Origin of the sequence: Lutispora thermophila DSM 19022 (assembly GCF_900142105.1) — a bacterium.
Taxonomy (GTDB): Bacteria; Bacillota; Clostridia; order Lutisporales; family Lutisporaceae; genus Lutispora; species Lutispora thermophila.
Genome location: NZ_FQZS01000015.1, coordinates 1 through 57,671, shown reverse-complemented (window position 1 = coordinate 57,671; position 57,671 = coordinate 1). Strand labels below are relative to the sequence as shown.

The window sequence follows — 57,671 nt, the reverse complement described above, 5'->3', positions numbered from 1 at the left end:
TGATGATGGCCCCCTTTATGTTTTTTGGGGTTCATATACATTGGACCTCCCATATAATTCATCATGGGGCACTGCATCATGGGACATTGCATAATAGGACACTGCATCATTGGCATATCCATTCTGCCCATATCCTCTAAATCCATATCTTGCATGTAATCATCCAGATTGAGGTTGTCTTTATCTGTCATCATACTACCTCCCAATATTTAATACCAATAATATATATATTCAACGGAGGTTGAATATGATACCAGAATGATTTTTTGCATGCAAAAAGTCCCTCCCACATAAATGGAATGGACTTAATGGCAAGCACCGACTAATTATTCTGCATCTTTAACTTTTTCATATTCCTCAAGTATTGCAGATTGTATCTTTTCTCTTGTTGCAGAATTTATAGGATGGGCTATATCTTTAAATTCTCCGTCCGGTGTCTTCCTGCTTGGCATGGCAATAAACAAACCTTCCTGCCCTTCGATAACCTTGATGTCATGAACTACAAATTCATTATCAAAAGTAACAGATACAACGGCTTTCATCTTGCCTTCAACGTTTACCTTCCTAATTCTTACATCGGTTATATTCATACTGCTCACCACCTTCCCGTCCAAATGCTTGTCAATCAATAGATAAAATATTCGCCATATTTTCAATTTTTCCTTCTTTTTGCTTGGAATTTTCTGAAAATATGTGTATTTGTTAGCTAAAAAGCATATCTTTATATATATTTATCAATCCTTTCTGCTCATCTACCTCGCCTACTTCCAAAAGTGAAATATAGTCATTGATGAGCTTTTGCTCGGGCTCTGCTGTTTTCATAAGAAAACCTATGCCTACGACATCTACTTTTATCTCTTTCATCAACCCAATGATACCTTTGGCTGTACCTCCTGCCTTCAAAAAGTCATCTATTATGAGCACTTTTTTTCCTTCTGGTATTGCTCTTTTAGATATGAACATGGTTTGTATTCTCTTGCTGGAGCCAGATACATAATTTATGCTCACTGTAGAACCTTCCGTAACTCTGTTCTCCCTTCTTATTATAACCAAAGGTATGTTTAAAGCCCTCGCTGTCATGTGTGCCAATGTTATACCTTTTGTTTCAATTGTTACCACATACTCGGCACCAGTATTCATAAAATATGTGCCAAAAATTTGTCCCACCATATAGGATATATTGGGATCATAAATTATATCAGAAGCATAAATATAATTGCCTGGTATTATTCTTTTCGGTTCCCTTAGCTTTTCACATAAATCATCAAGAAATCTTACAATATGAGCTTTATCAATATAGGTCTTATACTTGACCCCTCCTGAAGCGCCGGATATGGTTTCAATCTGTCCCAATGACATTTGCTCAACTATTTTTTTTGCAAATGTTATATCCTCACTAATGGTGGATTTTGCTGCACTGAACAATTCGCTGAAATAGTTAAGGCTAAATAACTGGTTAGGATTATCACTTAATATCTTAATAAGGCTTGCAACCCTTTCATTCCTCTTGTATTTTTCCATGTGCTTCCTCCTCTAAAATACGAATATTATTCCACATATTCTGCTTTTTATTCATTTCTATCTTTTTTCCAGAAATCCTTCTAAGATAATATAATTAATTGTATGATAATTTTTTAAATTGCTGCCAAACGTTATATTTATGATACAATTTTAATTGCTTTATTTTATACGTATGAATTGCTTAAATTTATATTTTCCTATAAACCGATTAATCAATTTTTAATGAAGAGAAGCGAAAAAGGTCTCTTTGAATTTATGAAATTGCTAATCAGATTTCTACTGAATCTTGATTCCTTTGAAGTTTGCATTCAGTAGAATTAGAATGAAAGTCTTCCTTTATTGTTTAAATACTTCCAAAGAAAGCATTTTTTATATACAAGCAAATTATTAAGGCTATAATAGTATTATAGTTAATATATTGTTAGTAAAAATCAAATTAAGAAGTTCATCAATGTAAAGCTAACACCGATAGGGCTAATAAAATAATAAATATATTACTTTTAGGGAGTGTAAATATGTTTCTACCGAATAATATTAAAACAATACATTTTATAGGAATCGGCGGCATCAGCATGAGCGGCCTTGCTGAGATTATGCTGAACAGAGGCTTTAGTGTTCAAGGATCTGATATCCAAGAAAGCTCTATAATCAGAAAATTGAAATCCCATGGAATTAAAGTTAACATACCTCAAAAAGCCGAAAATGTACATGGAGCTGATTTAATTGTCTATACATCAGCAGTAAAGGATGATAACCCGGAAATAATGGAGGCAAAAAAACTTGGAATTCCTTTGATGGGTAGAGCAACTTTTCTAGGCAAAATAATGAAAGAATACTCCTATGGAATTGCCATCGCAGGCTGCCATGGCAAAACCACAAGCACCTCCATGGTATCCATCATCTTTAAGAACTCCAATTTAGACCCTACTATCCTGCTTGGCGGTGAACTGGATGCTATAGGAGGAAATGTGAAAATAGGAAAAAGTCCGTATTTCATAACGGAAGCCTGTGAGTACATGGGAAACTTTCTAGAATTTCATCCTTTCTACGGAATAATACTTAATATTGACGAAGACCATCTGGATTACTTTAAGAACATACAACATATTAAGGATACATTTATTAAGTTTGTTCAGTTAATCCCTAAGGAAGGTTGTCTGGCAGTCTGTGCCGATAACAAAAATGCGATGGAGACACTACCCTATGCAAAGTGCAGTGTTGTAACTTTCGGCATTGATAATGAAGCAGACTATATGGCGAAGGATATAGAATTTGATAATTTCGGCCGCCCATCTTTCAGAATCGTTAAAAATGGCCATGACATGGGCATCTACAGCTTAAGAATACCAGGACTTCATAATGTGCTGAATGCCCTATCTGCTTTTGCTGTATCGGATTTCTTCGGAATATCCAAAGATGTGATTCGAGAAAGCCTCATGGAATTCAAAGGTACCCATAGACGATTTGATATATTGGGAACAGTAAATGGCATAACAGTAATAGACGACTATGCCCATCACCCCACAGAAATAGAAGTAACCCTCAGTGCTGCCAAGAAATTCCCCCATAACAAGCTTTGGTGCATATTCCAGCCACATACTTACACAAGAACCAAATCCCTCTTTAAGGAGTTCACATGTTGTTTTAAAGAAGCTGATCATGTAATAATAACAGACATATATGCAGCCAGAGAAAAAGATAAGGGTGAAATTCATTCAAGAGACTTGGTTGAAGCAGCCAATAAGGTAAGCGGCAATGTTATGTATATGAAGAATTTTGATGATATCGCCAATTATGTGGCTGCTAACGCAAAACCAGGAGACATGGTAATGACTGTGGGAGCAGGAAATATAACAGAATTGGGACCTATTATTTTGGAGAGATTAAGGGGCTAGATCATTCCCATTTGGCCTTGTTTCATACTACGAACTACAGACTCCGTTCAGTTAGGATATTTCTATTGAGTCTTATTTTTTAAAATACTGAAGGACTCTAAATTCCATACATTGACAAATTCAAATATGTGCTTTATAATTAACTAAACATTTAGTTATATTTGGAGGGCATTATGAGAGATGCAATTGAAACAAAAGCCAGAATTTTATCCGTTGCGGAAGACATCTTTTCAAGAGACGGATTTGACGGTGCCAGAGTAGATGATATCGCAAAAGAAGCAGGTGTAAACAAGGCTCTGATATATTATTATTTCAAAAGCAAAAATGAAATATTGGATACTCTGTTTTCAAAGCTTATTGAAGATGCAAAGACAATGCTTGTGAAATCAATGGAAAGCACTCCAGATATATATGAAAATGATGTGTATAGAAAGCTATTTGATATGTATATCCGATTTGTATCCGAAAAAAGAAAAATTATCATAGTCGCTATTGCAGAGTCTGCTAAAACCGATATACCAAGTCCGATCATAATGGAACTTGGCAGCTTGATCATAAACGCAGAAATTGAAACTCTTCGAAAAGAATATGAAAAGAAAGGTTTACATTTTCCTGAAGACAAGCATGAACTTCTGGTCATGGAATTCTTTACAGGTTTGACCCCCTTCTTATGCTATGCTTTATATAAAGAACAATGGGAGAAACAATACGGCGTCAGTGAAAAAGCATTACAGGATTATTTTTATCAGGCTTTCAAAAAAACACATTTAATGGCTCATTTGCCTGAGTAAAATTTTTGTGCAATACTAACTAAGTAGTTAGTATAAATATAAATAAGGAGGTTCTGAAAATGATACCAAATGAGACAATTGACAAGCTTATAGAAGATACTACGAAAGTCATCGATCCTCACCGCCAATTCTACAAGGTCAGATTTGATGACAACAGCATGGATTTTGCATTTCAATGGGCCTTGGGATGTATTAGAAACGGAGGTGGAGAAATCGGCGAAATGTTTTATACGGCTTCCCGAATAGAAGATTATAATCCAGACAGTTGGGCTGAAGAGTGGCCTAAGATGGCTCATCGTGTAGAGATTAAAGCTGAGACCTCTGAAGAAAAAGGTCATAAAATAAGCGCCAGAGAATTTTATATGCGGGCATCTTGTTATTACAGAGCTGCACTGACATCACTATTGCCTCAAAATGAAAAATATATGAAATGGTACCAAAAATCCATTGAATGTATTTCAAAAGCCGCTGCTTTATCTGAACCAGAGATTGAATTAATAAACATTCCTTTTGAAAACACATATCTTCCCGGTTGTTTCGTAAAAGCTGCAAATGACCGCCGGAAATCAAAAACAATATTAGCCATAGGTGGTGCAGAGACCTTTTTTATAGACTTATATTTCCAAATCGGCCCATCAGCACTAAAGCACGGCTACAACTTCATCACTGTAGACATACCGGGCCAAGGTATTCTTCCCACAGAAGCACAATTCTTTAGACCGGATACAGAAAAACCAATAGGAGCAATATTGGACTATCTCCATAACAGACCAGAAGTGGACATAGATCACATCGCTGCATATGGAATAAGCGGCGGTGGATACTATGTGCCCCGCGCATCAGCTTATGACAAAAGAATTAAAGCATGCATAGCAAATTGTGCGGTTACGAATATTGGAAAAATAATGGAAGAGATGGCCATAAAAAATCAGGATTCAGCAAAAAGCGGTATTGAAATGTCTCCATTTAACATAAGGATGTTTCAAATAATGGCGTGGAGGCATGGCATAACAACCGGAAACATCTCGGATCTTCTAACCAAAACCCGGGATTTTACCTTCGACCCTTCTTTTATTACATGCCCTGTGCTAAACATATGCAGCAATGGGGAATATCTAAATCCAGTAGTCAAAGCTATGGAAGACGATTTTATGCAATCTGTTCCTAATTCAAACAAAAAGATGGTGGTGGCTTTGTTTGAAGATGGAGGTGGCGCTCATTGCATCGGTGAAAATACAGGGCTTTTAAGTTCATTGGTATTCGACTGGCTTGATGAAATTTTTAAAATAAAAGATGAGGTAAATACCCATGGAAAAGTTACAATTTAAAATGCCTGTTGGATACTACCATTTCCATGATGACGTGGGATTGAATTTTCAATTTAACAGAGCGCTGATTAACCAATGCCCTATGGAAGAAATGATGAAAGCTGCTCAAAATATTCACAAATATGAGGATGTCAAGGACATAATGACAGCATTGGCAGAAAAAGCCCTCAAGGAAGGACGAATATTGAATTCCGCCTTTTATTATAGATTTGCCGAATTCTTTTGCTTTGATAACCTGGAAGAAAAAAAACGGCTATTTGATAAGTTTATAAAACTTTTTTATCAGGCATTGGAAAAGGATAGAATTCATCGCCATGAAATAAAATATGAGGGCGGTTATTTAAAAGCTATACAGATTAAAAGTAATGACTTATATAAAGGATCAATTGTTGTTCATGGCGGCGGTGATTCATATGTTGAAGAGTTTTACCTTTCAGTACGGCTTTTTTTAGATAAAGGCTATGATGTAATCATGTTTGAAGGCCCTGGACAAGGAGAATCCTTGCATAAATACAACCTAAAAATGACCCATGAATGGGAAAAGCCTACAAAAGCCATTATTGATTATTTCAACTTAAATGATGTGACTCTAATAGGCATATCATTGGGTGGCTATTTTGCCCTCCGTGCTGCTGCATACGAAAAAAGGGTCAAACGTGTCATAGCCTGGGACGTGGTATATGATTTTTATGAATGTGTTATGGGAAGAGACGGAATGCTTAAGTATCACATCATGAATGGACTTGTATCAATGAATGCAAAAGCACTGATAAACTATGCAGCTAAAAAACTTATGCAAAAAAATGAAATGGAGAGATGGATCTATAATCAGATGATGTACGTATATGGAGTCGAAACTCCTTTTGAATATCTAAAAACGCTGAAAAATTATAAATGTACGAAACAGGTTTCTCAAAATGTTACACAAGATGTGTTGATTTTAGCCGGTGCTGAGGATCATATCATACCTTTGAGAATGTATGGACGACAGATTAGAGCCCTTACCAATGCACGCAGCATTACCGGGCGAATCTTTACGAGAGAAGAACATGCATCGAATCACTGCCAAGTTGGAAATATAGAGCTGGTATTGGATTTTATTGTTGATTGGCTTAAGCAATATTACAACAGTAATTATTGATACATTAACTGAAAAAATGAAAAGAGACATGAATAGAGTATCCTTGATGGAAATCTATGCATTGATTAAGTCTTCCTAAAAGAGACTTAATCGATGCATAAGCAATTGCAAACAGCATATCAATGGGACAAGAAGCATCATATTCACACTGCTTAAATATGAAATTGTGTTTCCTCATTTCCCATAAGAAAATCTATGCATGATTGTTTTATAAGCTAAGCTGAATGATTAAAAAAAGCTTCAGCAGCTTCAAACATAGTTTCAACGGGTGCTTTAACTCCTGTCCAAATCTCAAAGGCTTCTTCACCTTGATAAATCAGCATGCCAAGGCCTGACATGGTTTTGCAGCCTAGTTTCTCAGCCTCCTGCAGCAGCTTTGTCTTCCTAGGATTATATACCACATCGCATACGGCAAGCTTGCTATGCAACAGTGCTTTATTTATCGGTATATCATCAACATCAGGATATGTTCCTACACTGGTGGTATTTATAAGAATCTCTGCATCTTTTATGGCTTCTTCCATTTTCTCTTCTACCAATGGAATAGCAACAGCCACATTTCCGTATTTGCTGTTTATATCCTTCACTAAGCTCTCCGCCTTTTCATAGGTCCTGTTACAGATATATAACCTATTTGCCATATTCATGGCCAATGTCATGGAAATTGCTCTGGCTGCACCACCACTTCCAAGGATGAATATATTCTTGCCATCAACACTTAGTTTTAACTCATACCCTAAAGAGCGAAGGAATCCTATTCCATCAGTATTATATCCTTTTAATCTTCCATCCTTAATCAAAACTGTGTTGACAGCACCTATGGATTTTGCCAGATCATCTATCTCATCCAGATAACTCATCACTTCTATCTTATGAGGTATGGTCACATTAAATCCTCTAAAGTTCATCTTGGGCATTGCTCTGACTACTTGCCCTAAATCCTCTTTCCTCACTTCAATGGGTATGTACAAGTTGTTCATGTTCTTATTCTCAAAGGCTGCATTCTGCATAATTGGTGAAATGCTATGCCCCAATGGATAACCCAGTAACCCTATGTACTTTGTTTTTGAATCCACTCTCCTCATTATATAGTTCCCCCTCTACTTTAAATCTAATCCCAAACCTACCACAATATCTGCCATTTTCTTTCTTGTAACTATTTTTGATATTATAGTTGCCAATACCTTTGCCGTCTCGACAATATCATTTGTCAGTATGTCTTCGGGTATTTTTAGATGTAGCTGCTTTCAAATTTTTCATTGTTTTTTACCTGTATAAGCTCTCCTGCAATGCATACTGCTATCTTTTCATGTATTTCAGCTCCAGTCTTCAAGCCTATATGAGCATATATTTTTTCAATAATTATCTTCATCTATGCCTTTTTCCTTCAAAGTTTCCTTTATGGTTCCTACCCGAAGCTTGCTGCTCATACCTATATAAAAATTTTCTTTTTGTATAATTTTCTCCAGGCCTACTTCCTCTTTCTTTTCAATAAGGCTTCAGTATTCAATGTACCAGTTGAAGCTTTCTTTTTATCCTTTGATTGCTTTTCTTTTTTCCCTTCCACAGAATGTTTCTTTTCTTCAATATTTTTTTCTGGCTTTTGCTGCATAGCCTCATCACTTTTGGGATGCTCTGATTTATTAACATTACCCGTCTTCATTTTCCCTACCCTGGAACAAATACCATTAAATAATTCAACTATCTTATCCATTGGCAGCTTAAGCCGTCTCACAGCTATGTCCAGAAGGAATGCCAACAATGCCAATAATAACAGTGGTGAAGTCAAATCCACTCTTCCTTTTACCGGCGCTAGGGTACCTTCAAATACTTCTTTTGCATCTTTAATATATTTGCCTCCTGACTCAATTACAAGTCTCTCAAGCTTATGGCTGTTGGCATCCATTGAATACTCGGGAGAATATTGAACAGATATTCCGGTGTTGACAGCTCTTTGAACCTCTCCATATTTGCTCTGGGTCACCTTTATTATATAAGCTCCAGTATCATCTATCCTGAAGCTACCTTTATATCTTCCCGGCGCTTCTGGATTCAAATCCACTTCTATTTTCCCCAGTGATGGGGTGGTAATAACTGCCCTTGTATCTATGGTTTCATTGCTGTTTTTCTGTACAGCGCTTATCTCTCCATAGCCACCCTGAATCCTTGCACTTATCTCCAAATCTTCCGTAGAGTAGTTTTCTATGGTCCAATTGATTAGGTTGTTCCATAATACAGAATTTTTATCCCAGTTTACATAATTTTTACTCCAAGTACCCTTCATATCTGAATTCCAGGCCACAGTCTTTCCCAATCCATACTGCCATATGGTCAATATTGGATCTCCCTCGTCACTTTCCAATATGACCCTGGCTGAATCCTTAGGGCTTGAAGCTATATAGCCCATCAAGTTAGGCATGCCACCCTCTGCAACACCCTCTAGCACAGAATGCATGCTTACCAGCCTGGGAGCAAACTCTCTGTTATTCAAATAGGCTCTGGCAACCATAAAGGTTTCCTTAGCAAAAATTGTAGGTATATTGGTATACTGATCCGTTACATAGAATCTTCCTCCGGCTTCCTGAGCTATATATTCCAAAAGCTGTATATCCGCATCATAGCCTGCTGCCACTGTTGAAATGGTTATGCCTACATTTTTAGCCTCCTCCAGCAGCTTATCATAGCCCGTATTTTCTGCCTGACCGTCTGTCAGAAGTATTATGTGCTTTATCTTGCTGGTTTGGTTCTTCATCTTGTCTACGGCTTCCTCCAAAGCAGGCAATATGCTGGTCCCCCCACCTTGGGTTATGGTTCCAATATCACTTCTCAAGGCTTCCCTGTCTCCAGGTTTTTGAGGCTGTACCACCCAATATTGGGCATTATCAAAGGCCAGAACGCCTATATCATCATTATCTCTAAGAGAGTCAAGAACCCTGGCGGCAGCTTCCTTTGCCAAATCCAATTTAGTTATCCCACCACTTACACTTGCCATACTACCGGATTTATCTATCACAACAAAAATAGACATATCTGGGATGGCCTTTTTGCCTTTAAGTTCCATGTTTACAGGCAGGACCTTTTCCAAAGAGGTTTTGAAATATCCTCCCAGTGCGAAAGAATCATCGCCTCCCGTTGCAACTAGTCCTCCGCCCAAATCTCTCACATATGGCTCTAAAGCTTTAAGAAATCCATCGCTAAGATTCTCCGCAGATACATTGGCCAATATAATAGTCTTGTATTGGGCCAGTGATTGCAAATCCGACGGAGCGGATTTGGCACTAAGCCTCTTATAATCTGTTTTGGCACCATCAAGAATTTTAGCTATCTCATTCCCTTCTCCCTCTTTGTCTTCCAGGAGCAGTATCATAGGTTTATCCAAAACATTTATAAAGGCTGAAGCTTCATTGTTCCTCATCTCTGTGTCCAAATCAGCCTCCACCACTGCCCTGTAAGTTTTAAAGCCTCTTGTATCAGCAATATCTTTGAAAACAAATCTGTTTTCTCCCTTTGTCAGTTCTATATTTTCCTCCGCTGCCTTCTGACTGCCGTCAAACAATGTCAATTTGGCTAAAGTATTAACATTGCTCTTTATATTAACTGATATATTAAACTCTTCTCCCAAATTCAGGGTTTGGGGCGCTGTAAGGCTTATTGCAGCCACTTCATTGCCTTTTTCCCTTTGAATCTTCATAACCTTCAGGTCCACTGCTTTATCTTTGAGAACTCCTGCTATATTGCTGCTGTTCCCTTCGTTTTCTTCCCCGTCGGTTATGATGACTATTCTTTTTCTGCTGCTTTCAGGAAGCACTGATACTGCGGCATTCAAGGCTTTCTCAATATTGGTGTACTTACTGCCGTCTATCTTGCCTATCTGTTCAAAAACAGGCTGTTGAGCAAGAAAACTTTCCATTACAGGCTCTTCACCAAAGGAAATTACTGCTGCCTTATCTTTATCCTTCATGAGATCCAAAGCTTCCTTCATGAAGCTCTCTACATCTTTTCTATATGCTGCCATGCTGTCGGAAGCATCCAGCAAAAATATGGTGGAGGTCTCCTCCACGGTCCAGACTATTCCAAGTTCTGATAACGCAAGTATGAGAAAGAAACATGTAAAAAATCTGGCAGCAAGAATAACTGCCTTCTTACCTCCAGCCCTGGCTCTCAAGTTCTTTGTAGTCAGAAAAAGCATGACATCCACAGCCAATATGAGCAGCAAATATACAGGCTTTCCAATATCAAATCCCACGAATATACACCATCCATTCTGCTGCAAGTAAAAGAAGCACAAATATTATTATTGGAATTTGAAGATTCATTCCCATCAGTGTATAACCTCTCCCATTTCCTGTTTCCTTTTCACCTTCCCATTGGCCTTGAAATGCCTTATTCCCTTCTTCCGGCGGAAAGTTCACTGCAAATATTTTTTCCCCTGCATTATCATCCTTTTTGTATGAAAGCTTATAAATTCCTATTGAATTGGTGTCACTGTACCCATAATCCAAAAGATCTTCACTGATACTTGTCTTCTTGCCATCAGGATGCTCCATCTCTGTTCCTTGGATACTGCTGATAAAATTCAAAGGAATTGTCTCTCCGCTGAAATAAAAATTCTTTCCCTGCTCCTCCATATCAGTGAGATATGTAGCCATATTATACATGAAGATGGGAAAAGAAGCATCCAATGGAAAATCGCTGTCATGTATATCAAAAGCCATATAGGCTATTTTCTTTCCTCCATAAATACCAGCTCCTGCAACTGTATTATTTCCTACCTGTATGAGGGCATCGGCCCAATAAGGTCTTTCCATATTTTTTATTTTGCTTATATAGAAGCTAAATCCATCAATATTCCTGTTTAAATCATGGTTTAACATGTCTGCTCTGCCGCCTTCTATGGTTTTTCCAGATTTAAAATAGGGATTACTTTCATCTGGATTTATAAAAAACAGAGAACCATCATTGGGAAAGCTTGTAGGTGTAATTCCATCGAATATATATAGATCATAACCCTCAGGCCTTATACTTACATCATCAGTCTTGTACACTTCCAGACCCTCGATGGAACTCAATGCCTTCTCAACAAAAACATTCTTTTTCGAAAAAAGCAACACTGATTTTTTTTCTGTGCTATTCAATACCAGGTAAGCTCTATTATCCTCCTGCAAAGCATCCTCTTCTGTAAGCTCAGCCCAGATATATCTATATCCTCTACGGATACCGTCAAATAAAAGGCTTGAAGATTCCCCTGGAGCCAATTTCACATCCTTAAGAGCCAAAAGCTTATCATCCCCATAAAGAGCCAATTCCCTATTCTCAGGTTCCTGACTGGTGCTTTTCACTCTAACCAAAACTGTATATGCATCTCCATCCTCACTGTAAGATATATGGCCTATACCCACATTGGAACCATAGCCACCAAGGGCTATGACTTCTCCTTTCATATCATCCAATTCCATTTCCTCATCTGTATATATAAGCACATTTGCTGATTCAAACTGCCTATATACAGCCTTAATAAGAGAAAGATTTTCTTTTACGCTCCCGGACATGTTAGTCTTTTCTATGGCTTCTACAGCTTTTATAGCTTCATTTTTATCTGTTACGCCGCTAAATTCCACTTTGGCAGTTTTATCTACAGAAATCAGGGTAAAAACGGATGATTTGCCTGATTCATTTATAGCCTTCTGGGCCATGGCCTTAGCTATGTCCAGCCTTGTTCTGCCTTCATGGTAAGCATTCATGCTGCCGCTTCTGTCAATAACAATTATTACATTGCCACCTAAAGTCTTTCCCTTTGTAATAAATGGATTTGCCAAGGCCATGATTATAAGAAAGGCAGCCATAAGCTGCATGAGCATCAATATATTGTTTTTAAGCTTTTGCCAGGGTTTTTTTACCTCTGATTGGGATAATACCTTATTCCAAAGATAAAGACTTGATATTTCCATCTCTTCATGCTGTTGCTTCAACATATACATGAGGATTATCAGACCCAAAAGAGGCAGTAACCCCAAGGCGTAAGGGTTGTTAAATCCCATAGGAAACACTCCTACTTTATAATCTGGGTTGCAATCATATCTTCAAACAATATCTTCTCCAAGCTATCAGCGGAACTTATGGTTACATAGGTTCCTCCGTATTTTTTAGTCAATTCTTTAAGACTGGCTTTGAAGTCCTTTAATGTTTTCTGGTATTTATCATTAATGGAAGGAGTAATATCCACATCCACCATTTCTCCTGTCTCGCTGTCCTTAAGCCTCACTTGCCCATGAAGCTCCGGATTCATCTCTTGAGGGGAGAGAATATGCAAAAATACAATATCTTGCTTATAAAACATGAGATATTTCATTAAATCTTCCAAAGATCCCTGGATGAAGAAATCGGAAATCACCAGGGATAAACCTCTGCCACCGAATTTTTTCAACTTGATGGCCTTATCCATGTTCGTTGTTCCTTCAAATCCAACATTATCTAAAAAAGAAGCACATATATCAAACTGGCCCTTCCCTCCCAATACATTTGAACTGACCATAGCATCTTTTTTAAGCAAGTTTATGCATAGCCTGTCCATATTGTTCAATGCCAAAAATGCTACGGCTGCTGCCAGTTGAATACCCATCACCGACTTTTTTGGAGTTCCAAAATCCATGGATCTGCTGCAATCCACGAATATATTCACCATGGCTTCCCTTTCCTCCATAAAAAGCTTCACAAAAAGCTTTTCAAATCTGCCATAGGCATTCCAGTCCACTCGCCTTAAATCATCACCATAGCTATATTCTCTGAAATCAGAAAATTCCACAGAACTGCCTTTGGCTTTGGATTTTCGCAATCCACCGCTTCCGGCACCTGTAAGCTTCTCCATGTTAAGAGACAATCTCTCAAGCCTTTTTAGAAATTCGGGCTCAAATATGCCATTTCCCATATCTATATTTGCTCCTCTGCCATATGGAGAATTTCCTTTATCAGAACATCCACATCCATGCCCTCGGCTATGCCTTCGTAATTCATGAATATCCTGTGCCTAAGCGCTGGATAGGCCACATACTGTATATCATCAAAGGATACATTATATCTTCCTTCCAGCAATGCCCTCACCCTTGCAGAATTCACAATGGACTGGGCAGCTCTTGGACTTGCACCGAATCTTATATATTTCTTTGCAATATCAGGAGAATCAACATTTTCCGGATGGGTATACATTACCGCCTTCAAGGCATATGTCAGCACAGGCTGGGCTATGGGAATAGCTTTTGCTATTTCCCTTATGGCCAGTATCTTTTCTCCATCAGCAGCCTTCTTGACATCAGCTTCTACGCTGGAGGTGGTGAGAGTTACAATATCCTTTAGCTCTGACAGGTTTGGGAATTTCACATCAATTTTGAATAAAAACCTGTCCAACTGGGCTTCCGGTAAAGGATACGTGCCTTCCATCTCTATAGGGTTTTGCGTAGCCATTACCATAAATGGACTAGGAAGTTTGTAACTGGTTTTGAAGGCTGTTACCGTAGCTTCCTGCATGGCTTCCAAAAGAGCTGACTGAGTCTTTGGTGTTGCCCTGTTTATTTCATCTGCCAATACCAGATGAGAAAAAACAGGACCATTGTGGAACTCAAATTTATTGTGACCTTCCTCATCTTTCACCATAATATTGGTACCTATGACATCAGCAGGCATTAGATCCGGAGTGAATTGTATCCTTGAAAAGCTTAGATCCAACACTTTGGATAATGTTTTTACCAATTGGGTCTTGCCAAGACCAGGAGCTCCTTCCAAAAGGATATGCCCTCCCGATAGAAGTCCCATTATAACTTGCCTTATCACTTCTTTCTGGCCTATTATGGCTTTGCCTACCTCTCCTTCTATATTCTTTACCGTTTCCCAAGCCTCTCTTATATCCTTTTCCTCAATGCTCATATAAACTCTCCTCTATACATTGTTTTCAGTTTTTAGACAAAGGCAAGTCTTGCCCTGTAACTATAAATCTAATCTTCCAATGAGGTGAAATAATTCTTCACCATATCCTCCAAATTCTGTGGAACTTGCCTTCCTTCAATGTTTTGAAAGGCCTTCTCCCTATATTCTCCTATCACTCGATTATAGGGCTTCATCTCACCCTTAATGCCTATTCCCTTATCTACAATATATTCCTTGGTGTCACCTTCATCATTCTTATGTCCATGAAGCTGAGACTTCTCTCCGGTTCCTCCCGGTAAGCTGGGTGTGAAAACCTTTTCATATTCTCTTACATTCTTCCCTGAAGACTTTTTATTTCCTATACCAGCAACTCCTTGAGAGCTTTGTGTTTCATTATTCTGTCCTGTACCCTCTCCTGCACCCGCTCCGGATTTACCACCGTCATTTCCTCGGTCTTGATTTTGGCCTTGTCCAACCGTCTCGCTCTGGCTTCGTCCTTGGCCTTTGCCTTGTCCTTGCTGTTTCTGCCCTTGCTGGCTTTGATTCTGTGCTGCATCCCTCAGTGACTCCATCACATCCTCAATAGCCCTGCTGAATTCTTGGTTATCCATCAGTTTGTTTATCTGCTCATTCAATGAACTTATCTCATTTTGCAGATCTCCCAGTTCCCCTGATGATATCTTCTGAGCCAATTCATAAAAAGCTTCCGCCAACTCTGGATTCCGCTCCAGATTTTCAGCAAGCTGAGATAAATTTTGAGACAGTTCCTTTATTTCATCCTGTTTCATATTTTTCAAATCCTCAGCAGCTTTTTGCAATTCAGATCTCAGCCGTTTGGTATCTCCCTTTTTCAATGTTTCCGCCAAATCCCTGGTAATTTCATTCTTAGAGAATTCCTCAATAATCTTGTCCAGCTCCTTGTATCCATACTTCTCCTTAAGCATTTCTATCCTATTTTCCGTTCTCTCAAGAGCTTTTAATCCTTCCTTAACGTCTTGAACTTTGCTAAGCTCCTTTTTCATTTCCTCCAGAACAGTCTTTACCTCTTCCTTTTGCTCAGGAGTCAGCTTATTATTGATTTCAATTCTTTTTATAACCTCTTCTATTTCCTTCTGCTGCCTTAATATCTTCTTTTTCGCGTTGAATATTTCAATTGACTTTTCTTCCATCGGATTGGGAATAAAACCTGATATAATTATTGACATAGCCAAAATCACTGAAATCATTACATATTTCATAGGAAACTTTATCTTAATGACCTTTTTAATATCCAAGGTTTTGAGATGCTCCAGCGCATCATGTTTCTGAATAATGGCTATAGCGCTGTCCTCATCCAAAAGCTCAAGAGCGGTCAGTGTCCTCTCTCTTAATCCCTTAGAATCCAAAAGCTTTGCTGCAGTTTGGTTCTTGGGGGTTTTAAACAAAGATATTAAAAATGCTGCCATTATGATTCCGCATGCAATCAAAGCCCCTTTGCCATAGGCATTATATATGGGGATAAAGCGGGATAAAATAACCAATGCCATATAAATCCCCATGGCCCCAATAGATGCTTTTGCAGTATACTCCAGGATCAAAGCTATATGGATCCTGTCTCTTGCTTTTCTAACATATCTCAATATTTCTTTATTAGTCTCTTTCATAGAGCAGCACATCCTAATTTATTTTTCTCAATTAATGAGACAGAGAGAACCGTCCCCCATGTCTCATTTTTTACCTTTGCGGGACAAGTAGAACCGTCCCCGGTGTCTCTCCTTGAGAGGATTGATTTTTTTGGCGGATAGTATCAATAAAACTATGGATAAAATTATATTAAAAAGCAAATTGATGATCCATGTGCTTATATGGCTTGCCGCTGCTGTATTTCCAAATATTAGCCCGGGAAAGATATTCACATTGCCTCCTCCCACCTGATCCCATAGAATGGATGTAAAACCGATAATGGGGTTTGCGTACAAAAATGGAAAAAACCCCTTATAACCATAATTTCTCGTTATGCCAAGATACAATATGGTGAGGAATATGGTTCCAAAGCATAGAAAGGCTATGGTGCCATAAGCCATCACATTGGCAGCCGTAGTCTTTTTAAAATAGGAAGAATAAAATATGCCTATACTTCCAAAGGTTATGGCTATTATTATGAAAAAGCCAAACAATTGCAAAAGTTCTATTACTGATATGCCTCCAAAGAGGAAAACAATGGAGAATATGGGAAGTGAGGCGATTATCAGCAATATGACCTGGCTGATGGAGGCAAAAAGCTTCCCTGTGATTACGGATAAAGGTGTCATGGGAGTGGATAGCAGCAAGTCCAGTGTCTGCTTCTCTCTTTCTCCAGATATGGCTCCTGTAGTAAGAGCAGGAGAAATGAAAGAAATCAATACCAATTGCATAACAGCCAATCCTATATAGCTTCCTAAGGCCACTTCCGGATCTATGGTTGATCTATAATAATCATCCATAGACATTATCAAAGCAAAGGAAGCAGTAAGAGTCATAAAAATCAGATAGACTCCTATCATTCCTGCAGCACGCCAGCCTCTCATTCTTATCTTAAGTTCTTTTTGCAATACAGGATTTATCCTCATCATGCCTCATCTCCCTTCGTCACCTTCATGAATACGTCTTCAAGATTTCCCTCCATCTGCCCAAAGCTTATCACAGGAATATCCCTCATTACCAGTTCTTTAAGAAGCATGGCCATTTCTTCCTCACTGCCTTCAAATCCTGCTTCAATTGAATTTTCTCCTTTGATTATATTCGTGATCAAAGGATGTTCCTGCATAACCTTTGCACATTCCTCTGTTTTATCTTTTATTTTTACCTTAATGAATCTCTTTCTGTAGACCTGCTGCATAATCTCATCAACAGTTCCGCTAATGACTATTTTGCCTCTTTCTATTATGCCAATGGATGTACAAAGCTCTGACAACTCAGGTAGTATATGAGAACTTATTATTATGGTTTTTCCCAAATCCTTCAGTACCCTGAGAATTTCTTTCATTTCAACCCTCGCCCTTGGATCCATGCCTGACGCGGGCTCATCCAGCACCAGAAGTTCCGGGTTGTGAACCAGACTTCTCGCCAGGCATAGCCTTTGCTTCATACCTCTTGATAAACTGTCTACATAGGCATCTTTCTTATCCTGAAGATCAACCAGTTCCAAGAGGTCATCGCATATCTTTTTTCTTTCCTTGGCATTTATTTTGTATATGGAAGCGTAATAATCCAGATATTCCGTAACCTTCAGATCATCATATACACCAAAAAAGTCAGGCATATATCCTATAACTTCTTTGGCTTTTCTTTGGTTCTTTAGTACATCAATATCATTTACATATACTTCTCCTCTATCCGCCTCCATAAGACCGCTGATGATCTTCATAGTTGTTGTCTTCCCGGCTCCATTGGGACCTACGAAGCCATATATCTCACCTTTAGGGACATGCAAATCCAGATAGTCTACAGCTGTAAACTTACCATACTTTTTAACTAGTCCTTTTATCTTTAGCATTACTTCACCCTTCCTTTCACTTTTATCTGGGGAAGTTTAAGATCATTGTCGCTCAATTCATATTTCAAAAGCAAACTGTTATTATTATCCAAATATTTTCCCAAATCATCACCTTCTATAACATATCCGGAAAAATCACCGCTATCCCACTGATTCTTCTCCACATTCCAGATATACTGTTTAATATTAGCCTCTATTCCATCATTGTTTAATGATATCCTTTCTGGAATCACATCTTCAATAATGTTAAAGGCAACTTCTACAGTCCCTGTGGCATTATGAATAATATCATCATAAGACTCATAGCCACCTTTTACCAAACTCCTTTTAACAACAGGGTTAACATAGCCCCAAGGTAGCTCTATTTCTTCCCCCGATTGAGCCATGAGTTTAATATCAGTTATCAATAAAGATTTCTCATAAGTTTTTACTTCTTTGCCGTTTATTTTAACATTTCCTCCTATGGATTTGGAGCTCCACCCTAAGAACTTGACGCCTTCTACCGATGGTGAGGCATAATTATCCAAGTAATAATTTAAAGCAAATCTCTTTTGATATATCTCTCTTATTTTAAAGAGCTCTTCCTCAGACAGATTGAATCCCTCATATTTGGGATTGCTTATATCATATAAGCTATCCAACAAATCACGTCTGTCTCCATAGTATCTATTTGTCTTACCTGTAATCTCTTTTCTTTCACCACTTTTTATATCACCTATAGGCAAACACTCACTAGATGTTATTATATAGCAATCCTCTAAATCCAAATCCGTATTGTTTTCAATAAAGCCTCTGAAACCAGAATCAACATAGCTTATTTCACTATGTATTTCACCCTTTATCTCCTTATCATTATCAAGAGAAAAAGTTTTCATAGTCCATGCTCCTACATCATGAACCTCTATACTTGATTTTGGCGAAAGCATAATCTTGGTATCAATCTTTCTATTTTCATTCCAGGTTGGATAGGAATTGTAATAGTCACTTTGAGTTAAAAAAGGCTTTACATCCGTTTCATCCAAACCTTCTATAAAAAGATTTGTATTTTTGGGGCTAAGTACTCCGCCAAAGGATCTTGATGTAAGACTTCCGTCTTCCCCTCCATATATGATTGATATTTTATTGAACACAGGCCCACTCAACCTGGTTCCAAAACCCATAAAGTATATAACAATCATAAAAGCAACGGATAACATGGGCACCACTGCCCACATAAGCTCTCTTCTGTCCCTTTTTTTCAATATGATATAGCTTACAGGAGCCGCCAGAATAATATATAAAACGAGCAACGCTATAATTATTTTATGGTTAGGCAATGAAATTTCAGGTATTATCTTCAATGCCCTAGTCATTAGGTAATTATTATGTTCGTTTACAGCCATGTACTTTTCAAAAAATTGTCCTGTATATATGGAAGGAGCAGCCCTCTGAACCAATACTTCCATAAAAGTTCTGTTCATATTCCATGAAGATAACGGTTCAAGGCCCATATCAAAGGACAGCACCAATATCCTTCCTCTGTTCTTATCTATATACTGGGCCAGAGCTATTCCATCCTGTTCCAGGATTTTCGCCCCTTTGGCCAGCTTGATATCCATTACCTCCATAGGCTCATTGAAATCCCTGCTAATCATTTCGCCCAGTTTCTTTCCCGAAACACTGACCAATCCGCCTCTTTCTCCGGTTATAAAATCATCCCTAAAAGCAGATAGGGTCTTTGAACCATTAGGCCCTGTACCTATTACAAGGAAACCTCCCTGTTCCACCCATCTTTTCAATGTATTATACTGATCATCACTCAATTTTGAGGAATCATAGTCATTCATGAAAATCACATTAAAAGCCCTCATAACATCCATATCTTCTGAAAAATTTTCTTCATTGAGATTGACGTTTCTCACACTAACATTTCCCTGAAGGCTTTGAAATGTGAATCCATTGAGATAATTTAAATTTGTGCTGTTATCGCTCATAATACCTGCCAGCATTACATTATTCGCTATGCCCAAATCAGTTCTAATATTTTGTTCAATAAGGGTCTTCTTCCCTTCCACAATCCTCAGTTTAGTGCTTAGCAAGGAAGAAGGTATTGGTATGTTCATTGTATATTTCTTTGTGGTATTCTTGGGATGGTTTATGGCTATTGCATAGACATTCACCCTGTCAACTCCTGCAGATCCAAAACTGCTTGGAATCTCTATTTGTATTTCTCCATCTATATCCTTCATGTTATTTTCTACAGTAATGGTTATGGGCGTTAAAAAATTGGCTCTATAAACTTTATCAAAACCTATTTCGGTGCTTATATTTATATCCTCTCCATCACCAAAAACGGGCAGCATGCCGCATATAAGCAAAAGGCTTGTAAACAGCGCAATAATCCACTTTTTCATCATCATACCTCCAAATACAGGTTCATTACATCCTTATTTTAGACGAAACATCCTTTAAAAAGTTACATGCTGGATATATTAATACTATTGTATAATACTTTTATATAATAAAATATACTCTAAAACTAGGAGGATTAACATGACTAAGGTACAGCTTCAAAAAGGTAAAGATAAGAGAATATTGGAAGGCCACCCATGGGTATATGACAATGAAATAGAAAAGCTTGATGGATCATATGAAAACGGAGATATAGTTGATGTATATAACTGGAAGAACAATTTCATAGGCAGAGGATACATAAACGACAACTCAAAAATAAGAATAAGAATATTGACCAGAAAGCAAGAAGATGTAAACAGAGACTTCTTTAAAAGAAAAATTCAGGATGCTTGGGAATATAGAAAAAGATTTGTGGATACATCAAGCTGCAGAGTGGTGTTTGGAGAAGCTGATTTCATACCTGGCCTTATCGTGGACAAATTTGAAGATTATCTGAGCATCCAGACCTTATCTCTAGGAATAGACAAATATAAAGACTTGATTGTAGATATATTGGATGAAATTCTTTCACCAAAGGGCATATATGAAAGAAACGATGTACAGATAAGAGAATTAGAAGGTCTGGATCAGAGAAAAGGATTTTTGAAAGGGCCTTTCGACACAAGGGTTCAGATAATGGAAAACGAAATAAAGATGATGGTGGATATAGAAAATGGGCAAAAAACAGGCTACTTCCTGGATCAAAGGGAAAATAGAGCTGCTCTAAAACCCTTGGTAAAAGGAGCTAAAGTCTTGGATACATTTACCCACACAGGAGGCTTTGCACTCCATGCAGCCTACTATGGAGCCAGTGAAGTCACTGCTGTAGATATATCAGAACATGCAGTGGAATATGTAGCCACCAATGCAGCATTAAACAATATGGAAGGAAAAATAAAGGTTATTCAGGCCAATGTATTCGATATATTGAAAGAGTATCAGCAAAAAGGTGAAAGATTTGATGTAATAATATTGGACCCTCCTGCCTTTTGCAAATCAAAATCCGCCCTTGAGGGGGCATACAGAGGCTACAAAGAAATAAACCTTAGAGCCATGAAAATAATAAATTCCGGAGGATTTCTAGTGAGCTGCTCATGTTCTCACTATATGTATCCGGAAATATTTCAAAAGATGCTGCTGGAAGCAGCAAAGGATGCCAAGAGAACTTTGAGAATAATCGAATCAAGGGTTCAGGCAAAGGATCATCCCATAGTATCCGGATATTATGAATCTCTTTACCTGAAATGCGTTATAATGCAGGTTTTGTAGGATTGTAATCGTTCTCCAGCATATATAGCTTCCACTGCCCATTTTCTTTTTTATAATACAAATACCATATTACAGGTACATCTTGGCCTTTAAGGGTTATCTCAACACCTGCCAAGGCTTTATCGCCTTCTATATAGCACCATCTTTGCCTGTAGTCTGCCAGGTTTTTATCCGTATCCATATACCCTTCTACCAAAAGGCCGTCACCTGTATATCTTATGAAGGATGAACCATCAGGGGATCTAATATAATCTGTTTCCTTTGCCAACAAAGAGACTACATTGCTTTCGTTTCTGGCAAAGCAACTGTTGATGAATTTTTTTGATATGTTTTCTATAGTTTCCTTGATAGGTTCATCCGATGATTTTTCAGCTACATTCCCTTCTTCATGCTTTTTCTCCATATCTTTATTGTCCATAATTTTCATATATAGTGAAGATTTTTTAATGATAGTTAATAGTTGTTCAAAATGCTCCCTATCTACCTTAAAACTCTTTCCAAAAAATACCAAGCAAATTGTTGCCATAAAGGCAATGTATATTATGATTATTTTCTTATTGAGTTTCATTTAATCACTCCTATGACTTTTTAAATATTATCCCCAATTCTCTATTGTTTTTTATTATCAAATATCTCCATTTTTCCATTCTTTTCAAAATCTACTACGAAGTAAGAAGATAAAATCCTAACATATTAGCTATCCCTAAAGAATAATATTAAAAGGAAAAGCACAGGGAAAAGAGGGGACTATTATGCAAATCTTAAACACAAACACTGGAAAAGGCATCTTGACCAGAGGACTTACAGAAAAAGAAGCCATGGAAAAGCTAAAAAAACACGGATTCAACGAACTTAAAAAGAAAAACAAAAAAAGCCCTACAGCCATTTTTATTGAGCAGTTTAAAAACCTTATGACCCTTGTACTTATAGGTGCTTGTCTCATATCCTGGTTTTTTGGCGAGAAAGCTGACTCCATAACCATATTGGCAATAATAGTTCTGAATTCCATACTTGGATTTATACAAGAATATAAGGCTGAAAGATCCATTGAAGCTTTGATGGAGCTTTCTGCTCCGGGAGCCAAAGTAGTCAGAGAAGGCAAAGTATCCTACATAAATGCTAAATATGTGGTTCCTGGAGATTTGGTAATAATTGAAGCCGGTGATAGAATTCCTTCTGATGGAATAGTTCTTGAAAGCACAGGTCTTATGGTGGATGAATCCATCCTTACAGGCGAATCAATGCCTGTTGAAAAATCATCCAGAAACTCGGATTGGGTCTATATGGGAACCATGGCTACATCAGGAAAGGCCAAAATAGTTACATATTCCACCGGTATGAATACTGAGATGGGCAAGATAGCAAGCATGCTTCAGGATATACCTGATGAATTTACACCTCTTCAAAGGAGATTGGAGCAGCTGGGCAAATATATTGTTGCTGTATGCCTTATCATATGCGCAGTGGTTTCGATAACAGGAATATTAAGGGGGGAAGACCCATATAACATGCTCCTGACAGGCATAAGCCTTGCAGTGGCAGCCATACCCGAAGGACTGCCTGCAATTGTGACCGTGGCCTTAGCCATAGGGGTCCAGAGAATGTATAGAAGAAATGCTCTTGTTAGAAAGCTGCCGGCAGTAGAAACCCTTGGAAGCACCACTGTAATTTGCTCCGACAAAACCGGGACTCTGACTCAAAACAAAATGACTGTAAAGAAAATTTATGTAGATGATAAAATCATAGAACCTCAAGGAAATCGTTTCTCTTCCACAGAATCATTAAAATTCCTATTCACTGCTTCTTCGGTGTGCAGCGATGCATTTTATGAGGAAAGGATGATGTCTGAACCAGAAGCCACAGGAGATCCTACTGAGCTTGCCATACTTAAAGCTGCATGGAGCTCTGGCATTAAAAAATCCAACCTCAATAAGGAATATAAGAGAATCCATGAAATACCTTTTGATTCCAATAGGAAGAGAATGACGGTGGTAGTCAGAAGAAAAAACGGCGAGTCCTTCGTATTTGTCAAAGGCGCTGTAGATGTGATTTTGGATTTATGTACAAAGTATTATAGCGCCAGAGGGGAAAGAATCATGACCTCTATGGATAGGAAAGCCATCCTGACAGCAAACGAAAAAATGGCTTCCTCTGCTCTAAGAGTTCTGGGCACAGCCTATAAAAAGTTTGACGGAATCCTTGACAATAATTCCATTGAAAAAAACCTAACATTTATCGGCATGATGGGAATGATTGACCCACCAAGGCCTGAAGTGGCTAAAGCCGTTGAAACCTGCATAATGGCCGGTATAAGACCCGTAATGATAACAGGAGATCACAAATTGACTGCAGCGGCTATAGGTAAGGAATTAGGCATATTGACTTCAGAGAATCAGATACTTACAGGCAATGACTTGGATAAACTCAACGATAACCAGTTGAAAAAGGCTTCTGCCAACACCGCAGTATATGCAAGAGTATCTCCCAAGCACAAGTTGAGAATAGTAAAAGCTTTAAAATCCTTGGGACATACAGTAGCCATGACAGGAGATGGGGTAAACGATGCGCCTGCCATTAAAGAAGCAGACATAGGCATAGCCATGGGCATAACAGGTACGGATGTAACTAAAGAAGCTTCCTCCATGATATTGCTGGATGATAATTTCTCCACCATTGTGGCTGCAGTGGAAGAAGGAAGAATCATATATGACAATATAAGAAAATTTATTCGTTATCTGTTATCCTGCAATATTGGAGAAGTGCTCACCATGTTTCTGGCTTCCCTTTTGTATTTGCCCACACCCCTTATTCCCATTCAAATATTATGGGTTAATCTGGTGACCGATGGGCTTCCAGCTATGGCTCTAGGGGTAGACCCTCCCGACAGAGATATAATGTTTAGAAAGCCAAGAGGGAAAAAAGAGAGCATATTTTCCCATGGTTTAGGTTTTAAGATAATTATGAGGGGAATAGCCATTGGATTTGGTACATTATCAGTTTTCGCTCTCATGCTTTATTTGACCTACAACGATATAATAAGGGCAAGAACCTGTGCCTTTGCATCGTTGGTATTGTCTCAGCTTTTCTTCGTATTTGAATGTCGCTCAGAACACAGATCCATACTGAGAATAAATCCCTTAACCAATATGTGGCTTGCTCTCGCTGTTTTATGTTCCTTAGGGCTTCTGCTAATGGTTATATATGTTCCCTTCTTCCAGCCCATCTTCAGTACGGTGCCTTTGGGATGGATAGAATGGGTAATTGTAGTTACTATGTCTTTTTTGTGGACTTTGCTATCTATATTTACAACAAGGAAAAAGAAATAAAATGTTTGTATGTCCATCGAGATTCCTCTGGTTCCTTATTTGAATCATTTAAAGACACTAAAAATAGCGCCTAGATACCATCGCTAATTGGACTAAGCATATGTTCAGTTCATAAAGGCTATTGATTTTAGTATCTCTAAAGCTCATATCCCAAGAAATTTCCAACGCCTCCATGCCCTGAAAGGCTTGATCAGCATGGAGGCTGCGCTAGGACAAATTGCGAATCGAAGGACAGGAGGTCCTTTCTTCGCCGTTAGAATTCTCTTTTAGATAAGTATTAGAGTTGCAATATCATATATCCCATAGATTGACATATGCCACTATAGTATATGTTGCGATTGCAAATAAAAAGCCCCAGAGACATACCCTAGTTGTCAGCACGCGCCACAAAGCCCGTAACAAGGCGGAATAGGAATCCCCTAAGCTACACCACAAATCTATCTTCGAAGTTGATAATATATCTTCCCCAGATTCATCATAAATCCCAGCAAAGCCTCATTGCGATGCACCCTGGGGCAGGGTTCCGGTTTATGGGGTTTTGCTCTTTTCATTCTTATTAAATAATCTTCCAATCTGGATCTGTCGTTCATTATGCCATCCAGACTGAATAACGAAAAATCCTCTACACCGCATTTCTTTAAAATACCTATATCCTTTTCAAACTCATCCAAGGACTCATAGTAAGGCTCATTTCCCAACTTTCCTATGTTTGTAAGGCCAACGGATACCGCAAGCTTATCCTTTAGTATCTCTTTAAGATAGGAAACCTGATGATATATGAGGTAATCCACATTTACCTTTTTATATTTTCCCAACTCATTTCTCATCATGGTGGCATAATACATCAGATTGTACTTATCCCAAGGCACTTGAAAGACAGGTATTTCTAACGCATTCTGCATAATCTCGCTTCCGAATCTCAGGTCATAGTAGCTGTGGCGGATACATGTGGCATATCCTTCCAATCCCTTTTCCTTGATATATGCAGCAGCCTCCTTTAAAACATTCAATGAGTTTCTAAACCTCTTTTTATTCAAATTTGATGTCAACATTTTGCCGTATGCAATCAAGGGCTCCAATTTGTGCCTTGGTGAAGCAATACGCCGTACATCCTCAATAGGAGACTCCATATCTATACAAAATCCTTTAATGCTCAGACCTCTCTTGTCGATCTCACCCAGAAGCTTCTTTATATAATCATAAAAATTCATCGCATTTCGTTCATTTATCCAATATCCCATATCATCTGAAAGGGTAGCCCAAATAGAAACTGGAACATGATTTCTATTATAGATTTCCAGCATCTTATAAAAATCCGGACTATCCTCACCATATCCCAATCTATAATTCAAAGATACATCATGATCTTTAAAAACCTCAAGTATATGACTGCTGCATACATCTAAAGGTTTTGCAAATTCGCACCAAATTCTAGTATTCATGCAATCCTCCATTTTAGCTAGTATAAAGTTATTATTATCATTATGAAAGTTTATAAACCCCAATATGCTATGTAATATTTTGAAGCTGGCTAAATAACCGTCCGTATTATATAATAATCTTGAAAAAAACTAGAAAAGGGTGCAGTATGGAAAAGTCATATAAAATGATAAAACAATATGCTGAAGCTTCTTTCGTGGAGCGAAAATCTCGCTTCATATCTTATGCCATGCCTATTACAACAGAGGAAGAAGCGATCCAAATTCTCAATACCATAAGAAAAAAGCATTATGATGCCACTCATAATTGCTATGCTTACATATTAGGCGAAAATGCTGAAGTGCAAAGGTCTAGCGATGACGGAGAACCTTCCGGTACAGCAGGAGTACCCATATTGGAAATTTTGCGAAAGGAAAGCCTCACTAATACAATAGTTATTGTAACTCGATATTTTGGTGGGATACTTTTGGGTGCAGGAGGCCTTATAAGAGCTTATGCCGAAGGAGCAAAAATGGCTGTTTCGGCAGCAGGAATCATTGAGGTCAAGAAATTCTCATTCTTTTCGGTACACATTGATTATAGCTATCTAGGTAAAATTCAACACGAAGCCATGAAAAGGGAATATATAATCCTTGATACCAATTACACTGATATGGTGCAAATCACCTTCCTCATACCTCCTGATTTAAAAGATGCTCTAACGGAAGATATAAACAACTGGACCAATGGTAATGTACTTATCGAACACTTGAAGGATGATATGGTAAAGGTTGACCTTGATACAGGCAAACCTGTTCAGTTAGGCTAAGTCCGCCATGGACTAGCCTTATTATTATTTGATATAATCTTCTGCTGAAAAAAATTGCATCAATAATTATACCAATAGTTGTTATAATAATCGTAATTTCTTCTCCTTCTTCTTCGCCTTCTTCTCGCCAAATTTGTCAGGAGCAATACTCCTACCAGGTCCCTCAGTAGACTCCTACTGCCATATTGTCTTCCTTCCCAATGTTCTTTCATATCCGGCATGTCAGCAATAACTCTATCATATATTCTGTCTCCCAATCGATCCATCATTTCTTTCTCAGGATGGCCATCGTACAAAGGGCTTTCCTCAGTCTCCATCTTATCCAGTTCTCTATCGATATATGGCATAATCTTTTTGCAGCTGTCAGGATATAAGGAATCAAAATATTCGTCATCTCTGTCGTCTTCAGCAAAAATATCCTCCATGTTTCCTGCCATATCATAATCCATATACATATTTGAATATGCTTGAGGGTACATGGTTGGATTCATCGCCCAATTCATATTGTTCATCAAAGGACACATCATCATTTTATTCACAAACCCACCTCCAATACATTACTTATATCAATATATGTTGGTAATGTTTTCCTGTGCATGTTCATATTTATTTCTGACAAGCCTAAAAATAATACATGATTTTATTTCCGCTAATATTTTTTGTTGAAACATACAGAATAATTAATAGTCATGTCACAAAAGAATGGAGGAAATCATATGAACAACAATCCTCAAATAGAGGCAAAGAACCTATCAATCCTTGAAGATCAGCTTAATTATGAAGCATTAGCCGTTAAGAAATATAGACAGGCTGCTCAACAGTGCACCAACCAGGAGCTTACTACAATCTGCAATGATGCAGCCGCCAAACACAAAGCTCATTTTGACCAGCTATTGGGCTATCTAAATTCTCATAAATAGGAGGAAAGATTTATGAACAACAATCCACAACTTACGGACCAGGATATAATGAATGACCTTCTTGCCATGGAAAAGCAGATTGCATCAGCTTACAATACTGGAATAACCGAGGCCTCATGCCAGAATCTTAGAAAAACCCTTACAGATAATCTGCTTGACACTCAGCAGCTGCAATATACCATATTTGATACCATGAAAAGAAAGGGCTGGTATCAGACTAAAGACGCCCAAGATCAAGATGTGAATAATGCAAAAAGCAAATATACCAACATAAAAAATGAATTATAATATTTATGCAAAGCCATGGATGATTCAGTCATCATCTATGGTCTTTTCTTTTCATAAATTTTAGATTAGAATTATTACAATGACTATATAACTATCTTATGAGGAGATGGACATGTATAAAGATAATAAGAATGAACCTAAAAATAGCAGCCTAGATAAAGCTCTATATCTTCTGAGCTTTTATAGTCATCAAAAAGATACTTTGGGATTAAGCGAGCTATCAAGATTGTCAGGCATACCAAAAGCCACCGTATATAGGATATTGTCCACCATGGTTGATAGAGGCTATTTGCTAAAGGTTGATGTGATGGGGAAGGAAAGCCAGTATAAATTAGGCTATAAATTCTTAGAGCTTGGAAATATAGTCAGCAGCAACTTGGAGCTTAAGGCTGTTGCAAAGCCTTATATGGAGAAAATAAAAAAATCTATAAACGAAAGTTCTCAAATCGTAGTTAAAAGCGGCAATGAAGCAATATATATAGAAAAACTGGAATGTGACAGACCTGTAAAAGCCTATACAGCAGTGGGAAAGAGAGCACCTCTCTATGCAGGAGCCTGTCCAAGAGCCATTCTTTCCTTTCTGCCCGATGAAGAAATCTACAATATTCTAAATAGCGTGGAACTGGTAAAGTACGCTAAAAACACAGTTACAGATATAGATGAAATATGGAAATTAATAAAAGAAGCAAGAAAATTGGGATATACAATAAGCTACAGCGAATTGGCTGATGAGACCTTTGCCATAGGTGCTCCCATAAGGGATCATAAAGGTGATGTAATTGGATCCTTAAGCATTGTAGGACCTGAAAGCCGCTTGAATGAAAAGACCAGAGATCTTTACATATCAGAAGTATTAAAAGCAGCAGAAGAAATATCGGCATCCTTAGGATACCATAAATAAAAAAGACATGCAGAATTGTATGTCTTTTTTTGATATATCATCCATATTCCATGTATATAATATAACGAATAGTCTTAACATTGATAATTTTTTAACATTGAAGGTTTTTTTAACTGATTATAGAATCTTTAACTCAAAATATAAAACTATGGTTCGCATAATGAACCGTAGAAAAGGAGGAGTATTATGCCAAAATATGTTGACCTAAACAGCGATGTTGGAGAAAGCTTTGGAACCTACAAGCTTGGTCTTGACGAAGAAGTGCTGAAACATGTCACATCAGTGAACATTGCCTGTGGCTGGCATGCAGGAGACCCCTTGATCATGGAGAAGACAGTGAAGATGGCTCTTGGCAATAAACTAGGAATAGGTGCCCACCCAGGCTATCCAGACCTCATGGGCTTCGGAAGGAGAAATATGGACATAACACCAAAGGAAGCAAGAGTATATATGCTCTATCAATTGGGAGCCTTGCATGCCTTTGCTCAAGCAGCAGGTACAAAACTCCAGCATGTTAAACTCCACGGTGCCTTCTATAATACAACATCTGTAAAACCAGAACTTGCGGAAGAAATAATAAACGGAATATTAGATTTTGATAAAAATATAATTTTGATAAAAATATAATATTGTTGGCATTATCCGGAAGCTATATTGCAAAAAGAGCCATGGAAAAAGGCCTGAAAGTAGCTCAGGAAGTATTCGCAGACAGAGCATACAATCCAGACGGCACATTGGTATCCCGCAAACTTCCCGGCTCAGTAATTCATGATAAAAATGAAGCAATCGAAAGAGTCAAAAAAATGGTCTTGACAGGGAAAGTTACTGCCATTGACGGAACAGAGATTACGATAGTCGCAGACTCCATATGCGTACATGGAGATAACCCTGAGGCTGTAAACTTTGTAGAAACAATAAGAAATAACCTCCATGAAGAAGGAATTCAACTTAAACCCCTCAGTGAATTCATAAAGTAATGTCAATTTCATACTGGAAAATATAACAATGAAATTGGAGAGGAGTCGGAATTATGAAGAATAAAAACTTATCGGTTTTGTTCGGTGCTGCATTCTTAATGGCTACATCTGCCATAGGCCCTGGTTTCCTGACCCAAACAGCAGTTTTTACAGAACAATTAAAAGCTGATTTTGGTTTTGTTATCTTAACATCTGTCATATTGTCACTTATCGCCCAGCTAAATGTTTGGAGAGTAATAGGCGTATCCGGCATGAAAGGCCAGGAAATTGCAAATACTATACTCCCTGGTCTAGGTTATTTCATAGCATTCCTCGTGGCCTTGGGCGGCCTTGCATTTAACATCGGAAATGTAGGTGGCGCCGCTATGGGTTTAGAAGTATTATTGGGATTAGATTTAAAAATTGGAGCAATTATATCTGCTGTATTGGCAATATGCATATTCCTGTACAAGGAAGCAGGAAAAGCTATGGATAAACTTACACAGATGCTCGGTGGAATAATGATATTGCTGGTGGCGTATGTTGCCATAACAACTAAACCTCCGGTAGGAGAAGCGATAGCAAGAACCTTCGTTCCTACACAAATCCCTATGCTTGCCATCATAACTCTTGTAGGTGGAACTGTTGGCGGTTACATAACATTCTCAGGAGGGCACAGACTTTTGGACGCCGGTATAAAGGGAAAGGATAATTTAAAAGACATTACCAACTCTTCCTTGATGGGAATGGGCATAGCAGCTATAATGAGAATCCTGTTATTCCTTGCCGTGTTAGGTGTAGTGTCCAAAGGCATGGCATTGGATCCTGCCAGCCCACCGGCATCTGCTTTCAAACTTGGTGCAGGAATTGTTGGCTACAAGTTCTTCGGATTTGTAATATGGGCTGCTGCTCTGACTTCTGTAGTAGGTGCTGCTTACACATCTGTTTCATTCCTTACAACTTTTGCAAAGGTTATTGAAGACAATAAGAATAAATGGATAATAGGATTTATAGTTATATCAACACTGGTATTTGTTACTATAGGTCAACCTGTTACACTATTGGTAATAGCAGGCTCCCTCAATGGTCTCATACTACCCGTCACCCTGGGAACCATACTTATAGCTTCTGTAAATGAAAATGTTGTTGGAGATTACAAGCATCCAAAATGGCTGCTTATACTAGGAATACTGGTAGTATTGATCACACTGTATCTTGGAATCAATTCACTGAAAGGTATTGCTCAATTATTCCAATAGACTAAAACGGTGGTGAAATAATGTACGAAAAAGCAAGATTTTTGCCTGCTGGAGACAAATCCCTCATCATAGAATTTGGTGACAGCATAAGTCCAGAGATAAACAAAAAGATAAGAGATATGTATTTAGCCATAGAGAAATCCGGATTAGATGGGATTATAGAAATGGTTCCCACCTATAGATCTATTCTCGTTTCTTATAACCCATTAAATATTATTTATGAAGATCTTTGCCATAAGCTCAGAGAATTAGAAGATAATCTAAACGACAGCGGCTCAGAACCTGCAAAGGTAGTAGAAATTCCAACAATATACGGTGGGGATTATGGTCCCGACATAGAGTTTGTTGCTCAACATAACGATTTATCGGTGAATGAAGTTATAGAGATTCACAGTTCCAGGGACTATTTGATATATATGCTGGGATTCACACCCGGCTTCCCTTATCTTGGAGGCATGTCTGAAAAAATTGAAACTCCAAGGCTGAAAACCCCTAGAACCAAAATCCCAGCAGGTTCTGTAGGCATAGCAGGCAAGCAGACAGGCATATATCCCATTGACAGCCCCGGCGGATGGCAGCTTATTGGCAGAACTCCCGTTAAACTCTTTGATCCCTTTGCTGAACCTCCTGTGCTGCTGAATCCAGGAGATTACGTGCGATTTGTACCCATAGATGAAAAAGAGTACAAATACATATTAAAGCAAGTTGAAGAGAATAAATTCACAGTAAACATTGCTTTACTTGATAAGTAAGGAGTAATGGTTATGGATATGATAAAGATTATAAAACCAGGACTTTTAACAACTATTCAGGATAACGGGAGAATAGGTTTTCAGAGATACGGCATACCTGTAGCAGGAGCTATGGACGATTTTGCTTTTCGAGTTGCCAATATACTGGTTGGCAACGATGAGCATGAAGCAGTTCTTGAAGCCACATTTATGGGACCAATCATTGAGATAGGATTTGATGGGTTTATTGCTATAACTGGAGCCAACATGTCTCCCAAACTAAATGAAAAGAATATTCATATGTGGAGAAGCATTGAGGTCCATAAAGGAGATCAATTGAGCCTTTCGGGTGCTATAGAAGGTTTGAGAACATATATAGCCTTTGGAGGTGGCATTGGAGTTCCGGAAATAATGAAAAGCAAATCCACCTATGTGAGGGGATCGCTAGGTGGTTATAATGGAAGAAAACTGATGGAAGGCGATGAAATACCTATCGATGCTTCCAAATCAAAAGCAAAGGTAGGAAGATATATTTCTCCTGGATACATCCCCAGATACAACAATAATAATGTTGTAAGAGTAGTATTGGGACCCCAGGATGACCATTTCTCACCTGAAGCCATAGAAACTTTCCTAAACTCGGAATACAAAATTACCGCGGAAGCAGATAGAATGGGATATAGGCTGGAAGGACCCAAACTCACCCATGTAAAAGGCCCGGATATAATATCTGATGGAATAGTGTCCGGATCAGTGCAGGTTCCCGGCCATGGTTCCCCAATTGTCATGATGGCAGACAGGCAGACAACAGGAGGTTACACAAAGATAGCAACAGTCATATCTCCTGACCTTCCCATAATGGCCCAAATGGGTCCCGGTGATACTGTGCGGTTTAAAAAGGTAAGCGTTGAGGAAAGTCAGAACATACTTTTCGAATACGAGGAAATCATAAGCAATATAAAATATAGGGTGGAAAACAGCTTCATCATCCAAGAAACAGACAAATTATACAATATAACAATAAAAAAACTATAGACTGATAATACCCGGCAAGAGAAATGCCGGGTTATTTTCTTCTTGTGGTATAATATGCATATCATAGACAAAAGGAGGTCTGAACATGGTAAGATATGATATAAACATGCCTTGCTTATCTGAAGAAGAAAATAGCATATTAAGAGATAAGACCGTCGCCGTTGTTGGCTGTGGAAGCCTAGGAGGCTATATAATAGAAATGCTGGGCAGACTGGGAGTAGGCAAAATTATCGCTGTTGACGGAGATGTATTCGAAGAATCAGATCTAAACAGACAAATGCTTTCCAATGTGGAGAATATGGGGAAACCAAAGGCATTGGAAGCCTGGGAGCGTATGAAGCTAGTCAATCCTGATGTAGAGTTATTACCTGTATATAACCTAATCGATGATAACAATGCCATAACCATATTGCAAAAAGCCCAGGTGGTAGTAGACGCTTTGGATAATGTAAAAGGGAAAATGGCTCTGCAAAAAGCCTGTGAGGAGTTAAAAATACCTTTAGTATATGGTGCCATATCCGGTTGGCATGCACAAATAACCACTATTTTCCCTGGAGACAAATCTCTCGATAAAATATACTCTGATGCAAAAGAAACAAAAAATCCCCATGGCAATCTGTCCTTTACCCCTGCTTTGGCAGCTTCCATGGAGGTTTCAGAAGTATTAAAACTCCTCATAGGAAGAGGTGATCTGTTGAAAAGCAAAATGCTCTCCATAAATCTATTAAATAACAGCTTTGAAATTACAAAACTCTAATATACACCCATATCTATGCCTGATTTTATCACTCTAGTTACTCTTATGTCTTCATTGAATATGATTATATCAGCTATGCAACCTTTTGCCAGAACTCCTCTGTCTTTCAGTTCCAAAAGTCTGGCAGGGTTGCCAGCTGCCATGGCTACTGCCTGTGGAACTGTGATGTTAAGGAATTCCTTCACATTCCTTACAGCCCTGTTCATGGTGAGGGTGCTTCCTGCTAATTGTCCACTGATCACTCTTGCAACACCATTTTTTACATTTACCTTCTGTCCCCCCAATGTGTATTGCCCATCCACCATACCTGCTGCCATCATGGAGTCCGTAACGAGAATCAGATTTTCAAATCCCTTTAATCTTGCCAGAATTCTCAATGCTGCAGGATGTACATGGACACCATCAGCTATAATTTCAGCCATAATATCAGAATCCATTACAGCGCCTAAAGCTCCTGGCTCTCTGTGAATAAAACCCTTCATACCGTTAAAAGTATGGGTACTACTTTTTACTCCCCATCCTATGGCTTTTTCTGCTTCCTCATAATCCGCATTTGTATGACCCATGGAGGCTACAATATTTCTCTCCTTCAAATATTCTATAAGCTCATGGGCTCCTTCCAACTCCGGAGCCAGGGTCACCACTTTCACAAACTCTTCATCTTCTCCACACTTTTTTCTAAAACTCTCAACAGATGGCTTCTCGATATATCCTGGGTTTTGAGCACCCTTGTATTGGAAAGAAATAAAAGGGCCTTCCATGTGAATTCCCAATATATCAGCACCACATACATTGCAGGAAGCTCTATTGGCTTCCCATATAGTTTCCCGGATCTTGCCTGAACTCTCAGTCATGGTAGTGGCTAAAAATCCTGTAACACCAGTGCTGAGCAAAAATCTGGATATATTCATCAAAGATTCATAGGTATTGGTCATTATATCAAAACCATTGCATCCATGAATGTGTATATCTATAAAACCAGGAGACACATACTGGCCTTGGGCATCAATTATTTCAGCCTCATCGGGCACTGTATTGCAAATATCAAGTATCCTGTCGCCTTCTATCAACACAACTTTCTTTTCAACAGACTGATCCACTATAACCTTACCGTTTACTATTGCCAGCATGTATCCCACCTGCAATCATCTAATTTCTATTCTCCTCCAATGACCTCTTCTATATCGTATGATCATTAAGGTAGCCTCTACTGCGTACTGTACTGCAGTAGCAGCCCAAACATGGCTTATACGCCCTTTTATTAAGAATACGATGGCGAATATCAAAGGCAGCCTGAACATGAAGTTGGTAACCAGAAATATCCTGAAGGGGCCTTTGGTATCGCCTGCTCCCTTTAAGGCACCGGACATAACCATGGCTATGGCTATGGGTATCTGCTCAAAGGCACCTACCCTGATGGCCTTGGAAGCTTCCAACACTGAACCCATATCAGTGCTGAAAAAGCTCATTATAGCATAAGGGAAGAAAAAAAATGCCAAACCTACCAGACCCATCATCAATGCTGCATAAAATACAGATCTCTTAGCCACTTTTTCAGCCATATCGTAATCTCCTGCTCCCAAGCTCTGGCCTACCAAAGCGGCAGCCGCTACAGCAAATCCATTTCCTGGCATAAAGGATAGGGATTCGGCGGCTACAGCCAGAGAATTAGCAGCAAAGGCAACAGTTCCCAATTGAGCTATCCAGAATGAAGACAGCAGTCTGCTTCCTTCATTCATAAAGGTTTCCATTCCTGCAGGTATGCTTAAATCTATTAATGTCTTCATGGGTTCTCTCTTAAAATTAAACATGTTTCTTCTTCGCAACTTAAAATCTTTGCTGCCCTTTATTAGATAAGTCAAGCATATCATAAAACCTACGGCCTGGGACCCTGCAGTAGCTATAGCAGCCCCATTCGCTCCCAACGCAGGTAAGCCAAACTTACCAAATATCAAAACATAATCTCCCACAATATTGGTTATATTGGTTGTCATCGCAGCCACCATTGGTATCACTGTATTTCCCGTGGCTCTTATGATGGAATTGGATATTATCATGGGTATGACGAAAAAAGCCCCTACAAAAACAATTCTGCTATAATTTGATCCAATACTTATGACATCCGGATCATCCACAATAATACCAAATATGGACTCTGCAAACACAATACCCAAAACACCGATGATAAAAGCAGCTATTATTCCTATGCTTAATGCAAGACCGGCTATGTATTCCGCCCTTTCGGTATCCTTCGCTCCTATGTTTCTGGCTACCAAGGCAGTGGCACCTATACCTATGGCACTCATGATATTGCTCAGGGTAAACATCATCTGGGCTCCTAAGTTTACACCTGCAATATCAGCCGCTGTAAGTCTCCCCACCATGGCTGTATCTGCTGTCCACACAATAGTATTGGACAACATCTCTCCTATTGCAGGTATGGCCAATGCAAAAATTCTTCTGTCAACTTTTTTATCTATCAGTGTCATAAATTCCTCCAAAATGTAGATTTATAAAGGATTATAAACCTTTTTCCTACTATTATATCAAATTCCAGTTTATACTCCAAGAAAAAAGGTTGCTTAACAACCTTTTTGTCAGGAAATCTATGGTTCTTTGAAATAGATACTTTTCCTCCTAACCACCCATCTTTGGCGACAGATGGAATCATTTCTTGGCAGTCTGGTCATGCAATATCATTCAGTTTTAATGCGTTTTATCATATACTCATATATTTCCTTTGCCATAGCCCGATATGTAACCTGTACTGACGACTGGCTTCCCAAGCTCATGACCACCATTATATAAGGATTGCCTTCAAGATATATTATCCCCGCATCGTTATATACTCCATAGGAATTGGTACCTGTCTTATGGGCTACAGGAGATCTGTATCCTATACCTTGCGGAAGCCTGTTGCTGTATATATTGTTTCTCAACGATTCATCAAAATATTTGCTATTAGCCTCTCCAAAAGCTTTTCCCTCATAAAGCAAATCAAGTATTCGCCCCAAATCCTTGGGCGTAGTCCTAGGCCCTCTGCTTATGCCATATCTTTCAATGTTGCTTTTATAGGACATGGCAGCTGCAGGGCCTATCTCACTATAAACATAAGTGTTTTTAAGACCCAGTTCTTGAAATACTTCATTGAGCTTCACATTTCCAAAATGTCTCAGCAGAGTATTAAAATACTCGTTTACCGAATGGGTTATCATCTTGTATGTCAGCTTTTTCATATTGTATTTGGTGCCTGTTACCTCGTCTGTATATTCCCTGTCTATATCCAGTTCTCCTATATTATTCAAATAATATACTGCTGCAGCAGCTGCCATCTTGCATGTAGAAGCCGTCTGGAAAAAACCTTCCCCTTCATATTCATTAGAAAGTTTGCTCCCATTGTAATCATACTCATAACCAGTTTTCAATTCCTTTATATATATGCCGATGATTCCTTTGCCACCATTTTTTACAAAATTGCCAAGATGCTTTTTTACTATGTTATCTATATCAACATAAAATTGCTTTTCCTCTTCAGTCATTTCCTTCTCCTCTTCATGATCCTCCTGCCAATCAGGATCACTGACCAAACCTTCAAATGGAATCTTATTCTTTTCATCAACCTCATCTATGCTTTTATTTTGTTGAGATGTGATTGCTGCATCAGGTTCTGCATCCACATAAAAGCAGGGAATGAAAGCCCAATTAAACAACAATAAAAAGGCAATAAAAATAATCCATGACCTTTTCCAATTCATCATACCACCCAGCCTTCCAACATATTAATAAGCAAAATTACTTCTGAACTTTAAATATGCTTGGGACTGGAGATATATTACAAAGAATCTACAAAAGAAAAGAAAAACCGAAGCAACAATACTCCGGTTTGGGGGATAAATTATATGTTTAATTAGAATTGGAACTCTCTGTCCACATACTTGCTTAATAATTTTGCAGAAGCCGCTATATCTCCCATATTTACCATGCTGTTAGGCCCATGAGGATATCTGGTTACTATTGAAATACCGCTGGCTCTTACACCATAATTGGACAAGTTTATTGAGCTGGCATCTGTGCCACCTTTGGCTATTACATCATATTGATATTTTATGTTATTCTCTACGCAGCATTTCACCATCTCACTTACAAGATACTCGTCACAGATTACAGATGGGTCTGATATCTTTATACCTGTTCCATCTCCCAATGTATTGCTTCCTTCCAAGTCACAGGGATAATCATGAGCAGGTGTAATATCAACTGCTATACCAATATCGGGCTGTATTCTCTCTGCTGTAACCTTTGATCCTCTGCATCCCAACTCTTCCTGTACAGTGAATACAAGATATACATCATTATATGGAGTCCCCATCTCCATAAGAGCCTTAATCAATACATAGCAACCAGCTCTATTGTCCAGAGCCTTTGCAGTTACATTATTTCCCTTGAGCTCTTCGTAGGGACCTATATAGCTTGCCACATCGCCTACTTTAACAAACTCCATGGCTTCTTCTTTGGATTTGGCACCAATATCTATGCAAAGCTTTGTGAAATCTCCTTTTACATTCTCCATGGGAATAGTGCTGTTTACTATGCCTACTACTCCATTTCTAAATTTGACTCTGCTCATATATGTGGTATCAGGCCACAAGAATCCCAATGTCTTAAACTTAATAAAACCTGAAGACTCTATCTTTGTAACCTGAATGCCGATTTCATCCATATGGGCGGCAGCCATTATTTTTTTCTTGTTTTCACCATAGCCTTTCTTGTACACAATAAGATTGCCTATAGCATCTACTATTATATCATCAGCATAATTCTTAACTTTATCTTTTATATAGTCTCTAACTTCCTTCTCGTAACCGCTTACCCCAAATGTTTGGGTTAACTCCTTCAACAACATCTCAGTCACCTCTCAAATCATTCTTTATTGTTCTTCATCAAAATACTCTTCTCTACCCAATGTACTTTATTCATAAGGGGATGACGAAGTTCTATAGCACCTTCTACAGGACATTCCATTACACAACAACCACAGTACCAGCATTCGCCTGGATAGGCAACTATAGGATGTTTACCTTTCTCCGGATTTGGAATGAATATGTCCACCTGGCATACTTCCATGCATCTATTGCATCCTATGCATTTGCTACTATCATAAATTATCGGATTTGCTGCAGGCATTTCTCTCATTACCTATCACCCCTTATATATAATCTTGATTGTGCTTCTCATAATTCTCTTTCAAATCACCAAAATAGTTGACAGGCACTTCCCTTGTGACGACCTTACCATCGTATTGTTTTATTACTATTAGTTTTTCCTTTGAAGAATCATCTTCTATGCTGTCACCTCTTACGAAACACAATGACTTCATGCTTATCTTTCTTGCCAGTGAAGCTTCTATTATTATCTTAGATACCGTCAATATGTCAAATACCTCCAAAAGCCTTATCAACTCATGTGGATTGTATGCGAAAGTCTGTGGTATTATATTCTCTTCATACTCCTTAAGTCTGGATAATCCTACTTTCAACAAATCATCATATTTAATTTCACCACAGTAATTCTGCATTGTCTTTGCTATAGCCATATTTAATTCTTTCCAACCGATGCCCCTTTCAGAATCATTTTTCAATGGAGCATATACTCTTCTCTTTTCATCTTCTACTTGCTTTTTGTCCCAATGCTTCAACTCATTGACTTTTGCATATTTTGCGGCATGTCTTCCAGCATAATAGCCTGTAGCAGCAGCATGTCCATAGCAATCCGAAGCATATAAGGCATCTCCTGCTACATATAAGCCATCAATGTTTGTACCCAATGTCCAGTCATTGAAGAATCCTCCCGGCAGACCGAACAGCTGCCTCTCCTGTGGTAAGAAGCTGGCTGAAGTCCATCCTGCACCATAGCACTGCAATACATGTTTGCTAGGATCAAAACCTTGTCTAGTATAGTTTTGATAAATAGGCACCTTAGTTTTGCCTTCCTGTCCCACCATCATACCCCATATTACCTTTCTCTCTTCTTCAGGCAAGTCTGTTAAATCTGCATAAAAAGGAAGCTTATAGCCCTCCTCTATCATTTTTGAGAAAGGAAGGGTCTCAGGACCTTCTATTTCGTATTTTGGAAAATCAATTCCTCCACCTTTCATAAAGAACTTCTGTCCTTTGGCAGGTCTGAACCTATCTTTAACGTCCTTCAATATGTTCCCATCCCTGTCTGCATAAGGAATTTCCTTGCCTCTTGAATCAATGATAGAAGCTGCATACCAAGTGTTGTGGTTGTTGCCGGCTCCATAGGGAGGATAACTCCTGCCGGCGGCAGAAAATTCTGCCCGCACAGACTTTTCCATCATGGTAAATTCAGCACCGGCTCTCCATCCCATGGCATGTCCATCTCCAATGCATTGAGGCGGTCTGAACTCGCATAGGCCCGGCAATTCCGCAGAAAAAAGCCATATCCTTGCGGGTCTTGACATACATATGATGCTGGATTTTGCATTGAATATATAGAATTTGCCTGTTCTGGTATGAATACCTGTGGCACCCACGCATCTTGCACCCTGAATTCCATCTTCCGTCAGCAGAGATGTTACCATTACCCTATCTACAATATTAACGCCTAACCTCTTGAGTTCCTTATACATGGCAGGTTTGAATGTGGTTCCCCATATTCTCAATGTAAATCTGTTCTCATAATCGTAGGCGAACATGAACTTAGTCCCATCATCGCGAAACTCAGCTCCCACAAACTCATCTTCTGTATCCCTTATTTTTCCGCCCATTTTTTCTATATCAAGAAGTCTGTCATATCCTTCTCTGCATTCTATATAGTGTGAAATTCCATTATTGAAACCATCATTATCATGAAGCATGGCCTGTGTCAATTCTTCCGGAGTCACTTTGGAACACGGGTTGGTCGCTGCAGATTCCCAATGATCACAGCCTGATCCTCCTGCTCCACTTCTTTTGGTTGCACCTTTCTCAACCAATAAAACCTTTTGCCCTGCCCTTGCGGCAGCGATGGCAGCCATACATCCTGCTATGCCTCCTCCAAGGACCAAAACATCAGCATTTATTATTTCTTCCCTATCATATTCCAGAGGATAAGGCCATTTATAATCATACATCCATACCCCTCCTGAATTTCATATTGTTTGATTTCCATGCTATCATACATACAAACATATTGCAATATGTATTTGACATTTTGCTAAATGTTAAATATGTATTGCTTAAGCTCCATTTCTATGCTAGAATATGAAATTGATTGGAAGAGCTAAATAATAGAATGTTAGGAGAATGAACCATGATCGAAGTTATAAAAACTACGCTGGCAGACCAGATTTATACAATATTGAGAGATGATATCATCAGCCAGAGAATAAAATGTGGAGAAAAGCTAACTTTAAAGGCTCTTCAGGAAAGATTCGACATCAGCTCTACGCCAATAAGGGAAGCCATCAAAAGGTTGAGCCAGGAAGGCTTGGTTGAACATGTGACCAATGTAGGAGCAAAAGTCATCGATATTAAAGAGAAAGATATAATAGAGATATACGACTTTTGTTCTGTATTGGACTCTGCTGCTTTGGAATACGCCATGAGAAGCAGCGAGTTTGATGAGTTAGTCTATGAGCTGGAGAATTGTATAAAGTCTCAGGAAATATCTTTGAATATCAACGATATGACTAGCTTTAAACTTCACTCGGATAATTTTCACGATATACTTTACAAATATGCCGATAACTCAAGGCTCTACGATGCAGCCAGAAATATAAGGAGTCAGTTTACCATATTGACCAATAAATACCAGAATTATATTAATGCCGAAACGAATGTGCTGACTGAGCACAAGGAATTATTGGAAGCCATAAAGTCCAAAGACGTAGAAAAAGCTTCATCAATTATGGCAAGGCATTTTGAGCATGCCAAGAATTATTTGCTTAAAGCTTTAGAAGAAGGTAACTAGAGTTTCAAAAGGAAAGGCTTCCTTCGGAAGCATATTGACAATCAAGGAAGCCTTTCTTAAAAGCCATTACGGAAAATTATGTTAAGGTAGGATTGTCTTTCCCCTCTTGTGAAGCCAGGCTCTTTTTGTATAAAGGATTTATCACTCATCTACCTCAATGTTCCACTTTACCTTTTTAGAAGCCTATAAAAATCCTTCCCAATAATGTCTTTCGGAATTGAAAATCTAGCTGTCATCTTAGGGTCTACAATCTGACATATTTCTGTATTTCCCGCTGCACTGAGAAGCATTCCTGCTTCATTAACACCCATTCCCAGCTTATTCATAACCAGGTGGAGCATATCCTCTGCTGAAGTCTTAACAGCTTGATACAAATCTTCCTTAGAAGCGATAGTATATATTCTATCCTCATATTCCAACACAGGATTATTTATTTTATGACCTTTTATGACTTCCACTTTTACAGTTACTCTGCCACCAATCTCTACTCCAGTTACCATTACTTCGCCATCTCCCATGACTGCATGAAGGTCACCAATGGAAAGCAAAGCTCCCGGATGAAATACGGGCAGGTACAACACAGAACCTTCCACAATTTTATTGTTATCCATGTTTCCTCCATGGGCTCCCGGCTCTCCATTAGGAATAGCTCCATCTACCGGTGCTACACCAATTACTCCTATCATCGGCTTGCAGGGAATATGTATATCATCGTTGAATACTGCTCTACCATCTTTTATAGGAATTACCTTTATGCTTGAGCTATCAACATTTTCTCCAAAAATTCCTGCTCCGGGTATGGCAGCCATTACACCATAATCATTGATTTCTATTTTTTCAATAGCAACCTTTAATATATCCCCTGGTTCTGCGCCTTTAACATACAAGGGTCCTGTTGCAGGATTGATTCTATTCCAATCCAGCTTTTCTATAGACTGGTCACAGCTGCTTATCTGGTTTTCAAAACAATCGCAGGTTTCAAATATTACTATAGCGCCTGACTCAACCTCCAGCACCGGCTTGTTTTCACCGCTCATGGCATAAATAAGCTTATCTCTTGTAATTGCTTTTTCCATATGAGAGCCTCCATTTGTTCCGATTCTTAATATTTTATTTATCTCTTATTTTCTAATATACGTTTCCAAACATCCATATATATCTTTTTATTGCCATCTTCTTGATAATCAGGAATATTTCCCAACCTCCAAAGAGAAACACCTTCTATGCCGAACATCTTTGCCAGATCTATCTTGGATTGTATGCTTCGTGAATCCTCATACCATATGATGTTATCGGTACCATCATTGGCGTCAAAGAAAGTTGCATATGGATTCTGATAACGTTCTGAATAGTTTATGGTTACACCTTCCATCACAAGCCTTTTCTGTATTGCTTCGTAACTTGGGTTATAGGGATATTTATTGATGACCTTTCCTTCTTTCAACTTCCATTGTACCGCATCAAAGGAAAGCTGTATCCATATCTTGCTTCTGTCCTTAACACCTTTTTCTTCATCAGTAATGGCCTTTAACGCATAATATACTTCATCAATAGGTGATACGGGAGTTATGGTGTATCCCATATCCATCTCCGCTTCAGTCAACTGCTTGGCATAATAATCATGAGCCATCAGTATTACTTTGTCTGCCATATCTCCTATAGCCTTGTAGTCATATCCGTCATAGTATGCTTGTCCGTGCTTTCTTGCCGGATGTACAGCTACATATAAATACTTTCCGCCATTATCTAACTCTGCTTTGAGCTCTTTCAAAAAAACATTAAAAGCCTCTCTCAACGCTTCTCCTCGCATATCTTCAAAATCTATCACAACACCGTCCATAGTAAGGGTTCCATCTGCGTCCATAGGATTGATTACCTGAGAGAGAATGACATCTATCGCCTGTGATCGTTTCTCTGCATCATTCAAAACATATTGAATCAAAGGAATGTTTGAACCATCTTTTGTGGTTATTATTGTGTTGTTGCTGGCCAAAACCATAAGGCTTTTGCGAACACCATTATCCTTTGCCATAGATAAAGGCCCTTCATATCCTTGAGGTATGGCATAATCATTGTTATTAGCCTTTGATGTGTTTAGTATTACTTCATCCTTCCCTCCATCGTATTCCAAACGGCTCCAGCCAAATCCTACTGAATCGAAATCCTTAATCATATGGGCTTGCCCAGCGGATTTTATGGCATAAAACCCATGGAGCTCGCTTATAGGTTGGATAAGTTTTTTGTACATGCGCATCATCATGGCTGCCGCTTCTTCTCTTTTGGCAGTATCATTGGGCTTAAATAAGCCATTTCCTATGCCATTGATGATTCCGAAATCCTTTGCAACGGTTATATAGCCTATGTTGCTTGAAACATCTTCAAAAGGACTCTCTAAGCTATTTAACTGCTCTGCCAATGTCTTATATCCCAAAGTTCTTACTAACATCACTGCCATTTCTTCACGGGTTATGGGATCAGTGGGTCTGAACTTTTCTTCCTTTGATACTACATCATGCTGCAATGCTGTCTCTATAGGTTGATAATACCATTTGTTGGGGTCCATGTTGTCAAGAAAACTGCCTTGCCCCGGTGAAATCGGCTCCCATTTCATCAACTTGACCAGAAAGGCTGCTAACTCACCTCTGGTGATAACCATTCCTAAACCAAACATATTATTTCCTATGCCGTCGGTAATCTTCAAATCCCGTAATTTATGTATTTCATTATATGCCCAATGATCCTCTGGCACATCTACAAAAGTTAAAGTTGTATCCTCATTGGCATAGGTAAAGGTGGTTAATAGCATGGATAGAATTATAGTAATGCTAATTATTGATTTGAGTTTATGCATAATGAAAAGACCTCTCTTTGTTTAGAAATTAGCTAATTGCTCTATTACACCTAGATTACAGTTATAGGCAATGCTTGTCAAGGATTATAAATATGGTAGGTTTAAAAGTGGAATATCTTTGATAGTTATGCCTTAACTTTGTAAAAAGTAAAAATATTTATTGAAAATATTTATGGCAATTATCAGATAAGCATAACCTATGAGTATTCAAAATACAATAAATACGGATATCAATAGAATTGTTATACCGCTTAAATTAAAGATTTTGCTATCAATACAAAAATTATATAAATTATGGTAAAATATGAATATAGTAAAGTGCATTTGTGCTGGTGTATAGACTACCTATAGGTATTGATACTATTTTTCTATTAATGCTTCTGATAATTTCTGTTAGTACTTTTATCATGTATTTAAAATTAAGCAATATTAAATTCATTATTTTTCTGTCGACCTATAATCGTGCAAAAAATGCGGTACATCGATAGATATAACAAATGGCTGAAATCAAGGACTGATGGATTTTACTATTAAAACTGTATTGGCATGATAAAATTAAAAATGCAGTAAAACTGCCATGTGCACGGGTTTATAGACTACCTATAAGGAATTGAAACAAGGATAAACCATTTGGAGGAAATCTTGCACAATATGAGTTTATAGACTACCTATAAGGAATTGAAACGGTGATGTGACTAAGATTGATTGGAATGCGTTCCTTGTTTATAGACTACCTATAAGGAATTGAAACCCCGAAATCTCGCTGCTTTCTCAAATTCATCATTGGGTTTATAGACTACCTATAAGGAATTGAAACTGAATTCAGCATCATCGACGCCTCCTGAGTGGGAGGGTTTATAGACTACCTATAAGGAATTGAAACACGACGTTCATTATTTTGTCAAATACCGCTGCCGCTTGTTTATAGACTACCTATAAGGAATTGAAACATAGTGGAGGTGTAAGAATGCACGTTGTAAAAGTAGGGTTTATAGACTACCTATAAGGAATTGAAACTGCTAGAGCAGAAAAGAACATACTGTACAGGCGCTTCGTTTATAGACTACCTATAAGGAATTGAAACATATTATTTATTATTAATTTATTAATAAAATAACTCGTTTATAGACTACCTATAAGGAATTGAAACAGACTTGCCGGCGCAGGAAAGCAAGTAGGACTTACTGAGTTTATAGACTACCTATAAGGAATTGAAACTCCAGTTGTAGTTCTGGTCTAATCCTTCATAAGTTAAGTTTATAGACTACCTATAAGGAATTGAAACTTTACATAGGGCCTCCGAGGTCTTTGGAGGACAGAAAGGTTTATAGACTACCTATGAGGAATAATAACAATAAAAAACGGAGGTGCTTGCCTCCATTTAAACATCCATTTTTGCCTATAGTCTTATAAATTCTAATTCCTTTGAAATTTCATCAAAACTAATGGACTTTGTTTCGCAATATTTCTTCATATATTCTACCACAGTTTCCTTAAACTTCTCATAACCTTCTTTTTCTTGGAACTGAAATCCATGTGCAAAGATACCATTATTTCTGCTAATTACTTTTCCTTTAATCTCTTTTATTTTGCCTATCAATTTATTTTCATTCTCTGTCTCAATCAAGCTGTCTCTTATTATACCCAGTATTATATATCCCATTAAGAGACTTATTTCTGATGGCAGAGCTTCCAATTGCTTTTCACCGATTTTTCTCTTTATATAATTTACCTTTTGAAGTAAATCCTCCGGATTCATACCTAAAGCACTATACTGCTCCTCTGTTATTTTCTCAGTATCTATTCCTCTCTCCCATAATCTACTCTGAGACATCATCTCAAGTATTCTATATAATAACAATGAAGCCATCTCATATTTTCCCTGTTGTTCCCTTCTTAATGCATTTTGGTATAGCATAAATATGATATACTCAATATTATCAAACAGCAAACCCTTATTCTCATTTGTATTTTTTAAATCAACGTCATTAAGTACTTTCAAACATTCTACTTGTTTTTCCAAGATCTTCAAATGTTTTGCTAATGAATGATTATTATTAATAATACACTCTTTTTCTGCTGAACTTTTACATTTTATTAAACTTTCTAATGCCTGTGAAATATTCAAACTATCCCATTGATCATAGGCTAAGGATAAATATTTTAAAGCTTCGTATTCTTTTGTTCCTGGTACTGTATCATATAGCTCAGAAAACAAATCATATGCAGTTTTATAATCCATTTTGTTAAATAAGTCTATCGATTCTTTTCTCTTTAAATCCCCGAATACCTCATAAGGATTATCAATAAAGCATATCCTTTCCGTACCAGGTTCTGGTTTTCTAAATTGGTTTAAATAATTGCTGGCTATATAAACTACTTTTGCGCCAATCAGTGCAGCAGCCATTCCGCAGCCAACAGACATGGCTTTTGTTCCACCTGTAAAATCAACATATATATTCTGTGGTTTTTTATGTTTTTCATAGTAATTTTTTATTTTTTCATATAAAATCAATATGTTTGTTGAATCTACTTCCTCTGCTTCATATTGACTGGGTTTTAGATTTGTAAAGTAAATAACATCATCCAGCTTGTCCTTTGACTCCGGAGTATACAAAATAAGTACATTCTTGGGCTTAAGACCTAATATAGAAAACACGACAGGTTCGTAAGAAGTCCCAAGAGTCAAAATCAGATGCTCACAATCCTGAGCATCTGATTCCTTAAACATAGTTACTAATAAGGGCATAATGTTTTCTTTATAGTATTTTTCCGCTTCCATTCTCTTTTCTTCGTCACTTCTATCCATGGACTTCCAATATTGAGCTTTTTCTTGTATTTGGGTCATTATGTTGCTCATAATATTTCTCCTCAAATTTTTAATAACATATAAAGTTAATAAATTATTCTTCATCTAGATTTAAATCTTTGAATTTTTCTACAAAAGGTTTATACGTTAACCTTTTATTATTACTGTTCTTTTGTTTGCCTACACTATGTTTTTTTCTATTTTGATAATTATTATTTACTTTATTCTTTTTATTGCTATTATTGATACTTTCATATCTGTATATCGGCAAAGTTATATTTTCATCCAATATTTCTGGCAGTTCTTTATAAATAGCTTGCTTAATAGGACTAATTTCACAATTATCTACAGGAAATTCTCTATTAGCCATGAACCATCTATATGATTCTTCATTACTTTGTTTTTCTTTATCCTTTTCTTCTACATTTTCCACTTTAGGATAGTCTACACATGATGGCTTATTCTCAAAATCAGTGATCTTTAAAAACTCCTTTATGCTTTTTGACTCTTTATCAATAATTGAAAAATCTAAACTCTCATAAGGTAATGGAGTCACACTATATTTTATTGTATCTCCTTCAATTTCAATTTTTCTGGTCATTATTTTTTGCACCTTAATTTTTATGCTGCCAAAACCTATAGGCTTACCTCTTCCTATTTTATGACAGTGAGCTTTATCATTCTCAATACTTATTACCCATATGAGTTTCGTTAATAAATCTTTAGGTAAATCATTAAAGTATACCGAAAAAGTAAATTCTTTTTCTTTCCCTACTGGCCTAATAACACAACTTCTTATACTTGTTTCAGATAGTTTTACATCTTTTGTTTGGTCAGAATGCCAATAAAACTTTCTCCCTCTTATTTTGGGATTGTTTATAAATATTCTTTCATTCTTTGGATCTTCTTTTTTGTTTTTATGTCTGTCTATATAATAATCATAATTCCAAAGTACACCTGATTTATTGGCTTCTTCAGGCCTTTTCATATAAAATTCGGTAGCTGAAATTTTAGGGCTTGCCAACTCTTTCAATCCAATTATCGGTCCAAAATAGTTCTTATAATCCTTTTCACCAATTGCTTCAGCATCAGTAAAGCGTATTTTGCCATTCAAAGAATTATCGTTGTCTTCTCCAATCATTCCAAACAAATAACAAGCTTCACAAATGTTATTAATTTTATTACATGGTACATGATTTCCTTGATTAATTAAAATATCTTTAGTTTTATTCATAAATACTTCTTTTGTAATACACGAAGGAGACAAATATTTTTTATCGCTACTATAATATATCAATATTTGTTCTCCATCTTTATATTCATCATCACTTTTTATTTCATATTCATCAAACCATGTTGCTTTATCATTTCCTGCCTCTTTTCTCTCTCTGAGTTTAATGTTAATCCTTTCATCCCGATATAATTTTAAGACCTTTCTCAGTCTATCAACACATTCACCATCTACTTCGAACTCTTTTTCATCATTTTTATATATAAATACCGAATAGCACTTTCTATTACCGAACTCTTCTCCTTTATGTATATATCCATTAATAATTTCAGGATTATCAAATATGATATCATTACAATCTACATATGGTTTTTTACTATTTATATTTTTTACAAAGACACCTTGTCCTTCTTTTACAGTTTTCATTTTTTCCTCATTAACATTCTTAATAGCTTTACTATCTGCTGGTTTTATTACCCATTTCCCATTTCTTCTTATTAGAAAACCAGGGTTTTTGGGCTCATTAGTCCTTTTATATAAATCCCTTTCCAAATCTACAGAAGACATGCAACCATTAAAAGCAGCTTCATAAGCAGAACGAATAACCCCTCTTATTTCACTTCCGGGAATTATCGCTTTAGAATATTTATCTGTCCTATCTTCTTCTGATATATCATCATACGAAAAAAAATCATAACTCTTTTTGTCGGCTCCCACTCTCTCCTTAAATGCATACTCTTCAGTAATATTTGGAATAAATATTGGGGTTTTGGTAGTTATTTTGCATACCATATATCCTGTCAATAACTCATCTTTGCCATCATTTTCATATAACTCGTATGGCTTTCTAACACATTCTTCATCAATATTTATAAAAGCATAAGGATTTACGAAATAATTTCCGCTTTCAACAGGTCTTTCCTTTTTCTCTTTGGCCATGTATTACATCTCCTTTTCCCCCAATGTAAACTCTACCAAACGATTATCTACAATCTCCATTAAACCATCCTCGTTAAAATCCATATAATATCTGACTTTCAAAAATACATTTGGATCAGATTTATTAATGTTTTCTAAGGTTTTACTTGCAGGAAGATAAATCCTAATTCCTCGATCATTCTCATATAATCTTATCCATGAGCCTTCAATCTTTGCACTTGTCCCATATAATAACAGCTGCTCATCATAATAATCAATTTTACTCTCTTCTTCTTTCTCATTCTCATTAATATATCTCATATTGTATTTATCCTTACCGCTTTTAATAATGCGCAATTCTGAATTTAAATCGAAAATTCTTATTTCAAGCATATTCTCAAGTTCTATTCCTGAACCATCATAAAAATAAAAAGAACCGTTATTATATTTGCCAATGTAAACTCCTTGATATTTATGTTCTAATATTAAATAGTCCTTGTTTTCTTTAAGGTTTGCCATTATTTCTTTTTCTATCTCACTTGCTGTGATTTCTTTAACCAATCTTTTATACCCATCTACAAAAGCCCAGCTCATTAATTTCCTCCTCTCAAATACTTCAATAAATCTCTTAAATATCTTTCTTCCCTCTCATCATTTACTTCTTCACCATCCAAAGAAATTGAATTTACTTTAACCAAACCTCTCCCAATTGAAGTTTCACCGCCAATTGCTGCAATACCAGTATTTAACTCTTTTAAAACCAGCAAAAGCAAGCCTATTACATAATCGTTATTTTTCCTTATTAGTATTTCTAGTTTTGTTTTCCCAAAATGCTGAGTCTTCTCATTATATAAACCTGTATCCATAGCACCTCCAGTAAATCTATCAATCCTTACCCTTTGTATCAGCAACTCTCTGGTTTTTTCATCTCCATCGACTATGATTGATTCCTTAATTTTTACAAGAGATGCCTTTGAAGCCTTTTCATCTTCTTCATCTTCAACATATCCAAAAATATCCTTAATAATTTTATCTACATTCACATTTAAGCTTTCTCTGCGCAATTCTTCAAGAATCATTATACTGCTTTGTCTAATAGTACCGGCCCAGCTTGTCCCAGGTATTACCGGTTTTCCGTTACATTTTATATGCTCATAATCAACTTCAGGATAACCTTCTGAAAACTTAGAATACTGTCTTATCATTATACTGCTGCAAATATTAATCTCTGCAACCAGTCTGTTGTATAATGTTTTATTAAGAAGCGTATCATTATCACACAATTCCATATAACTCTTAATATTTGGTAAAAATTTTTCCCAATCAAAATTTATCCATTTGTCCCAAGCATTATTATCTTTTTTAAAATCTAACTCCAAAATAGATAAATCATTTTTATCAATAGATATATAGCCAAACCCTCTATTAGCTTTTGCTCCTAAAAAGATTTGCCCTTTTTCTAATCCATAAAGAATTTGTGCCAACATTCGCTTAAAATCATTTTCATACATAGAATAACTATCTCTTATTACCAATTCCATTCTTAGTATAAAACTTGCACCTGTTTCTACTATCTCATAGTCATATTTTGAACCCTTAACCGATGCTTTTCTCTCATTTAATTTTACTCCATCTCTAATTCTTAATTTGTAATCACCCACGAAAAATCCATCATAAATATTAATACAACTCATAGTATAATCACCATAATCTTTTCCAAACATTAACCCAATAACATCTTTATCGTAATTTGACAGTTGCTTTAAATAATCTCTAAAAACTCCTGCCAAAGAAGATGCAGGTACAAAAGGAATACCTTTGCTATCTTTTAATACTTCTATATCTGCATTGTATGAATCTTTTGAGCCTATTATTAGAGGAGTCTCTAGCTTAATGGGGACTTTTACATATATTCTCTTTATTACTTTTCCAATCTTATCTTCCATAAATTAATCCCCTCTCTTTCTCTCTTCAAGTTTGATATAGTTCAACAATGTCAAATAATAATACTTGAAATAGTTGAACAAATTATTTATGAAATGCTCATCTATCCCATATTCCTTAGGAAGATCCATATTATCAAACATGTTTATAAATTTCTGTTTAATGCTACTTTCTAAATCCTTTATATCTAAATCAGCATGGAATTTATCTTCCAAAAATAATCTAATAGCTGATTCTTTCTTTTCTTTAATGGATATATTGCATAAATTATCAATCAGCAAAGAAAAAGATTCAGCTTCATTTATAATAGAGGTAATTTTAAATAGGAATGCTCCTCTTATGTTTTTGTCATATTTTTTATACTTAATAATCTTTTCTATCGCTTTATACTTCAACCTTCTTTTTATTTCCTTATCAATCAAAGATTTATACAATTCTCTAAAGCTAGGAGAATATTCTTCATAATCGAAACGTTCGTTTCCATTACAACTATTGTATTCCTTTATCTCTGTAACTTCATCATAACAGGTAAATACCTTCAGTTTTCCAAAACCTTCATTAACTCTAAGCCCAAGCCTAAGGTTTTCAATATCAGAAACATAAAGATTTCCTTCACCTTCATATATAAAATTGAAAATAGAACCTGGATTAAAAGCATTATATTGCTGCCTATACATCATCCACTTTGTATTAAATCCAGATGTAATTTTGCTTTCTATAAAACTTGATATTAATTTACAGCCATTGATATGTTCCCTTAGTTTATTATGAAATAATTGAGGTGTCACTTCAGAAAAGCCATGCTTATTCAGTAAAATCATCGGAGAAAGCAGCACGATACTAAATCTATCACCTTTCATAATGATATCATCATTTCTTTCATCATCTTCTTCAATATCTATTATCCTTACCTGAGCATATTGTGCATTTTTAGATTTTCCTAAATAAATGATATTATCATCAGGTATTAAAGATATTATCAAATCTATATCATTTCTATTCCCTGAAATTTTGGTTAAAAAATTTTGATTAGGTGAAAGAACTTCATATTCATAGAATTGCCCATTATTTTCAACAGGATGTCCTAAAGTTCTATCTTTAGGTCTTTTATGATGATATTCTATATCTCTTTTAGGCGATATAAAATAATATTCATCATCATATATTGGACAAACATAAGTATCTCTCACACTTTTTTTCTCAGGAATGCTTTCATTATGATCAATAAAAGCTAAATTGATATAATCATTACTATTTTTTACTTTAAATATAGATAATGGACATGGAATAAAGTCATTATAATCCGAATCTGAAATATATGCATTATCAAAAACTACGCTTCCCTCTAAAAATATTCTTCTAAAGTCTTTATCTTCATGCGCATTTGCTCCAAGATTATATTTTTTTATAAATCTGTTTGCAAAATAACCAAGAAAAGCGCTACCTGGTATATAACTTTCAGTTATGTTTATACTGTTAGAACCACCTGAAATCAAAAGAGGAGATTCTAGCCTGAGTTTTAATTTTACGGTGCTATATGTACTTGCAGCTTTATTACTAATTTTAAAATTACTAGCATTTTCACTATCTATTAAACTTAAGCTGACCTCACCAAAACCTCTCGTTCTTCTTAATCCAATACTTCTAAGAACTTTGCATGCTTCTTTCAGTAAATCTTGCTCCTCTTTATCATCAATTTTAATATCAAAATAAAACTTATTCCCTTTATTTATAACTCTGGTAAATCTAAGACTATTTTCTTTTGCAGTTTTAGTATTACCATCTATGTTGGTTTGAACTCTTATTCTAGTATAATTATCCTGTATTCTTTGTCGATTAAATATTTTTTCTAATTTCTTATCTTCCTTGGCTGAAATAATACCTTTTCTTAACTCATCATAGTTTTCTAAATAACCATTACCAATATAAAGTTCGCCACCTTCCATGTCTCCGCTTTTACCAAATATCTTATCTATCAATTCAAATCCGTTTTCATCATTTTTACATTCTAAAAGCTCTAATGCGGCTTCTCTTAAACAACCTTTAATCCTTTTAGCTGGAATATACGGTAAACCTAGTTCATCAAAACATATATCAATATCAACTATCCCGGAAGAATTCTTGCCTGATGCACTACATAAATCAGATAAAAGCTCCATTTCAAGTCTCATCTCTATACCTCCTCAATAAAGGCAAAATGATCCATTAATTCTATGACATCATAATATGCTGCTAGTTTTCTATCATAATCAGTATCTTCAATATCTACACCCGGCAAAATATATCCTCTTGACTTGCATTCAAATAAATACTCTTTTACCTCTTCTAGACCCAAGTGAAATTTTGATTGAAGTTCTTTTAACCTGTTACGTGGCCATGGTTTATTATTACCATTTTTATAAAGCAAGTCCACATACATTTTTTTAAAGCATTTCCAATCTAATTCATTAGATTCACCTGTCACCAACCAAGGTCTCTCTAAAAAATCATATAAATAATACTTCAACGAACCAGTATCCCTTTCTTTTGGTTTCTCCCCAGGAAATATATAATTTTCTTTTCTATGGTTTTCAAGAGAAGCAATTGCCCCGCTGCAGATATGAAAATCAATATAGCTTTTAGTATTTCCTTTTCCTTTAACTTTTGCCTTTCTCTTAGCCAAAGAACAACATTGTTCAGCTATTTTGTAAGCATTGCTGAATGTGTAGTGACTATGCATCAGCGCAACTCCAGCACAACATGACATAGGCTTGTCCGTTAAGGGAAATGAATTGTTTTCTATATTAGAAATGAAAATTGCAGCACTATCTAAAGCCAGCTTACCATTTATCACATATGTTACATCATCACCATTTAGAATTATATTTCTTATTACATGATATTTTTTACCATCAACTTCTGTTAGCTTTATACCATTTTTCTTTAGGAAATCATCATCTGAAAGCTTGTCCTCTATAGATTTAACCATGTCATTGAAAGCTTTTTGATATATTTCTTCTATGCTTGATGAAATTATCCTTATAGATTTAACTGCTTCGGAGTAATCTTCTTTCTTGCTTATAATTTCTTCTATTCTTTTGCCCATATTGTTACCGTCTATATGTACTATTGCAATATAACTGTTCTGGTATTTTTCTGAAATCATATATTCAAACTCATCCGGAATAATAAAATCTGAATCCATATTTTGCTGCTTTTTGATTCTGGATTTTAATTCTTCATCTCTCTTTAACTTCTTTTCCATAGTAAGATATTCGCTGTTATACCTTCCTATTATTGGCATACCCGTATCGATATCTTGCATACTTATTGAATAGTTAAGTCCTGCTCTGGTTTTATTTGAAGAATACTTAAATTTTTCTTTTTCAATATTTAATCTCTTATAATCGTTAGAGAAATTTTCAAAATCCGTCTCAATTTGAGCAAATGCAAATTTTAAAGAATAAGTATTTTCAAACAGCTTTTTTGAAAAATCCTTATTAACTTCCTTCATAATATCTTTATTTCTGTAAGCTACTATCGCATTTCCACCACCTATGTAGATAACCTCAGCTAATATATTGTTATTTTTCGGCAAAACAAAGTCTTCTCTATAACTCCAGTCTGTTACCCTGCATTCTTCTTCCTTTATTACTTCTTTTATTGAAGCAATCAACAATTCTTTTAAAGCATTTTCTACTAACACAGAAGCACCGATTATCTCTTTCAATTTGCTTGTGTTGAATATATAACTCTGAATGCCTATGATATCATAAATGCCTAAATAACCCATAGTTACCTCCTAATCAGTGAAAATATCCTTTAATTTTTTTTCAAGTTTCTTTTCGTCTGACAATGTTTCTAAACCTATATAATCAAAGTTCATCTTAGCTCCAAAAGAAGACATATCTTTAAGCAATTCTTCATTATTACTATCTGAACCATTTGGCTTTTCAGGCATAAGATTTACACATATAGCTTTTGCATGCCGTCCTCCCAATTGATCGGCTCTGTATATCGCTTCAAATGCCTTAGCTTTGCATATCTTTATTTCATTTGATGTAGTACAACTAAATAAATAAAGCTTGTAGCCTTTTATTGCTATAACATCTATATCACATTCTCTTCCCCTATATTTCGGTTTTACAGAAAGTCGTAAATCGAATGAATCTGATTTATCTTTTATCTTATCTATAGCTTTAAATAAATAATCCTCTAACCATTTACCATGTAAATAATCTATAATAGCTGAAAATTTATTCTTACCATAACTTTCAAAAGTAGCACTTTTATCAATATTTAATCCAAATCCATAGTCTATATTGTATTTTTTCACTATTTCAAAATCCTGATTTTTTTCCTCAGGGCTTTTATTCTTAAACCCTTCTTTAATTTCATTTATTTTATTTTTTATTTCTTCCCCTTCTTTTTCTTTGGTGAGAGCTTCAAAAATTTTATCATGGTTGACATCGGGCATTTTAGGAGAAGTCTTTCCCATTCTTTTTGTGTCTAATTCCATATCATGTAGTTCAAACAATGTTTTACAATCTATTTCTACAAAATTATATAAATTTTTCTTTGAATCTATTGAATCTTGAGGATAATAAATTTCATCAGTTTCATCATTTTCTATTATAATCTTTGATTTTTCGTCGGAAACATCACTTGCTATAAACGTCTTAATATTATGAGTTCTACAAAACTCCTTGACACATTGATAACTATGAACTGCCATTGGCTTAGTACCACCTGTATAATTAAGATGAATACTATCCACAGGTTTATTAATCTCATCTAATTTACCATATAGCTTACTCTTTATATCCCTTGGATCTCTTTCTTTATCTACTTTAACTATATCCAATTTACCAAATAACTTACATTTTTCTTGCAGCTTTTCCGCAAATATCATTGTTTCTTCAGAACATAAGAATATATATTTATCAGGTTTTGGCAGAATCTTTTTTTCTTCTTCTTCCCTTTTATCAGAATTCAAATATTGACATACTAAAAAAATCGGCAAAGGATTGGAGCCAATCAAACAAATTAAAACATTATTCATACATAAACTCCTCCTTTTTAAGGTTTTTATAAGTTAAGTGTTCATATCCCACATATAGCTTCTAAATACATAAAAATTCATTCTCTTCCTAGAAAACATAACTATACCCATCGAAACATAAATAAAAAATAGAAATTATAAAAGAAAATTTTTGGTAATACTAAGCAATAATGATTATTTAATTAACTCGTTGTGCTAGTTTTGAATTACCAAAAATCTACGAATGAAAAGCTCCAACATATTATGTAACCTATTATTAATAGCTACAAAAATAATAGGGGTCACCATATATGCTGGAGTCTGATAAAAATTATTGTATCAAAGAAATTGGAGATTTAAAAAACTTTGTAACTGTCGCCTATGTCATAATTGGCGACAGTTACCATGAAGTAACTCCAACACATATTAAAAATCGTTGTAATATCAATATTTCTAAGATGAGTGATAGTGAAATAATTACCTTAAGTATTGTTGCTGAATTACTAACCATTGATTCAGAAAATGCCTGGTTTGGTTTCTACAATAAGAATATGAGAGACTTGTTTCCAAGGCTTTGCAGTAGCTCTAGGTTTAATAGAACCAGAAGAAACCTTCATGCAGTTACAGAAGAAATTCGAAAGAAGATTTCTGTTCTTACAGAACATGTAAACCAACCATACAGGATTATTGACAGCAT

Annotated in this window: 46 protein-coding genes, 2 pseudogenes and 1 CRISPR repeat array (1 of these 49 running past the window's edge); of the genes and pseudogenes, 17 read left to right on the top strand and 31 right to left on the bottom strand. The window is 36.7% G+C overall.

Annotated features, from left to right (window positions below; genetic code table 11):
* The 3 genes from BUB48_RS11470 to purR form a co-directional block, all read right to left on the bottom strand.
* Window positions 1-194, bottom strand: the 5' portion of a protein-coding gene (locus BUB48_RS11470; RefSeq protein WP_139249978.1) for a hypothetical protein. It extends 139 nt beyond the left edge of the window; only the first 194 of its 333 coding nucleotides appear in the window; the start codon lies at window positions 192-194; its stop codon lies beyond the left edge, outside the window.
* A 132-nt stretch (window positions 195-326) separates the two neighbouring features.
* Entirely contained in the window at window positions 327-590 is a 264-nt protein-coding gene (gene spoVG / locus BUB48_RS11465) for a septation regulator SpoVG (protein ID WP_073026385.1), read from the bottom strand.
* 112 nt (window positions 591-702) lie between these two features.
* Entirely contained in the window at window positions 703-1,521 is an 819-nt protein-coding gene (gene purR, locus BUB48_RS11460; RefSeq protein WP_073026384.1) for a pur operon repressor, read from the bottom strand.
* Window positions 1,522-2,036: 515 nt separating this feature from the next.
* On the opposite strand from purR, the gene murC reads away from it, so the two are divergent.
* The 4 genes from murC to BUB48_RS11440 all read left to right on the top strand — a co-directional run bounded on the left by murC (window position 2,037) and on the right by BUB48_RS11440 (window position 6,676).
* Window positions 2,037-3,416, top strand: a complete 1,380-nt coding sequence (gene murC, locus BUB48_RS11455; RefSeq protein ID WP_073026383.1) for a UDP-N-acetylmuramate--L-alanine ligase — start codon at window positions 2,037-2,039, stop codon at window positions 3,414-3,416.
* A 173-nt stretch (window positions 3,417-3,589) separates the two neighbouring features.
* Window positions 3,590-4,207 carry a TetR/AcrR family transcriptional regulator gene (locus BUB48_RS11450; RefSeq protein ID WP_073026382.1) on the top strand — a complete coding sequence of 206 codons (618 nt, stop codon included), beginning with the start codon at window positions 3,590-3,592 and terminating at the stop codon, window positions 4,205-4,207.
* A gap of 59 nt (window positions 4,208-4,266) precedes the next feature.
* On the top strand, window positions 4,267-5,535 hold the full coding sequence (locus BUB48_RS11445; protein ID WP_073026381.1) for an alpha/beta hydrolase family protein: 1,269 nt from the start codon (window positions 4,267-4,269) through the stop codon (window positions 5,533-5,535).
* On the top strand, window positions 5,516-6,676 hold the full coding sequence (locus BUB48_RS11440; RefSeq protein WP_073026380.1) for an alpha/beta hydrolase family protein: 1,161 nt from the start codon (window positions 5,516-5,518) through the stop codon (window positions 6,674-6,676). The genes BUB48_RS11445 and BUB48_RS11440 overlap by 20 nt, the downstream gene beginning before the upstream one ends.
* A gap of 215 nt (window positions 6,677-6,891) precedes the next feature.
* On the opposite strand, the gene aroE is transcribed toward BUB48_RS11440, so the two are convergent.
* The 10 genes from aroE to BUB48_RS11395 form a co-directional block, all read right to left on the bottom strand.
* Window positions 6,892-7,761, bottom strand: coding sequence for a shikimate dehydrogenase (gene aroE / locus BUB48_RS11435; protein ID WP_073026379.1), 870 nt, complete (start codon window positions 7,759-7,761; stop codon window positions 6,892-6,894).
* Between the two features lie 146 nt (window positions 7,762-7,907).
* Complete coding sequence (locus BUB48_RS18120) at window positions 7,908-8,048, bottom strand: hypothetical protein (RefSeq protein ID WP_175548414.1); 141 nt, start codon at window positions 8,046-8,048, stop codon at window positions 7,908-7,910.
* Window positions 8,049-8,147: 99 nt separating this feature from the next.
* Window positions 8,148-10,922 carry a VWA domain-containing protein gene (locus BUB48_RS11430; protein WP_073026378.1) on the bottom strand — a complete coding sequence of 925 codons (2,775 nt, stop codon included), beginning with the start codon at window positions 10,920-10,922 and terminating at the stop codon, window positions 8,148-8,150.
* The gene (locus BUB48_RS11425) at window positions 10,912-12,714 is read right to left on the bottom strand and encodes a vWA domain-containing protein (protein WP_073026377.1); all 1,803 of its coding nucleotides are present in this window, start codon (window positions 12,712-12,714) and stop codon (window positions 10,912-10,914) included. The genes BUB48_RS11430 and BUB48_RS11425 overlap by 11 nt, the downstream gene beginning before the upstream one ends.
* 11 nt (window positions 12,715-12,725) lie before the next feature.
* Entirely contained in the window at window positions 12,726-13,601 is an 876-nt protein-coding gene (locus tag BUB48_RS11420) for a DUF58 domain-containing protein (protein ID WP_073026376.1), read from the bottom strand.
* 2 nt (window positions 13,602-13,603) lie between these two features.
* A complete protein-coding gene (locus BUB48_RS11415; protein ID WP_073026375.1) occupies window positions 13,604-14,593 on the bottom strand; it encodes an AAA family ATPase in 990 nt (329 codons plus the stop codon).
* A gap of 68 nt (window positions 14,594-14,661) precedes the next feature.
* Window positions 14,662-16,236, bottom strand: coding sequence for a hypothetical protein (locus tag BUB48_RS11410; RefSeq protein ID WP_073026374.1), 1,575 nt, complete (start codon window positions 16,234-16,236; stop codon window positions 14,662-14,664).
* A gap of 63 nt (window positions 16,237-16,299) precedes the next feature.
* Window positions 16,300-17,184: an ABC transporter permease gene (locus BUB48_RS11405; RefSeq protein ID WP_073026373.1), complete on the bottom strand. Its 885-nt coding sequence runs from the start codon at window positions 17,182-17,184 to the stop codon at window positions 16,300-16,302.
* On the bottom strand, window positions 17,181-18,107 hold the full coding sequence (locus BUB48_RS11400; protein WP_073026372.1) for an ABC transporter ATP-binding protein: 927 nt from the start codon (window positions 18,105-18,107) through the stop codon (window positions 17,181-17,183). The genes BUB48_RS11405 and BUB48_RS11400 overlap by 4 nt, the downstream gene beginning before the upstream one ends.
* The gene (locus tag BUB48_RS11395; protein WP_073026371.1) at window positions 18,107-20,500 is read right to left on the bottom strand and encodes a hypothetical protein; all 2,394 of its coding nucleotides are present in this window, start codon (window positions 20,498-20,500) and stop codon (window positions 18,107-18,109) included. The genes BUB48_RS11400 and BUB48_RS11395 overlap by 1 nt, the downstream gene beginning before the upstream one ends.
* Before the next feature lie 139 nt (window positions 20,501-20,639).
* On the opposite strand from BUB48_RS11395, the gene BUB48_RS11390 reads away from it, so the two are divergent.
* Window positions 20,640-21,809, top strand: a complete 1,170-nt coding sequence (locus BUB48_RS11390; RefSeq protein ID WP_073026370.1) for a class I SAM-dependent rRNA methyltransferase — start codon at window positions 20,640-20,642, stop codon at window positions 21,807-21,809.
* On the opposite strand, the gene BUB48_RS11385 is transcribed toward BUB48_RS11390, so the two are convergent.
* A complete protein-coding gene (locus BUB48_RS11385) occupies window positions 21,790-22,377 on the bottom strand; it encodes a hypothetical protein (RefSeq protein ID WP_073026369.1) in 588 nt (195 codons plus the stop codon). The genes BUB48_RS11390 and BUB48_RS11385 overlap by 20 nt on opposite strands.
* Window positions 22,378-22,561: 184 nt before the next feature.
* Between BUB48_RS11385 and BUB48_RS11380 the strand changes: the two genes are divergently transcribed.
* The gene (locus BUB48_RS11380) at window positions 22,562-25,135 is read left to right on the top strand and encodes a calcium-translocating P-type ATPase, PMCA-type (protein WP_073026368.1); all 2,574 of its coding nucleotides are present in this window, start codon (window positions 22,562-22,564) and stop codon (window positions 25,133-25,135) included.
* 437 nt (window positions 25,136-25,572) lie between these two features.
* On the opposite strand, the gene BUB48_RS11375 is transcribed toward BUB48_RS11380, so the two are convergent.
* Complete coding sequence (locus BUB48_RS11375) at window positions 25,573-26,577, bottom strand: hypothetical protein (RefSeq protein WP_073026367.1); 1,005 nt, start codon at window positions 26,575-26,577, stop codon at window positions 25,573-25,575.
* Between the two features lie 146 nt (window positions 26,578-26,723).
* Between BUB48_RS11375 and BUB48_RS11370 the strand changes: the two genes are divergently transcribed.
* Window positions 26,724-27,383, top strand: coding sequence for a YigZ family protein (locus BUB48_RS11370; protein WP_073026366.1), 660 nt, complete (start codon window positions 26,724-26,726; stop codon window positions 27,381-27,383).
* Window positions 27,384-27,442: 59 nt separating this feature from the next.
* On the opposite strand, the gene BUB48_RS11365 is transcribed toward BUB48_RS11370, so the two are convergent.
* Window positions 27,443-27,922 carry a hypothetical protein gene (locus BUB48_RS11365; protein WP_073026365.1) on the bottom strand — a complete coding sequence of 160 codons (480 nt, stop codon included), beginning with the start codon at window positions 27,920-27,922 and terminating at the stop codon, window positions 27,443-27,445.
* 177 nt (window positions 27,923-28,099) lie between these two features.
* Between BUB48_RS11365 and BUB48_RS11360 the strand changes: the two genes are divergently transcribed.
* The 8 genes and pseudogenes from BUB48_RS11360 to BUB48_RS11325 all read left to right on the top strand — a co-directional run bounded on the left by BUB48_RS11360 (window position 28,100) and on the right by BUB48_RS11325 (window position 34,230).
* A complete protein-coding gene (locus BUB48_RS11360; protein ID WP_073026364.1) occupies window positions 28,100-28,303 on the top strand; it encodes a hypothetical protein in 204 nt (67 codons plus the stop codon).
* A gap of 12 nt (window positions 28,304-28,315) precedes the next feature.
* Entirely contained in the window at window positions 28,316-28,591 is a 276-nt protein-coding gene (locus tag BUB48_RS11355; RefSeq protein ID WP_073026363.1) for a spore coat protein, read from the top strand.
* A 112-nt stretch (window positions 28,592-28,703) separates the two neighbouring features.
* Window positions 28,704-29,492, top strand: a complete 789-nt coding sequence (locus BUB48_RS11350) for an IclR family transcriptional regulator (protein ID WP_073026362.1) — start codon at window positions 28,704-28,706, stop codon at window positions 29,490-29,492.
* Window positions 29,493-29,678: 186 nt separating this feature from the next.
* Window positions 29,679-30,469 (top strand): annotated as a pseudogene (locus BUB48_RS19145) (LamB/YcsF family protein).
* A gap of 53 nt (window positions 30,470-30,522) precedes the next feature.
* On the top strand, window positions 30,523-31,707 hold the full coding sequence (locus tag BUB48_RS11340; protein ID WP_084524543.1) for an NRAMP family divalent metal transporter: 1,185 nt from the start codon (window positions 30,523-30,525) through the stop codon (window positions 31,705-31,707).
* A gap of 20 nt (window positions 31,708-31,727) precedes the next feature.
* Window positions 31,728-32,459 (top strand): 5-oxoprolinase subunit PxpB, encoded by a 732-nt coding sequence (pxpB, locus tag BUB48_RS11335; RefSeq protein WP_073026360.1) that lies wholly within the window; start codon window positions 31,728-31,730, stop codon window positions 32,457-32,459.
* A gap of 12 nt (window positions 32,460-32,471) precedes the next feature.
* Window positions 32,472-33,473, top strand: coding sequence for a 5-oxoprolinase subunit C family protein (locus BUB48_RS11330; RefSeq protein WP_073026359.1), 1,002 nt, complete (start codon window positions 32,472-32,474; stop codon window positions 33,471-33,473).
* An 85-nt stretch (window positions 33,474-33,558) separates the two neighbouring features.
* Entirely contained in the window at window positions 33,559-34,230 is a 672-nt protein-coding gene (locus tag BUB48_RS11325) for a HesA/MoeB/ThiF family protein (RefSeq protein WP_073026358.1), read from the top strand.
* Here BUB48_RS11325 and nagA read toward each other — a convergent pair.
* The 6 genes from nagA to BUB48_RS11290 form a co-directional block, all read right to left on the bottom strand.
* Window positions 34,227-35,360 carry an N-acetylglucosamine-6-phosphate deacetylase gene (nagA, locus tag BUB48_RS11320; RefSeq protein ID WP_073026357.1) on the bottom strand — a complete coding sequence of 378 codons (1,134 nt, stop codon included), beginning with the start codon at window positions 35,358-35,360 and terminating at the stop codon, window positions 34,227-34,229. The two genes, BUB48_RS11325 and nagA, sit on opposite strands and share 4 nt — an antisense overlap.
* 15 nt (window positions 35,361-35,375) lie before the next feature.
* Complete coding sequence (locus BUB48_RS11315) at window positions 35,376-36,719, bottom strand: MATE family efflux transporter (RefSeq protein WP_073026356.1); 1,344 nt, start codon at window positions 36,717-36,719, stop codon at window positions 35,376-35,378.
* Between the two features lie 207 nt (window positions 36,720-36,926).
* The gene (locus tag BUB48_RS11305; protein ID WP_084524539.1) at window positions 36,927-37,988 is read right to left on the bottom strand and encodes a serine hydrolase; all 1,062 of its coding nucleotides are present in this window, start codon (window positions 37,986-37,988) and stop codon (window positions 36,927-36,929) included.
* Between the two features lie 149 nt (window positions 37,989-38,137).
* Window positions 38,138-39,133 carry a M42 family metallopeptidase gene (locus tag BUB48_RS11300; protein ID WP_073026353.1) on the bottom strand — a complete coding sequence of 332 codons (996 nt, stop codon included), beginning with the start codon at window positions 39,131-39,133 and terminating at the stop codon, window positions 38,138-38,140.
* Window positions 39,134-39,150: 17 nt separating this feature from the next.
* Entirely contained in the window at window positions 39,151-39,423 is a 273-nt protein-coding gene (locus BUB48_RS11295) for a 4Fe-4S dicluster domain-containing protein (protein WP_073026352.1), read from the bottom strand.
* Window positions 39,424-39,436: 13 nt separating this feature from the next.
* Window positions 39,437-41,362, bottom strand: coding sequence for an FAD-dependent oxidoreductase (locus BUB48_RS11290; protein ID WP_073026351.1), 1,926 nt, complete (start codon window positions 41,360-41,362; stop codon window positions 39,437-39,439).
* A 179-nt stretch (window positions 41,363-41,541) separates the two neighbouring features.
* Between BUB48_RS11290 and BUB48_RS11285 the strand changes: the two genes are divergently transcribed.
* Complete coding sequence (locus BUB48_RS11285) at window positions 41,542-42,201, top strand: GntR family transcriptional regulator (protein ID WP_073026350.1); 660 nt, start codon at window positions 41,542-41,544, stop codon at window positions 42,199-42,201.
* A gap of 167 nt (window positions 42,202-42,368) precedes the next feature.
* Here BUB48_RS11285 and BUB48_RS11280 read toward each other — a convergent pair whose 3' ends face one another.
* From BUB48_RS11280 to BUB48_RS11240, 9 genes are all read right to left on the bottom strand, one after another.
* Complete coding sequence (locus BUB48_RS11280; RefSeq protein WP_073026349.1) at window positions 42,369-43,277, bottom strand: acetamidase/formamidase family protein; 909 nt, start codon at window positions 43,275-43,277, stop codon at window positions 42,369-42,371.
* Window positions 43,278-43,315: 38 nt separating this feature from the next.
* Window positions 43,316-45,052 carry an S-layer homology domain-containing protein gene (locus tag BUB48_RS11275; protein WP_073026348.1) on the bottom strand — a complete coding sequence of 579 codons (1,737 nt, stop codon included), beginning with the start codon at window positions 45,050-45,052 and terminating at the stop codon, window positions 43,316-43,318.
* 587 nt (window positions 45,053-45,639) lie between these two features.
* Window positions 45,640-46,405: a CRISPR direct-repeat array (repeat unit 30 nt; unit sequence GTTTATAGACTACCTATAAGGAATTGAAAC).
* A 46-nt stretch (window positions 46,406-46,451) separates the two neighbouring features.
* On the bottom strand, window positions 46,452-47,912 hold the full coding sequence (locus BUB48_RS11270) for a TIGR02710 family CRISPR-associated CARF protein (protein ID WP_073026347.1): 1,461 nt from the start codon (window positions 47,910-47,912) through the stop codon (window positions 46,452-46,454).
* A gap of 43 nt (window positions 47,913-47,955) precedes the next feature.
* Complete coding sequence (locus tag BUB48_RS11265; RefSeq protein WP_073026346.1) at window positions 47,956-50,031, bottom strand: RAMP superfamily CRISPR-associated protein; 2,076 nt, start codon at window positions 50,029-50,031, stop codon at window positions 47,956-47,958.
* Window positions 50,032-50,034: 3 nt separating this feature from the next.
* The gene (gene csx19 / locus BUB48_RS11260) at window positions 50,035-50,604 is read right to left on the bottom strand and encodes a type III-D CRISPR-associated protein Csx19 (protein ID WP_073026345.1); all 570 of its coding nucleotides are present in this window, start codon (window positions 50,602-50,604) and stop codon (window positions 50,035-50,037) included.
* Window positions 50,604-51,956 carry an RAMP superfamily CRISPR-associated protein gene (locus BUB48_RS11255; RefSeq protein WP_073026344.1) on the bottom strand — a complete coding sequence of 451 codons (1,353 nt, stop codon included), beginning with the start codon at window positions 51,954-51,956 and terminating at the stop codon, window positions 50,604-50,606. Before BUB48_RS11255 ends, csx19 begins: the two co-directional genes overlap by 1 nt.
* A 3-nt stretch (window positions 51,957-51,959) precedes the next feature.
* On the bottom strand, window positions 51,960-54,125 hold the full coding sequence (locus BUB48_RS11250; RefSeq protein WP_073026343.1) for an RAMP superfamily CRISPR-associated protein: 2,166 nt from the start codon (window positions 54,123-54,125) through the stop codon (window positions 51,960-51,962).
* A 2-nt stretch (window positions 54,126-54,127) separates the two neighbouring features.
* Complete coding sequence (locus BUB48_RS11245) at window positions 54,128-55,726, bottom strand: Cas10/Cmr2 second palm domain-containing protein (RefSeq protein WP_073026342.1); 1,599 nt, start codon at window positions 55,724-55,726, stop codon at window positions 54,128-54,130.
* Window positions 55,727-55,735: 9 nt separating this feature from the next.
* The gene (locus BUB48_RS11240; RefSeq protein WP_073026341.1) at window positions 55,736-56,995 is read right to left on the bottom strand and encodes a PDDEXK family nuclease; all 1,260 of its coding nucleotides are present in this window, start codon (window positions 56,993-56,995) and stop codon (window positions 55,736-55,738) included.
* Between the two features lie 290 nt (window positions 56,996-57,285).
* Between BUB48_RS11240 and BUB48_RS11235 the strand changes: the two are divergent.
* Window positions 57,286-57,671: pseudogene (locus BUB48_RS11235) on the top strand (IS982 family transposase); the annotation flags it as partial.

What these genes read in the sequence shown, in the direction of transcription:
- BUB48_RS11420 (WP_073026376.1), bottom strand. Translation starts at nt 13,601, where the DNA reads ATGGGAAATGGCATATTTGAGCCCGAATTTCTAAAAAGGCTTGAGAGA.
- BUB48_RS11330 (WP_073026359.1), top strand. Translation starts at nt 32,472, where the DNA reads ATGGATATGATAAAGATTATAAAACCAGGACTTTTAACAACTATTCAG.
- BUB48_RS11450 (WP_073026382.1), top strand. Translation starts at nt 3,590, where the DNA reads ATGAGAGATGCAATTGAAACAAAAGCCAGAATTTTATCCGTTGCGGAA.
- aroE (WP_073026379.1), bottom strand. Translation starts at nt 7,761, where the DNA reads ATGAGGAGAGTGGATTCAAAAACAAAGTACATAGGGTTACTGGGTTAT.
- BUB48_RS11370 (WP_073026366.1), top strand. Translation starts at nt 26,724, where the DNA reads ATGGAAAAGTCATATAAAATGATAAAACAATATGCTGAAGCTTCTTTC.
- BUB48_RS11380 (WP_073026368.1), top strand. Translation starts at nt 22,562, where the DNA reads ATGCAAATCTTAAACACAAACACTGGAAAAGGCATCTTGACCAGAGGA.
- BUB48_RS11300 (WP_073026353.1), bottom strand. Translation starts at nt 39,133, where the DNA reads ATGTTGTTGAAGGAGTTAACCCAAACATTTGGGGTAAGCGGTTACGAG.
- BUB48_RS11295 (WP_073026352.1), bottom strand. Translation starts at nt 39,423, where the DNA reads ATGAGAGAAATGCCTGCAGCAAATCCGATAATTTATGATAGTAGCAAA.
- BUB48_RS11340 (WP_084524543.1), top strand. Translation starts at nt 30,523, where the DNA reads ATGAAGAATAAAAACTTATCGGTTTTGTTCGGTGCTGCATTCTTAATG.
- BUB48_RS11390 (WP_073026370.1), top strand. Translation starts at nt 20,640, where the DNA reads ATGACTAAGGTACAGCTTCAAAAAGGTAAAGATAAGAGAATATTGGAA.
- BUB48_RS18120 (WP_175548414.1), bottom strand. Translation starts at nt 8,048, where the DNA reads ATGAAGATAATTATTGAAAAAATATATGCTCATATAGGCTTGAAGACT.
- BUB48_RS11315 (WP_073026356.1), bottom strand. Translation starts at nt 36,719, where the DNA reads ATGACACTGATAGATAAAAAAGTTGACAGAAGAATTTTTGCATTGGCC.
- BUB48_RS11265 (WP_073026346.1), bottom strand. Translation starts at nt 50,031, where the DNA reads ATGGCCAAAGAGAAAAAGGAAAGACCTGTTGAAAGCGGAAATTATTTC.
- BUB48_RS11290 (WP_073026351.1), bottom strand. Translation starts at nt 41,362, where the DNA reads ATGTATGATTATAAATGGCCTTATCCTCTGGAATATGATAGGGAAGAA.
- BUB48_RS11385 (WP_073026369.1), bottom strand. Translation starts at nt 22,377, where the DNA reads ATGAAACTCAATAAGAAAATAATCATAATATACATTGCCTTTATGGCA.
- BUB48_RS11250 (WP_073026343.1), bottom strand. Translation starts at nt 54,125, where the DNA reads ATGAGACTTGAAATGGAGCTTTTATCTGATTTATGTAGTGCATCAGGC.
- BUB48_RS11325 (WP_073026358.1), top strand. Translation starts at nt 33,559, where the DNA reads ATGGTAAGATATGATATAAACATGCCTTGCTTATCTGAAGAAGAAAAT.
- BUB48_RS11405 (WP_073026373.1), bottom strand. Translation starts at nt 17,184, where the DNA reads ATGATGAGGATAAATCCTGTATTGCAAAAAGAACTTAAGATAAGAATG.
- BUB48_RS11360 (WP_073026364.1), top strand. Translation starts at nt 28,100, where the DNA reads ATGAACAACAATCCTCAAATAGAGGCAAAGAACCTATCAATCCTTGAA.
- nagA (WP_073026357.1), bottom strand. Translation starts at nt 35,360, where the DNA reads ATGCTGGCAATAGTAAACGGTAAGGTTATAGTGGATCAGTCTGTTGAA.
- BUB48_RS11275 (WP_073026348.1), bottom strand. Translation starts at nt 45,052, where the DNA reads ATGCATAAACTCAAATCAATAATTAGCATTACTATAATTCTATCCATG.
- BUB48_RS11355 (WP_073026363.1), top strand. Translation starts at nt 28,316, where the DNA reads ATGAACAACAATCCACAACTTACGGACCAGGATATAATGAATGACCTT.
- BUB48_RS11285 (WP_073026350.1), top strand. Translation starts at nt 41,542, where the DNA reads ATGATCGAAGTTATAAAAACTACGCTGGCAGACCAGATTTATACAATA.
- BUB48_RS11445 (WP_073026381.1), top strand. Translation starts at nt 4,267, where the DNA reads ATGATACCAAATGAGACAATTGACAAGCTTATAGAAGATACTACGAAA.
- BUB48_RS11440 (WP_073026380.1), top strand. Translation starts at nt 5,516, where the DNA reads ATGGAAAAGTTACAATTTAAAATGCCTGTTGGATACTACCATTTCCAT.
- BUB48_RS11410 (WP_073026374.1), bottom strand. Translation starts at nt 16,236, where the DNA reads ATGAAAGAGACTAATAAAGAAATATTGAGATATGTTAGAAAAGCAAGA.
- BUB48_RS11425 (WP_073026377.1), bottom strand. Translation starts at nt 12,714, where the DNA reads ATGGGATTTAACAACCCTTACGCCTTGGGGTTACTGCCTCTTTTGGGT.
- BUB48_RS11400 (WP_073026372.1), bottom strand. Translation starts at nt 18,107, where the DNA reads ATGCTAAAGATAAAAGGACTAGTTAAAAAGTATGGTAAGTTTACAGCT.
- BUB48_RS11245 (WP_073026342.1), bottom strand. Translation starts at nt 55,726, where the DNA reads ATGGGTTATTTAGGCATTTATGATATCATAGGCATTCAGAGTTATATA.
- BUB48_RS11415 (WP_073026375.1), bottom strand. Translation starts at nt 14,593, where the DNA reads ATGAGCATTGAGGAAAAGGATATAAGAGAGGCTTGGGAAACGGTAAAG.
- BUB48_RS11375 (WP_073026367.1), bottom strand. Translation starts at nt 26,577, where the DNA reads ATGAATACTAGAATTTGGTGCGAATTTGCAAAACCTTTAGATGTATGC.
- BUB48_RS11270 (WP_073026347.1), bottom strand. Translation starts at nt 47,912, where the DNA reads ATGAGCAACATAATGACCCAAATACAAGAAAAAGCTCAATATTGGAAG.
- spoVG (WP_073026385.1), bottom strand. Translation starts at nt 590, where the DNA reads ATGAATATAACCGATGTAAGAATTAGGAAGGTAAACGTTGAAGGCAAG.
- purR (WP_073026384.1), bottom strand. Translation starts at nt 1,521, where the DNA reads ATGGAAAAATACAAGAGGAATGAAAGGGTTGCAAGCCTTATTAAGATA.
- murC (WP_073026383.1), top strand. Translation starts at nt 2,037, where the DNA reads ATGTTTCTACCGAATAATATTAAAACAATACATTTTATAGGAATCGGC.
- pxpB (WP_073026360.1), top strand. Translation starts at nt 31,728, where the DNA reads ATGTACGAAAAAGCAAGATTTTTGCCTGCTGGAGACAAATCCCTCATC.
- BUB48_RS11280 (WP_073026349.1), bottom strand. Translation starts at nt 43,277, where the DNA reads ATGGAAAAAGCAATTACAAGAGATAAGCTTATTTATGCCATGAGCGGT.
- BUB48_RS11305 (WP_084524539.1), bottom strand. Translation starts at nt 37,988, where the DNA reads ATGATGAATTGGAAAAGGTCATGGATTATTTTTATTGCCTTTTTATTG.
- BUB48_RS11255 (WP_073026344.1), bottom strand. Translation starts at nt 51,956, where the DNA reads ATGGAAGATAAGATTGGAAAAGTAATAAAGAGAATATATGTAAAAGTC.
- BUB48_RS11350 (WP_073026362.1), top strand. Translation starts at nt 28,704, where the DNA reads ATGTATAAAGATAATAAGAATGAACCTAAAAATAGCAGCCTAGATAAA.
- csx19 (WP_073026345.1), bottom strand. Translation starts at nt 50,604, where the DNA reads ATGAGCTGGGCTTTTGTAGATGGGTATAAAAGATTGGTTAAAGAAATC.
- BUB48_RS11395 (WP_073026371.1), bottom strand. Translation starts at nt 20,500, where the DNA reads ATGAAAAAGTGGATTATTGCGCTGTTTACAAGCCTTTTGCTTATATGC.
- BUB48_RS11240 (WP_073026341.1), bottom strand. Translation starts at nt 56,995, where the DNA reads ATGAATAATGTTTTAATTTGTTTGATTGGCTCCAATCCTTTGCCGATT.